The organism is Pontibacillus chungwhensis BH030062, assembly GCF_000770675.1.
GTDB lineage: Bacteria > Bacillota > Bacilli > Bacillales > BH030062 > Pontibacillus > Pontibacillus chungwhensis.
The window spans coordinates 1-57,671 of sequence record NZ_AVBG01000001.1 but is presented as its reverse complement, the minus strand read 5'-3'; the positions used below and the strand labels follow the sequence as shown (position 1 = coordinate 57,671).

The following is a 57,671-nucleotide window of genomic DNA, read 5'->3' as shown; positions in this document are numbered from 1 at the left end:
AAATAATATTCCAAATACGTATAGTAACCAAGAAACTTGCTTCCCTTTTCCACTTACTACTTTCAGTAATGGGTAAGTAATAAAGCCCATTGCAATTCCTGTTGCAATACTAGAAGTAAGGGGCATAGTTAAAATGATAATAAAGCTTGGAAATGCTTCATCGAAACTCTTCCAATCAACACGAGACAACCCTTCCATCATAAAGCACCCTACAATAATTAGTACTGGTGCCGTTATTGCAGATACTCCAGAGATGGCTTGAATAAATGGAGAGAAGAACATAGAAAGGAAAAATAATCCTGCTATAACAAGAGAAGTTAGACCCGTACGTCCGCCTGCTGCAACGCCTGATGTTGATTCTACATATGCAGTAGATGGACTTGAGCCAAATGTAGAACCTACCGTTGTCGCAATTGCATCTGCCATTAAAGCTGATTTAGCTTTAGGTAACTTTCCGTCTTTCATGAAGCCAGCTTGTTCAGCCACTCCCACAAGCGTACCTGTAGTATCAAAGATCGTGACCAACAAGAAAGCAAATACAACAGCATAAAGACCTTCTGTAAACACTCCCGCAATATCCATTTCAAAGAAAACTGGAGCAGGCGGCATAGAAACAACACCATTAAACGTTAGCTGACCTGTGAAGAAAGCAATGATCGCTGTCATAACAATTCCATAGAATAGAGCGCCCTTTACATTACGAGCCATTAAAATCAGCGTAATAAACAATCCTGCTATTGATAAAAGCGTATTTGGGGCTTGAAGATCACCAAGTGTTAAAAGCCCTGCTTCTCCTCCGTCTACAATAATTCCGCTAAATTGTAAACCTAAAAAGGCTATAAATAAGCCAATTCCTGATGTAATACCAAACTTTAATGAGTTCGGGATCGCTTCAATCAATTTCTCACGTAAACTTGTGAAACTGAGTAAAAGGAAGATCACACCAGCAATGAAAACCGCTCCAAACACAATGCTATAAGATAAACCATATTTCGTTACTACTGTAACAAAGTAAGCATTTAATCCCATTCCAGGTGCTATAGCAATTGGATAGTTAGCTAGTAATGCCATAAGGAGAGTACCTACAAGGGCTGAGATAATAGTTGCCATAAAAACTTGTCCAGATGGTACTCCAGCATTTCCGAGTATAACCGGGTTTACAAATATAATATAAACCATTGTTAGGAATGTTGTGATTCCAGCGTTGATTTCTGTTTTGATTGTCGTTTGGTTCTCTTGTAATTTAAAAAAACGATTCAACTACTTCACCTGCTTTTCACGAATGATAATAACAAACATTGATAATAATATTCGTTTTTAGGATATATTTCAATACTAAATAACAATTTGTTTAAGAAATTTATTAGTAAAGATAAGTTTAATGGTAAGCACCTATGAACTTTAACATCCCTAATAGGACCAAAAAGTAAACAAAAAAAAGCACCCTTCATTTGAAGAATGCTTGTAAAAGGACTACATTTATTTCTCAGAAAATCCCCACAGAAACGTCGGAACTGCACCTAGTCCTATTATAAAGATCCAATCTCTTAATGGCACATCCATGGTGTGGAATACAGGATGTAGAGGGTCATAGTAAATTACGACTAACATTAATATGAGCGAAGACAGTACAGCACCAATTAAATAAATGTTTGAAAAAGGATTTCTAGCAAATATGGATCGTTCACTCCGACAATCAAATACGTGGATGAGCTGCGCAACGACTAACGTACTAAACGCTATGGTCTGAGCATATAACAACCTTTCTGGGTCCCCTTGATATGCCATTATAAAAGCTATGAGAGTCACAATTCCAATCATAAACCCTCTTGATATAATTTTAAATCCTAACCCTCTGGCGAAGATTCCCTCTTTCGGACTTCTAGGGGCTCGCTTCATTACATCCCCCTCTGAACGGTCAAGCCCAAGGGCCATAGCTGGTAAACCATCCGTTACAAGGTTGACCCATAAAATTTGAACTGGTACTAAAGGTAAAGGTAGAGCAAGTAGCATTGCTAGAAGCATGACCAATATTTCGCCAACATTGGAGGCTAACAAATACCGAATGAATTTCCGTATATTCTCATAGATACTTCGTCCTTCTTGTATAGCTGACCGGATTGTAGCAAAATTATCATCAAGAAGAACTAAGGAGGACGCCTCTTTTGCAACATCTGTTCCACTCTGTCCCATTGATATACCTATGTCACTGGCCTTAATGGCAGGTGCATCATTGACCCCGTCCCCTGTCATAGCAACTTCGTGCCCTTGCTTTTGAAAAGCTTGTACGATTCGCAATTTATGTTGAGGGGTAACTCGGGCAAAAACGTACGTTTCTTCTATTATAGACTCCAATTGATCGTCATTCATTATTGAAAGTTTTGATCCTTCTATAACCCGGCCGTTATCTGGCATTAATTCTAAGTCCCTCGCAATAGCCCGAGCAGTCATCGCGTGATCGCCCGTAATCATAACGGTCTTTATCCCTGCTTGATGACACTCTTTAATGGCTCGTTTTACTTCTTTTCGAGGGGGATCAATAATACCTGTAAAGCCTATAAAAGTTAAATCCTTTTCTAATTCGAAGTCATTGTAAGATTGACCTTTTTTAAGTGGTTTACAACAAACGGCAATAGTACGCAACGCCTGATTCGCCATATCCCCAATCTTTGATTCAACCAACTGCTTATCCGTTTGCTTCAAGGGTCGCTGTCCCATTGATGAATAAATCGATGTACTTCTTGGTAACAAAACATCTGGTGCACCTTTCACAATAACCAAGCGTTCTCCATTTTTATGCTCAACAACGACAGACATGCGCTTACGATCTGAGTCAAAAGGGATTTCATATGTTATTTCCCATTCTGCTAAGTTTTCTTCTGTAATCCCTGCTTTCTTGCCTGCAACTCGTAAAGCGCCCTCAGTTGGGTCCCCCTCTACAACATACCGATCTTCCTTACGCAAAACTCTGGCATGATTACATAACGAACCATAAAGTAGCATGCGACTTACTCCGGGGATGTCTTTTATGTTTACTTCATCCTTTCTTCCATCAAAGAAAGCTCCATACGGATCATACCCTTCACCAGTCACGTAAAAATGTTCATCTATTGTACTTACTTGCTTTACAGTCATTTGGTTTTCTGTCATTGTTCCCGTCTTATCTGAACAGATGACAGAAGCACAGCCTAGTGTCTCAACAGCTGATAACTTTCTTACTATAGCCTTTTTCTTGATCATACGCTGAACACCAAGCGACAAAGCTACTGTTACAATTGCAGGTAATCCTTCTGGTATCGCCGCCACTGCCAAAGAAACACCAGCTAAAAACATTTCATACAAAAGGTGACCTCGGTAAACACCTGCTATTACTACAAATGATGTTAATAGAAGAGCAGTCACAATTAAAATCTTTCCTAATTCAGCTAATTTTCTTTCAAGAGGAGTAGGCATACGATTAGTTTGGACGAGTAAAGAAGCGATTTGACCCATGGCCGTTTTCATACCTGTTCCCACAACCACTCCAACTCCACTTCCCCTTGTAGCTAGGGTACCTGAGAAAACCATGTTACCTTGATCTCCTAATTCAACGTTTCCTTCTTTCAATTCTTTCGTATGCTTTAATACAGGAAGTGATTCTCCAGTTAAAGAAGACTCTTCTACTTCAAGGCCTGATGCAGTGATTAAACGAAGATCAGCGCTAATTCGATCTCCGCTCGTAACTTTAACAATATCTCCAAATACAAGCTCACGTGAATGCACTTTTTCCCAGTTACCATCCCTCAATACTTCTGCATATGGTGCTGACAACTCTTTAAGTTTAGCCAGTGATTTCTCAGCCTTTTGCTCCTGAAAAAAACCAAGCAAAGCGTTAACAAATACAATTGCCATTATGGCGATCGCGTCCACGTACTCCCCCAGTAATCCAGAAATAAGCGTTGCAGCCAATAGAACAATAACCATAAAATCTTGAAATTGGCGGAAGAATAATAACAGGATGCTGACCGACTTTCCTTCTTCTAGTTCATTAAGGCCTAGTTTCTTTAGACGTTCCTCTGCTTGGTTAGAAGAAAGGCCCAAGTTCATATCTACATCTAGCTTTCGTGCTAGATTCTCTACACTATATTGATACCAATTCACGTAACATTCCTCCTGAACCTGAGAGTCTATGGTATATCTATTCAGACTCGTCCAAAAAAATGCTATAATCGGTATATTGTGAGGTGATTACCATGTCTTTTGATGGCGTTGTCACCCGGGCAGTCACACACGAATTAATGCATTCGTTAACTCCCGGACGAATTATGAAGATCTATCAGCCAACGCAAACCGAACTTATTGTCACTGTTCGAAGCCAAGGGAAAAATCAACATGTCTTGCTTTCAGCACACCCTTCCTACGCTCGAATGCACGTGACAAAAGATACGTATCAAAATCCAAAAGAACCGCCAATGTTTTGTATGCTACTCCGCAAGCACTTAGTCGGTGGATTTATTGAGTCCATCGAGCAGCTTGAAATGGAGCGCGTCATTCAACTAAAAGTCCGTGGAAAAGACGAAATTGGTGATGAAACAACGAAAACCCTAGTGATGGAAATCATGGGTAAGCATAGTAATATCATTTTAGTTGATCAGGAAAGAGACATGATCCTAGATAGTATAAAACACGTGTCTCCTTCTCAAAGCAGTTACCGAACAGTACTGCCAGGTCATTCGTACAAAAGACCCCCTGATCAAGGAAAAACGAATCCAATCACATTAGACCCTGAAGTTTTTGTAAAGAAACTAGACTTTAATTCAGGTCGTATGGACAAACAAATTATGAGCATTCTCATGGGCTTTTCACCTATGATTGCTACAGAGATCAGCTATCGTGCTCGCCTAGGTTCTGCTACTACCTATCAAGAAACATTCAGCCATGTTCAGTCGCAGCTGATTCATCATGACTATACGCCTCAGTTATTAAGGGGAAAGAAAGAACACTTTTATGTTCTTCCGCTTGAATCAATGGATGCTGAAACCGAGACGTATAAAACAGTGAGCAATCTTCTTGATGCTTACTATAGTGGTAAAGCTGAACGAGACCGAGTCAAACAACAAGCAGGCGATCTAGCTCGCTTCATGAAAAACGAACGAGATAAGAACATCCGTAAGATTAAGAAACACGAAGAGACCCTTCAAAAAGCTGAACAAGCTGATGAATACCAGCGACAAGGCGAATTGCTGACCGCTCATATGCATCTTGTTAAACAAGGCGATAAATCCGTTACGGTTGTCGATTATTACGATCCGGAGCAAGGCGAACGCACAATCGAATTAAACCCTAATAAGACACCAAGCGAAAATGCTCAGAGCTACTTTGCGACGTATTCTAAGATGAAAAAGTCAAAAGAGGTTGTTCAAAAAGAAATTCAAAAAGCAGAAGAGGAAATTTCTTATTTCGACCAACTGATTCAACAAATCGAATCAGCTCGCGAAGAAGACGTCGAAGAAATTCGAGAAGAATTGCGAGAAGAAGGCTATATGAAGGCAAAACCACAACAGAAGAAGAAAAAGAAACCTCAAGCCCCTAAGCCTGAAACGTATTTTTCTTCCGATGGAACGACAATTCTAGTCGGGAAAAACAATAAGCAAAATGAATATGTAACAACGCGTATGGCAAACCGAAACGACTATTGGTTACACACAAAAGACATTCCAGGCTCACACGTAGTCATTCGAAGTGAAGACCCGAGTGAAGAAACCTTACAAGAAGCGGCTTTACTTGCAGCTTATTTCAGTAAATCAAAAGCTTCTTCATCGGTCCCAGTCGACTACACGTTGATTCGTCACGTGAAAAAACCAAACGGCGCAAAACCTGGTTTTGTAACCTATGACAACCAGAAAACGCTCTTTGTAACCCCTGAAGAAGCCGCCATTCGCGACCTTAAAAACAACGAACCAAAAGATTAAAAAAACTCGATCTTGCCCTAGCAAGATCGAGTTTTTATTTTGGCTCTATTAAAGTATAATGTTGTTATCTTTTATCAGGTTTGTTCTAAATAAACGCAGAATGGTTGTATACTCAAAATTGAGAGAATGTTTCCGTTAGCTTTAGTTCAGTGTAAGGTGGGCCTGGAAACCACTCGCTTTCCTGTGGGGAGCTGGTGAGCCTCCTCAGCCGGCACGCCGGCTGAGGGGTCTCACCTAGGCTCTTCTACCCACGGGAGTCTCGTAGTTTCCAGGCCCACCTTTGCCATATAAGAGTGAACGAAAACATACCACATAGGGTGACAACAGACCACTTAATGCTAACTGCGGGCCGTTCAACACTATAAAGCCAGGGCTTGTTCGGGGACTGCGAGACTCCCGCGGGAAAAGGAGCCTAGGGAAGACCCCGCAGAGAGCGAAGCGAATGAGGAGGCTTCCCAGCTCCCCGCAGGAAAGCGAGTTGTCCCCGAGCAAGCCCTAGCCCTCATAAACGCAGGCGGGCCCTACCCGCTGAAATATTCCAACCCGTTCCATATAAGGTGGCTTGTATGGAACAGCTAAGATTAACAATAAACGTTAACATAGCCTTTATACTAGACCCCTCTTAGCTAATATAGATTAGAATAACCAGAAGATCGCCACAAATAGCGCGATGGCACCTAGGTAAGTGAAACTAGCATACAGCCACTCCATTATTTGCTCTCTCCCAATTAACGAGGCGTTCAGCACACCAAATAAGGTGAGAGAAATGATCAGACTGAGAAAAGCTTTTAGATTTATAATAGGAGCAGCCATCGATACGAATATCCAAAAATAAAGATATAAATAGCATGTGAATAATCCAAGCACTGCGTTACTAATCATGACTGTGGCTTGTTTTTTAAAAGACATGAACTCACGACCTTCATACGTTAGTACATTCGCCATGATTGTACAACGGAAGGTTCGTACTAGCAATGCCCTTAGGCTTGGTAATTATATGAAAAGGCTCCTGGGTCTTGATTCCATTCTTTTAGACGGCTGTAGCTCTCAAGAGATATTTTATCTTGTTCTTTCATCAGCTCTAGTAATAGAGGAAATGTCGTAAGAGAGTGATACTCTAGAGACGCTTCCTTAAAAGCCTGTTCTGCTTTCTTAAGTTCATATGAAAACAGAGCCTGTACACCCACGACTACAACACCAGCTTCTTGTAGAGCTTGTGCTGAAGCGATCGAACTTTTTCCAGTAGATATTAGATCTTCAATGACGACCGCCTTTTGTCCCCTTTTTACTTCTCCTTCAATTCTATTCCCTTTTCCATGCCCTTTCGCTTTATCCCGTACATATATCATCGGAAGTTCAAGTATATCTGCTACCCAAGCAGCGTGGGGGATACCAGCTGTTGCGCATCCGGCTATAACTTCTACATCAGGATATTTCACTTGTATATGTTCTGCTAAGGATTGAGCAATTTCTTTCCTTAAAGATACATCACTCATTACAAGCCTATTATCACAGTAAACTGGAGATAGAATACCGGATGCCCACTTAAAAGGTTCATCTGGACTAAATTGTAGTGCCTCTATTTCAAATAGTCGCTTTGCAATTTGTTTATCGGTTAACATACGACCACTCCTTTTCGAATAATTGATACATTTTTTGTGGTTCGTCTGCTTTTGTAACTCCTCTACCGACAACGATAGAATCCACACCAAGTTCCCTCGCCCGATTTGGTGTCACTACACGTTTCTGATCATGGTCGTCTCCATCTTCTAAACGAATCCCTGGACAGAGGAGATGGAACGAATGAGGCAATTCTTGGCGTATTGCTCTTACTTCATGTGCAGAACAGACTACACCATTTGCTCCAGCCTCATAAGACATTTGAGCATAATTGACGACAGTCTCTTCCACTGTCAGTGGTATCCTAAGTTCTTCTTGCAACATTCGTTCAGTTGTAGAGGTTAATTGAGTGACTGCTAAGAGCAACGGGGGATTGTCTCCTTCCCTTGTTCCTTCAAGCAGTCCAGCTTTAGCTGCCCGAATCATTTCACTGCCTCCTGCTGCATGAACATTAACAACATCCACACGTAAAGAAGCAAGGTTTCTCATAGCTGATCTTACAGTGTTCGGGATATCATGGAGCTTTAAATCCAGAAAAACGTGATGCCCTTGTTCTTTTAAAGTCTTCACGATCTCAGCACCTTCTTTATAGTACAATTCCATGCCTACCTTAACAGGCACGCCTTCTAGATCGTAATCCTGAATAAAACGCAGTGCATCAGTTCCAGATGGAAAGTCAAGTGCCAGATAAAGAGGTTTCTTCATGTTTAAAGCTCCTTCCAATGCACGCTTGTACAGAACCATATCCACATCTATCCATAAGCTCAGGTAGTTGTTCAATGAGCTCAGGACAAATAAGAGGGTTTTGGAAATTAGCCGTCCCTACAGCTACTGCACTTGCTCCTGCTAATAAAAACTCAAGGACATCTTCTACACATGTTACCCCGCCCATACCGATTATAGGAATGGATACAGCCTGACTTACTTGATAGACCATGCGGATTGCTACAGGTTTAATAGAAGGGCCTGATAAGCCACCCGTCCCATTTGCGAGTATAGGACGCCCAGTTCCTAGGTCTAGCTTCATTCCAACAAGAGTGTTAATCATGGATAACCCATCAGCTCCAGCCCCTTCTACCGCCTTTGCCATCTCTACGATATCGCCTGTATTAGGAGACAATTTAACGTAAACTGGCACTTCACTAACACTCTTTACAGCTCTTGTTAAAGAAGCAGCAAGCGAAGGATCTGTTCCAAATTGAATCCCGCCTTCTTTCACATTAGGACAAGAGATATTCAGTTCAAGAGCATTCACCCTATGATGGGCCCCAAGCTCTCTGGCTACTTCTACATATTCCTCTTCAGTACTACCAGCTACATTGGCAAGTATCGGGGTTTCATATTGTTCGAGAAATTTGAGTTCTTCTTCCATAATGCGCTTAACACCCGGATTTTGAAGGCCAATCGCATTTAGCATTCCTCCTGATGTTTCAGCAACTCTTGGAGTCGGGTTCCCAAACCTCCCCTCACTAGTGGCGGCCTTGATGGTAATGGCACCAAGCTCATTTAGATCATAAAATTCACTAAATTCTCGACCAAATCCAAAACAGCCTGATGCAGGCAATATTGGGTTTTTCAACTCTAAGCCAGGTAACGATACTCGTAAGTCCATTACAACACCACCTCTCCAGCAGGAAATACTGGACCATCTTGACAGATTTTCCTATATCCTTTCGAATCTTCAGGGTCACTTGTTTCACACACGCAAGCAAAACATGCCCCTACTCCACAGCCCATTCGTTCTTCTAGCGAGATAAACCCAGGGATCGTAAATGTCTCTGAGACTCCTTTGAGCATTGGCTTAGGACCACAAGAGAAGTACTGTGTTACATCTTGATTAAGCACACCGATTAAATCCGTTACGCGTCCTTTATAGCCGTAACTCCCATCATCAGTAGTAATCAAAGTTTCCCCCAGCTCACGGAATGCATCTTCATAAAAGACCCCATCTTTACCTTGAAAACCTAGAACAGAAGTGACGGTGTTACTTTGTTGAACAAGCTTTCGGCCGAGATAATATAGGGGTGGTACACCTACACCCCCACCAATCAGAACAATATGCTCATTACGAACCCCCTCTATCGGAAAGCCTGTTCCACGTGGGCCAATAACATCAACCGTTTCTCCTATTTTCCTTTCCGAAAGCCATTTAGTACCTTTGCCAACGATTTTATAGATAACCGTGACTATATGATGATCTACATTCGCAATAGACAGTGGTCTTCTTAATACATGAGAAGTTCCATCTCCAACTTTAATGTGTAGAAACTGGCCTGGTTGCTTCATCGAATTGACGAAGCGACCAGTAAGTTTCATCTCGAATGTGTTAGAAGCAATCCATTTATTTTGGAGTACGTGCATGTCGTCCTTCTTTAACATGGTACACTCACCTTTTGTTTTGTCGTCTTTGGCATGGACTGCGCTGTAAAAGTCATTGATTCAATCACTCTTAGTATCGCTGATGCAGTATCCAAGGATGTCATACATGGAAGACCATGCTCTACCGCTTCACGGCGAATACGGAAGCCATCTTTTCGTGGTTGTTTGCCTGTTGTTAGCGTATTAATAACCATGTGAACTTGCCCTTTTTGGACTACATCTAGAACGGTTTGTTCTTCTGAACCAATTTTAGCGACTTTTGTAACAGGAAGACCTTCTTCCTCGAGCGTTGATCCAGTACCTTCAGTAGCATATAGTTCAAATCCAAGCTGATGGAAGCGAGTTGCAAGTTCTAAGAGCTCTTCTTTATCTTTATCCGCTACTGTCATCAAGACAGCTCCATTCCGAGGCACTTCAATTCCCGATGCTGTTAATCCTTTATATAGCGCTTTTTCGAGCGTGACGTCACGACCAAGCACTTCACCAGTTGATTTCATTTCAGGCCCAAGATATGTGTCTACACTTCGAAGCTTCTCGAACGAGAAGACTGGCACCTTCACAAAGACTTCATTTGGTTCAGGTAAAACCCCGTCAGAATAGCCAAGCTCTTGTAAGCGAGTTCCTATAATGAGGTCGGTTGCTAGCTTCGCCATTGTTACACCGGTAATTTTACTCAAGAACGGGACTGTACGACTTGCTCTTGGATTTACTTCGAGTACGTATACTTCGTCATTGTGAAGTACAAGCTGAATGTTGATTAAGCCCACAATGCCAAGTTCTCGTGCAATTCGTGTTGTATACTCTACACATTTTTCTTTTATGTCTTCGCTTATACGCTGCGTTGGATAGACTGCAATGGAGTCTCCGGAGTGAACACCTGCTCGCTCTATATGCTCCATTATACCTGGTATAACAACGGTTTCTCCGTCGCTGATGGCATCCACTTCAATTTCAATCCCAGTCATATACGTATCGATTAGAACAGGATGGTCTTTGTGTACTTTTACAGCTTCTTCAATATAGCGTTCCAATTCAGACTGCTCGTACACAATTTCCATTGCACGCCCTCCAAGAACGTATGATGGGCGTACAACTAGCGGGAATCCAAGCGTTTCAGATGCCCGCATCGCTTCCTCGGCTGTAGTAGCACAAATTCCCTTTGGCTGCGGGATGCCAAGTTTAGAAAGGGTATATTCAAATTTGTCACGATCCTCTGAGCGATCAATTGCTTCTAAAGAAGTACCTAAAATATTGACGCCTCTTCTAGCTAATCCGTCCGCTAGATTAATAGCTGTCTGGCCTCCAAACTGCACGATGACACCCTTAGGTTTTTCTAATTCAACCACATGCATAACGTCTTCTAGTGTTAGAGGTTCAAAGTAAAGCTTGTCAGAAATACTGAAATCTGTTGAAACCGTCTCAGGATTATTATTCATGATAATGGCTTCATATCCTGCTTCTTTTAGTGCTAGTACGGAATGGACAGTCGCATAGTCGAATTCAACTCCCTGCCCAATTCTGATTGGACCAGAGCCAAGTACAAGAATCTTCTCCCGCTCTGATTGAACGGATTCATTCTCCGTTTCATATGAGCTGTAAAAATAAGGTGTGGTGGATTCAAATTCAGCTGCACATGTATCTACCATCTTGTATACTGGGACAATACTTTCATTCGTGCGGTACGTGTATACTTCATCTTCTGTTGTATTCCATAAGCGTGCCAACGCAGTGTCTGAAAAGCCTTTTTCTTTAGCGATTTTAAGAAGATCCTTATCCCACGACTTCTCTTCCAATTGCTTCTCTAACTGTATAATCCCTTCAAACTTCTCCACAAAGAAGGGATCGATTTTGGTGTGGTGGACGATCTCATCCGTTGTCATTCCTCTGCGTAAAGCTTCTGCAATGATAAACAGCCGCTCATCATCCGCTTTCACAAGACGTTCAACCAATTCTTCTTGGGGTAAATGTGTAATTTCCTTTAAGTACAACTCTTCTGTGCCAATTTCTAACGAGCGAACCGCTTTAAGCATAGATTCTTCAAAGTTACGTCCAATAGCCATAACTTCTCCTGTTGCCTTCATTTGCGTACCGAGAATACGGTGGCCTTTAATAAATTTATCAAATGGCCATCGTGGTATTTTGGATACCACATAGTCTAAAGCTGGTTCAAACAAGGCATACGATGTTTCCGTTACAGGATTCTTAATCTCATCAAGCGTTAGTCCAACGGCAATCTTTGCAGCAATTTTGGCTATTGGATATCCTGTCGCTTTTGATGCAAGAGCTGATGATCGACTCACCCTTGGATTGACCTCAATGATGTAATAGTCAAAGCTGTTTGGATCTAATGCTAGTTGAACGTTACAGCCTCCTTCAATCTCTAAAGCTCTTATAATTTTTAATGAAACGTTCCTAAGCATTTGGTACTCCCGGTCACTGAGAGTCTGACTCGGCGCTACTACGATTGAATCCCCGGTATGAATTCCTACCGCGTCAACGTTTTCCATATTACAGACCACAATGGCGTGGTCGTTATGGTCCCGCATCACTTCATATTCTATCTCTTTAAAGCCTGCAATATTTTTTTCGATTAGACACTGATTGACAGGTGAAAGCTGAAGACCAGAATGAGCGATGGTTTCAAGGTCTTGCCTCGTGTAACACATTCCCCCTCCTGCTCCTCCCATTGTGTAGGCAGGGCGAACAATGACAGGATATCCAATCTCTTCAGCAAATTGTAGAGCATCATCTACCGTACTTACAATCCTGCTTTCTGGAACTGGCTCATTTAACTCATACATTAAAGAACGGAACTTTTCCCGATCTTCAGCTTTCTGAATGGCTTCAAGGGATGTGCCTAGTAACTCAACATTGAAATCTTTTAAGATTCCAGCCTCTTCTAGTTGCACCGCCATATTCAAACCCGTTTGACCTCCAAGTGTAGGTAGAAGGGCATCTGGCTTCTCTTTACGAATAATTTTTGCAAGGAATTCTACAGTTAAAGGCTCCATGTATACTTCATCCGCTATCGTTTCATCTGTCATAATCGTAGCTGGATTTGAGTTTGCTAGAATGACTTCATAGCCTTCTTCTCTTAGCGACTGGCATGCCTGCGTACCAGAATAATCGAACTCCGCTGCTTGACCTATAATGATTGGTCCTGATCCAATCACCAATATTTTATTTATATCTGTACGCTTTGGCATACAACTCGCTCCCTTCTCTTATCTCGTTTCACAATAGATAGGAATTCATCAAATAATCCGTTTGAATCTTCTGGTCCTGGCGCACTCTCTGGATGATACTGTACAGAAAAGGCTGAATATTTAGGATGGAAAAGCCCTTCAACACTCCCATCATTTAAAGCGTACTGACTAATTTGTAAATCTGTAGCCTCAACTGATGATTCTTCCACAGCATACCCGTGGTTTTGACTAGTCATATACACTCGACCGGTTGCTATATCTTTTACTGGATGGTTCGAACCTCTGTGACCAAACTTCATCTTAACCGTATCTGCCCCGCACGCTAGAGCAAAGAGTTGATGTCCAAGGCAAATGCCAAACAAAGGAAGTTCCCCTAGCAGCCCCTGAACCATCTCTACCGCTTCAGGTACATCTTTTGGATCTCCTGGTCCGTTAGAAAGCATGACCCCGTCTGGATTTAGTTTTAATATCTCTTCTGCAGTTGTGCTGTATGGAACAACCGTTACATGACAATTGCGTTTTGTGAACTCTCTTAAAATCCCATGTTTCATACCGTAATCAACCAGGACAATTCGTTCTCCCCGACCTGGCACCACATATGGTTTAATGGTTGAAACACGTTGAACCTGATCTGTGGGAAAACTCTCATTTTTAAGTGTTGCTATTACTTCTTCAGTAGATTGTTCGATTGAAGCAAAAGTTCCCTTCATCGTTCCAAACTGGCGGATCTTCTTCGTTAACATCCGTGTGTCAATACCACTGATTCCAGGAATATCTCTTGCCTTTAAATAGGCATCTAGTGTCTCCTCAGAGCGGAAGTTGCTAGGGTGAGAGCACGCTTCTTTCACGATAAGACCGTTTATGAAAGGGTTAATTGTTTCAAAATCTTCTCTATTTATGCCGTAATTTCCTATCAGAGGATACGTTAACGTTACAATTTGTCCGCAGTAAGATGGGTCAGAAAGAATTTCCTGGTACCCAGTCATCCCTGTATTGAAAACGACCTCACCGCTTGTAAGATTGTCACTTCCCAGAGCTTCTCCGATCAAAATTGTTCCATCTTCAAGAATGAGTTGTCGTTTCATATGTTTCTACCCCTTTCCAAATTACTTCTCCATCAACCATTGTGAGAACGGGTCTGCCCGATACTTGCCAACCACTAAAAGGAGTGTTATTCCCTTTTGAAGCAAAATCTTCCGTATTCACCTCTGCTGTTGCCTTAAGGTCTAAAAGCACTACGTCTGCAGGCGCTCCTTCTAGAAGTGTGCCGTACGGCAACCCAAACACTCTAGCTGGCTTGTAGCTGATCCAGTTTACCAACTGTTCTAATGTCCACCGCCCTGTTTTTACAAAATGGGTAAATAACAAGGAGAATGCCGTTTCAAGACCAACTATACCGAAAGGAGCACTTAAGAATCCCCCTTCTTTCTCTTCGTCTGTATGAGGAGCGTGATCCGTAGCGATAAAGTCAATCGTCCCATCTTCTAATCCTTCAATAAGTGCAAGTTGATCTTCTTTCGCTCGAAGAGGAGGGTTCATCTTAAACATGGCATCATCACCTGGAATGTCATCTTCGGTTAACAAAAGATGATGCGGGGTAACTTCTGCTGTTACAGGAATACCCGCTCGTTTGGCGTCCCGGATCACTCGTACTGACTCTTTTGTACTTACGTGACAAACGTGGTAATGACATCCAGTAGCTTCTGCAAGTAAGACATCACGAGCAATTTGAACGGATTCACAGATTGAAGGGATACCCGGTAGTCCCAGCTCTCTGCTCCTCTCCCCTTGGTGCATAACGCCCCCGTGAATTAGGGAGTTGTCTTCACAATGAGCAACCACGGACATATTAAAGGAGGCGGCTTTCTTCATTGCTTCAAGCATCATCCCAGCAGACTGAACACCTACTCCATCATCTGTAAATGCAAACGCTCCATTTTCCTTTAAAATCCTCATATCTGTTAATTCTTGTCCCAATTGCCTTGTTGTAATTGATGCATAAGGTAAGACACGAACACTTGCTTTCGTTCTGATTTTCTCTTGTAGTGCTTTTAAATGTTCCTCACTATCAGGGACAGGTCGCGTGTTTGGCATAGCGCAAACTGTCGTGAACCCTCCACGAGCAGCTGCTTTTGTACCGGTAGCGATCGTTTCTTTCGCTTCTCCACCGGGTTCACGCAGATGAATGTGAACGTCGACAAAGCCAGGAGCCACCACGCATCCTTTCCCGTCTATGATTCTGTCTACAGGTGGTTCTTCTGAAGTAAACCCTTTAATGATCTTTCCTTCAACGAGTAGATTGGTTAATTCATTATTGTGTAAGTTGTGTACATTTTTGATTAGTGTATTCATCTGTTTTACCCCCTTCTTGTAATGCCGCTCGTATCATGGCCATTCGCACATAAACCCCGTTTTCCATTTGAGTAAAGATGCGCGAACGCTCCCCTTCAACCAGTTCACTCTCAATCTCAACTCCCCTGTTCACTGGTGCAGGATGCAAGATAATACTATGTGATTTCATTTTCTGCTCCCGATCTAATGTTAGACCGTACTGTTGTAAGTATTGAGACTGACTCCCTTTTTGATTGTGTCGCTCATTTTGAATACGCAAGAGCATAAGAACATCTGCTTGTTGCACTGCCTCATCTATTTCAAGATAAGGGAAATCAAGTGTATTGTCTTTCCACTCTTTGGGCCCTGATAAGCTTACTTTCGCCCCTAAACGACTCAGTGCGTATGCATTTGAACGCGCTACTCGACTGTGTTTGACATCGCCTGCTATGACCACATGCACATCTTTAAAAGTTCCAAACTCTTCATAGATCGTATAGAGGTCTAACAAACACTGTGAAGGATGTTCGCCTTTACCATCACCGCCGTTTATGATCGGGATTGACACCCCGGTGACCAGCTCATGATAAAACCCTTCTCTTGGATGACGAATAACTACTGCAGAAGCACCTAGAGATTCAGCTGTTCGAACAGTATCGTAGAGAGATTCGCCTTTTTGAACACTTGAACTCTCTGGAGAAAAGTCCAGAACGTCTAACCCTAATCGCTTCTCTGCGACTTCAAAGCTCATCTTTGTTCTTGTGCTAGGTTCAAAGAATAAGTTAGCTACAAAGGTTGGTTTAGCTTGGAAAGATTGAACTTTACCATCTTTCATCCGTTTTGCTTGTATTAGCAAGCTATAAATCTCTTCATTCGTGAAATCATTCATTGTTAGAATATGTTTCATGCTACTCTCCCTTTCTGGTTTTAGAAAAGGTATAAAAAAACCAGCATCCTGAGTTAAGGATGCTGGTTAGACTGGGTCCGTGATTTTATAAAAAAGCGCACGAAACACAGATCGAACCTTTTCACCCTTTGAAACCTCTCTGGACTTCTTTAAAAAGTGTTGTTGTCGATTCAAGCAGCTGATTCATCTGACTTTTCAGCTTGTTCTTCTTCAGTTTTGAACATGTTTCCATTTCCATATGCAGATTCTTTGCCTGGGAGTGCCAAGTTTAATAGTACCCCGACTAGTGTTGCTAATGCCATGGAAGATACGGCAAAACCGTCAAATTGAAGTTTTGCACCCCCCACTCCAATCACCAAGATAACTGAGGAAATGATTAAGTTTCGTTTGTCCCCAAGATCAATGTTGTTATCAATCAGCATCCGCAGTCCACTTGAAGCGATAATTCCAAACAGAAGGATGGATACCCCGCCCATAACCGCTGATGGGACTGCACCGATCACTTCTGTAACAATACCAATAAATCCGAAGAAAATGGCGGTTACGGCCGCTCCACCGATGACAAAGACACTAAATACTTTTGTAATAGCCAAGACCCCAATGTTTTCTCCATATGTGGTATTAGGTGGTCCTCCTAAGAAGGAGGCAATCATAGTAGCTAAACCGTCTCCTGCAATAGAGCGATGAAGGCCTGGTTTGTCAAGGAAGTTTTGACCAACGACTTTTGAGAGAACCATTTGATCTCCTATATGCTCAGCAATGGTTACAAATGCAATGGGTACCATAATTAGGGCTATTTCTGCAATCGGCACTGACCCTGGTGAGAAATCTCTAAATGGTAATGTAAAGTCTGGCATTTGGAACACGCTACCTAAAAAGCTCAGGACTCCTGTTGCTGATGTAATCCCATTCCATTCAGCTTGTATTCCACTAGTGTCAACTACACCTTGCGTTAATGCGAACAAGTAGCCGCCTATTATTCCAAAGAGAACTGGGATGATACTCATAAATCCTTTAAAGAACAAGGAGGCAATAATGGTTAACGTTAGTGTAACAGCCGCTATTGTCATATAAGTTAATGAGTAATTCCCATCACTATCGTTCATCGCCATATCCACTGCAGTAGACGCTAACCCTAGTCCGATTACGATGATGACAGGACCTACTACTACCGGTGGAAGAACTTTCATAATCCATTTCGTTCCAAATACCTTAATGAGCATGGAAACTCCACCGTATACCAGGCCAGCCATAAAGCTCCCGAGCATAATACCCGGAACCCCTGCTGCTTGATCTGCAGCTATAATGGGAGGTATAAAGGCAAAACTTGAACCAAGATAAGCAGGTATTCTTCCCTTTGTAATGGCCAGATAGGCTAGTGTACCTACGCCGCTCGATACTAAAGCAACGGCTGGAGATAATCCAGTAAGGAATGGTACTAAGATTGTAGCCCCAAACATGGCAAACAAATGTTGTAAACTTAAAGCAATCCACTTAGGCAAGTTCGGTACTTCTCGTACGCCTAAATTCACTTGGTTCTTCTTCATTAATGATCCTCCTCTTATATGAGCATGCTTTGCTTTGATTTCATTCCATAAAAAAACCTCTTTGCGAAAGCTCGCAAAGAGGTAGACGTGTCCAATCGATACACGTTGCCTAGTCATTGCGACCTTTCGAGCCTCACAGGACTTCATTTAAAGGTCTTCTATTTTTACTTCGTATAAATACTAACTTCATCCACTTCATCTGATTCCAACAACTGAACACCAATGACTTCTTCTTGAGAAGTTGGAACATTTTTACCTACATAATCCGCTCGAATTGGTAATTCACGATGGCCTCTGTCTACTAGAACAGCAAGTTGAACTTGGGCTGGTCGACCATAATCCATAATGGCATCCATAGCTGCCCGAACCGTTCTTCCTGTGTAGAGAACATCATCGACAAGAATGACTTTCTTACCGGCAAGGTCTGTTTCAACGTGTGTTCCTTTAATAGTAGGATCTTCGTTGTCCTCAGATTTCGTTAGATCATCTCTGTAAAGCGTGATGTCTACTTCACCAATCGGTACTTCGACCCCTTCTATTTGCGAGATCTTTTCAGCTAACCTCTTCGCTAGCGGGACACCTCTTGTTTTTATTCCAACAAGTACAAGACCCTTGCCCCCTTTATTCTTCTCAAGGATTTCGTGGGCAACTCTTGTGAGTCCGCGCCGTATGGCAGCTTCATCTAGTACGAGTGCTTTCTTCTCCATGCTGTCTTATTCCCTCCTATTTTCACGAGGTACGAAAAAATCCCCTTCTACCGTGGTAGAAGGGGATTTAGATAGACGTTTACCCGACTAGGGACATAACTGTCTCTTTTATCCGTACCCTTCTCAGCCTCACGGGACTGTTTTAAAGGTCTTTATTCTAGTTCCCTATTATTCCATAGAACATTAAATTCGTCAACCTTTATAAAGACAAATGCTCTAAAACTTGTTTCAGCTCTTCTGGGAGATCGGAATCAAAGTGAAGCCATTCTCCTGTAGAAGGATGCTCAAATCCAAGCTCTTTCGCGTGAAGGGCTTGACCGTTTAAATCAAGCGTTCGGCGAGGTCCATACTTAGGGTCCCCTATAATTGGGTGCTCGATATAATTCATGTGTACACGAATCTGGTGAGTACGCCCTGTTTCTAAAACGCATTCGACAAGTGTATGTTCCTCAAAGCGGTCTAACACTTTAAAGTGAGTGACAGCATTTTTGCCACCTTCTACAACACCTTGTTTCTGGCGATCTTTCGGGTCACGCCCAATTGGAGCATCAATGGTTCCATATTCGTGGTGAATCACACCTTCAACTAAGGCTACATACTTACGTTCCACTGTTTTATTCGAAAGCTGTTCCGCTAAAGATGTATGAGCTTTATCGTTCTTTGCAACCATTAAAAGTCCGCTTGTATCTTTATCTATACGATGAACAATACCTGGGCGCATGACTCCATTAATACCTGATAGATCTTGACAATGATGTAGGAGAGCATTTACAAGTGTACCGCCCCTATGACCAGCTGAAGGATGTACGACCATCCCTTTAGGTTTGTTCACTACAATTACATCTTCGTCTTCATATACGACGTTAACAGGAATGTCTTCTGGCAATACTTCCATTGGTTCTGGTTCTGGAATCTCCCAGGATAAGACATCTCCTTCTTGACATTTATAGTTACTCTTCTGGTGAGCACCATTAACCGTTACGAATTGATCCTTTACCCATGCTTGTACTTGGGCACGAGATGCATCTTCGTTCAAAGCTGTTAATACTTTATCTAATCTCTCATTATGTTCTTCTTGTGTTATATGATGGGTGTTTAAACTCATTTTGCGCTTCCTTTCTTTCGTTCATCTAAAATTGTAGCTATAAAGACAAGCCCTACTCCGACAACAAGCGCAGAATCAGCTACGTTAAAGATCGGAAAATCATAGCTACCAATATAAACATCAAGGAAATCTACGACTTCTTTTCTAAAAATTCGGTCGATAAAATTCCCAACAGCACCGCCTAGGATTAATCCAAGAGAAATTCCAAGCAAGGGGTTATCTTTTGTATACTTTTGAATGTAATAGATCACAAAAACGATCACGAATGTTGTAATAATATAGAAAAACCAAAACTGTCCTTCTAGCATCCCCCATGCTGCTCCTTTGTTACGGTGAGACGTAATATAAAAAACATCTTCAATCACAGGGATACTTTCTAGCAACTTCATTTGTGTATCAATTATCCATTTCGTCAGTTGATCAATAAGTATGATTACAATCGCCAAAACGTAATACCACAAAACATGTTCCTCCGTTCTACACAAACTATTCCTTTAGCATTTTACCACACTTCTAAGAAACGTGCGCGAAAATCCTAATTCAAGTAAGGCACACCCCTCATATTCAGTCCTGAAATGATTCATTAATAAAGTTATAAGGGGAATGAAAAACCTGCCTCCGCCAAATGGCGGAAGCAGGCTGTTTACAAGTTCTTATGCTTTGTAGTGCTCTTCTACAACAGAAGCACAGCGTGGGCAAAGTTCTGGATGAGCTTCGCTTTCACCGATTTCTTCTGAAACAACCCAGCAGCGCTGGCATTTCTCACCTGGGTGAGCTTTTACAAGAACAGATACGTGATCATATTCTTTGGCTTCTGCTGCTGTATCAGCAACTGTAGCTCCTGATACAATCAACAGCTGTTCTAAATGGTCAACACTTTCTAGAAGCTGTTTTGTTTGTTCATCTTTTGGAACAATCGACACGTGGGCTTCTAGAGATTTACCAATTACTTTGTCAGCGCGTGCTTCTTCTAGCGCTTTTAAGACATCGTCACGAACCTCCATGAAGTGATCCCACTTCGCTTTAAGAGCTTCATGATTTTTAACTTCTTGAACTTCCGGAAGATCCGTTAATTGAACACTCGCCTCTTCCACGCCAGGGATGTGTTGATAAACCTCATCTGCTGTGTGAGAAAGAATTGGCGATAGAAGCTTCGTAAGAGACGTAATCATTTCGTAGTAAACCGTTTGAATACTACGACGACGGGCATCGTCTTTTGCTTCAATGTAAAGGATGTCTTTTGCAAAGTCCAAGTAGAACGAGCTCAAATCAATCGTACAGAAGTTATGAACCGCATGATAGATGGTAGAGAATTCATATTCATCATAAGCCTTACGCACTGTGCTTGTTAGCTCTTGTAAGCGCAGGAGCATATAACGATCGACTTCTTGAAGATTCTCTTGCTCTACGTAGTTTGTTTTTGGATCAAAGTCATGTAAGTTACCTAGCAAGAAACGGAACGTATTTCGAATCTTACGATAAACTTCTGATACTTGTTTCAAGATATCGTCTGATATACGTACGTCTGATTGATAGTCTGCACTTGCAACCCACAGACGAAGGATATCTGCACCAAGCTGCTTCATAACTTTATCTGGAACAATTACATTCCCTACAGATTTACTCATCTTACGACCTTGACCATCAAGAGCAAAGCCATGGCTCAGAATACCTTTAAATGGTGCTTTTCCTGTTACAGCAACAGCTGTAGAAAGAGAAGAGTTGAACCAACCACGATATTGGTCAGAACCTTCTAGGTAAAGATCTGCCGGACGAGCTAGTTCCTCACGTTCATGAAGAACAGCTTGGTGAGAAGAGCCACTGTCGAACCAAACATCCATGATGTCTTGTTCTTTCGTAAACGTTCCATTAGGGCTGTGCTCTGATGTGAAGCCTTCAGGAAGCAAGTCTTTTGCTTCACGCTCAAACCAAACGTTTGATCCGTGCTCACGGAATAAGTCTGAAACGTGTTGGATAGTTTCTTCTGTAATAATCGGAGTATTGTCTTCACCGTAGAACACAGGAATAGGAACACCCCAAGCACGCTGTCTTGAGATACACCAATCTTCACGGTCACGAACCATGTTGTAAAGACGCGTTTCCCCCCATGCCGGTGTCCACTTCGTTTGTTTGATTTCTTCAAGAATATCTTCACGGAAATCTTTAATCGAAGCAAACCACTGGCTTGTCGCACGGAAAATCGTTGGTTTTTTCGTACGCCAGTCATGTGGATAAGAGTGCGTGATAAATGTTAGATCTAATAAAGCCCCTACTTCTTTTAACTTTTCTGTGATGTCTTTATTTGCTGCATCATAGAACAAACCTTCATATCCAGGTGCCTCATCTGTGAAATATCCTTTTTCATCAACTGGACAAAGAACTTCAAGTCCATATTGTTTACCTACCCAGAAGTCATCTTCCCCGTGCCCTGGTGCTGTGTGGACACAACCAGTACCAGCGTCTGTCGTAACGTGGTCACCAAGCACGACAAGAGATGTGCGATCATAAAGGGGGTGCTGTGCTTCTACTCGTTCAAGTTCGCTCCCTTTATATGTCTTAACGATTTCTGGATCTGACCATTCAAGAGCTTCTGCAACTTCATCAATTAATTTCTCAGCAATGATATAGTTACCGTTATCTACTTTCACTTTTACATAGTTCAATTCAGGATGAACCGCAATACCTTGGTTAGCCGGAATCGTCCAAGGTGTAGTAGTCCAGATTACAAACGTTTCATCTCCTTCTAAAACGCCGTTTGTTTCTTTAACATCAAATCCGACGTAAATAGAAGCTGATCGTTTGTCTTGATACTCAATTTCCGCTTCAGCTAATGCGGACTCGGATGAAGGACTCCAGTAAACTGGTTTTTTACCCTTATAGATATAACCCTTATTTGCCATAGTTCCAAAGACTTCGATCTGGGCAGCTTCGTAATCTTTATTCAACGTGATATATGGGTGATCCCAGTCACCGCGTACACCAAGTTGCTTGAATTGATAACGCTGGTTATCAACTTGTTTTAACGCATATTCAGCACATTTTTCACGAAATTCAGCGACCGTCATCTTCTTACGGTTAACTTTCTTTTTCGCTAGTGCTTGCTCAATCGGAAGGCCATGTGTATCCCATCCTGGTACGTAAGGCGCATGAAATCCTGCCATAGATTTATATCGTACAATAAAATCTTTTAATACTTTATTTAAAGCGTGACCCATGTGAAGGTCCCCATTGGCATACGGAGGGCCATCATGAAGTACGAATAGCGGGCGTCCTTGTGTACGCTCTTGTACTTTTTCATAAATATTCATGTCTTCCCATTGTTGTTGCATTTTAGGCTCACGATTTGGAAGGTTCCCTCGCATAGGAAACTCCGTCTTAGGCATGAGCAAGGTGTCTTTATAGTTCATTAAACCGTTCCTCCTTCATAAGTTCAGCATAGTCAATTTGCTATGGACTGATACCTTTAAAAAAACAAAAAAGACCCTCTCATCCCAGAAGGGACGAGAAGGTCTCGCGGTACCACCCTTATAGATTAAAAGACATACGACGTCTTTAAAAATCCACTCTAGCATTCGTAACGTGAATGAAACGCCTCTATTTACAAATAAAATCAATAGAGGTACTCGAGGGTGATCTTCCAAAATAATATCTTACTCAGGCTTCCACCATCCCTGATTCGCTTGTGTAGATTAATTATTTCGTACTGTCCCTGTCATCATATGTGTATATAGATAGAGTTCTGTTAATGAATTATATGTAAAAATAGCTCAAGCGTCAAGAATTATTTTCGGCTAGCTCTTTTTCATATTCTGTTTCTTCATCGATCTCCTCATTGAACAGTTCATCCCAGTCATCTGTTTCTAACATGTCAAGCTGTGCTTCTACCATCATCTTTAGACGAGTACGGAACACTTTAGCTTGTTTTTTTAGTTCTTCAACTTCTAATGATATTCGACGAGATTTCGATAACGCTTCGTTTATAATACGATCCGCATTTTTCTCAGCTTCTTTTAAGATAAGCTTCGATTCTTTGTTTGCATGCCCCTTCACTTCTTCTGCTGTCTCCTGAGCCACAAGAATCGATTTATTCAACGTTTCTTCTATATTACTAAAGTGACCAAGCTTTTCTTCAAGCTGGCTTACTTTTTCCTCTAGGTTTTTCTTTTCACGAATGACTGATTCATAGTCTTTGATGACCTGATCAAGAAATTCATTGACCTCATCTTCATCATATCCTCTAAACCCACGCGTAAACTCTTTGTTATGGATGTCTAATGGTGTAAGTGCCACTAGGGCCACCTCCTTTAATAAATAAATATACACATTTCTTCAGTAAGCTATAAATTCGACAAAACCTCACTAAATCCTTCTCATTTCCACAAGTATTCATGTAAATTTATCGAAAAAAGAGAGAATTAACTTTTTGCCCTCTATTTATTATTTTAACACAGCCGTCACAATTCGCCATTTATCTTTTTTGGTTTTACCTTCAATTTCTTTTACAACGCTACGACCTTTGCCTCTCAGTGATATAAGGTCTCCCGTTTCTAAAGTGAATGAAGGATCTTCTACTTTGCGAAAGTTTACCTTTACAGCTCCCTTGTCAATAAATAAACCAGCTTTTTGCCTCGAAATGTTGTAGATCTCTTTCACCATAACATCTAAACGGAGAGATGATACAGTTCCAGATTGCTCTTGCCACTCTTCTTGTGTTTGAAGAACTTCTCCTAAGGGGCGTTCTTCAAACGAAACGCCAGCTTTTTTAATACCTGTCAGATTCATCTTAACGTAATCTGCAATTTCACTTGCTATAAGAATTTGAATATGTGTATCCGTTACGATTAAGTCACCCAACTTATTACGTTTAATACCTAGAGACATGAATGCACCAAGCACGTCCCTATGCTCAAGTGTAACGAACTTACTTGGATAACTGGCTTCTAATAAGGTCACACCAAACTCTTCATCCAACGGACTTTCATAAAATGGGGCTAATATAATGCGTTTACGTTCTGAGGCTTCATAACCCCCAAAATCCCTTAATACAAAATCTTCATTATTACCAATAATAGAACGAAATATGTGCTGCTCTCTTGGGTCAAGAAAGTCACTTACTTTCCTTTCATAGCGAGAAGCCACTTCGTCCTGCCATGATAACACTTGATCGATAAAGGGTTGTTCCTCTTTACGGAAATGCTGATAGATGTCCATCACATTCACCTACTTGATCTATAAAATAAGGATGTCTAGTGAAAACTTCCTCTCTAATCATTAAGAGAAAAGCCCTCTTTAGACATCCCATAATCGGTTCATTTCTTATGGATTATACTAAAATATCATACAATACGGGTAAACCGTATAACTGAGCAATATTTAAAGCAAAAATCGCCACGATTGGCGAAATATCAATCATTCCAAGTGGAGGAATAATCTTTCGGAAGGGCTCCAAATACGGCTCGCAAATCGCACTTAGAAATCGACCAATTGAAGAATCTCGTGCACCTGGGAACCAGGACATTAAGATGTAACCGATAAGCGCATAAAAATATGCTGAAAGCGCAAAGCTTAAAAATTCAAAAATGATCCCTATCAAATTGTCTACCACCTTTTCTCGTATTCATCATCACTAGCAAACATTTCTGAAATATTGCCAGAGACATCTACATTATCAGGCGTGCACAAAAAGGTTTGTGAGCCTAGCTTTTGCATATCCCCACCTATAGCATAAACGGTTCCACTTAAAAAATCTACAATCCGTTTTGCTTGATGATGATCTACTCGCTGCAAATTAATGACAACCGCTTTACGATTGACTAGATTGTCAGCAATCTCTTGTGCCTCATTATACGTTCTTGGCTCAAGTAGAACAACTTTAGAAGCAGGTTGTACACTTTTTAAACTGACTACGTTTTGTTTTTTCTCTTCTTTCGTCTGTGGTTCACGTTGCTTGGGATGATTTCTTTGGTCCACTTCTTCCTCTTCAGCATCCACATATTCGTATTCATATTCATATTCATCTTCTAAAGCGAAAATTTTCTTAACACTTTTCATGAATCCCATGATTTTTCACCTCTTTTATTGATCCTCACGACCGACTAACTTTGAGCCAATGCGTACATGGGTTGCTCCTTCTTCAATGGCAATCTGATAATCGTTGCTCATCCCCATTGATAATCCATGACAAGGAGCATGGACCCAACCTTTTCTCTCTACCTCTTCTTTTATCTCGCGTAGGTGATGAAAAGTAGAACGTAAACGTTCTTCATCTTCAGTATGTGGTGCCATCGTCATTAGCCCTTCTACTATAATATTGTCATAGTTTGACAAACGCTCAATAAACGAAAGAACCTCATCAGGTGATATACCGTGTTTAGATTCTTCACCACTAACATTCACCTGAACGAAACAAGAAATTTTTTGGTTAGCACGCTTATGAATTTCTTTAGCTAAAGAAAGTCTGTCCAAGGAATGTATAGTCGTTATAATATCAATAACATCTTTAACTTTTCTAGATTGTAAAGACCCGATAAAATGCCATTTTGCTTCTGACCCCATGGCGTCAAACTTTTCTTGTAAACCTTCAGAACGGTTCTCTCCTAAGTGTGTGATCCCGGCATCAACTGCTTCTTTAGTGCGTTCAATAGAAACGTATTTTGTCACTGCTATGACTGTAACATCTGAAGAGTTCCTCCCGCTTCTTTCACAGGCTTGTTTGATCTCTTCTGTCACAGTCTCGACATTTTTCTTGATGTCCACGAAAAAATGTCTCCTTTCTTACTTTTTAAACCCGATAAAACCTAACATTCTACCGGTCTTGCCCTCATCCCTTCTATGGGAGAAGAACAAATGACTGTTTTGATATGTACAATATTCTGATACTTCAATATGGTCTTCTTTAATACCTGCTTGCATGAGCAATTCCTTGTGCATCTGCTGAAGTGACAATAAATACTTTCCACTTCCTTGTTCAATTACTGTCGGTTCAGAGCGAAAATGTTTAGGAATCTGATCTATCACAGCATCATCTACTTCGTACGCATCGCCACCTATTGAGGGTCCTACTGCAACTCGAATGTGTCTTCTGTCCGCACCATACTTTTCTAAAGCTTCAATCATCTTAGGTCCCATGCTAGCGACGGTTCCTCGCCAACCAGCATGAGCAATACCAATCCAGTTATGTACTGGGTCAAAGAAAAATAATGGTACGCAATCTGCATAAAAAGCAGTAAGGAGTACGTTCGGTTCGTTTGTAATTAGGCCATCACAATCCGGAATGGCGGTTTCTCTTGAAGTTGCACCTTTCCCTAAATCTTTCTTTGTAACACGTTTAATTTCTGTCTTATGAACTTGTTCCCCACCTACCCAGGATTCGAGTGGAAAATCTAATAATTGAGCCAGCGTTTCTCTATTTTTTCTAATCGTATCTTGTTGATCAGGAACGTGCCAGGCCAGGTTGAACGAATCGAACGGAGCCTCTCCTGTACCGCCTATACGTGTAGTAAGCCCTACAGTCAGTTCAGGATGAGGATACGTCCACTTCGTTAACTCCATATAAGAAGGATGTGTATGATGAAAGCTCTCCATGCTTCTTACCTCCAAAAAAATAATGGTTTCGTATATTTTATCACATTCTGTAGGAAAATTCTTGAGTGAATCCGCTTATTCTGGCTTTTCAGGAGGATATAATTCAGGACGTGTCACATTTTTCACTAAAATAACATCCTCTCCTATCGTTAAGATCGAAGACCAAGGAATAACTAGTTCCTCATCTTTACCGAATAACCCCATCATCTTTCCCTTTGTCCCAACTACAATGGCAATGAGCTTCCCTTTATCTACATCAATTTCTAAGTCAGTCATGTGACCAATTTTTTGACCATTCTCTACTGAAATTATTTCTTTTACTTGTAACTCAGATATCGTCACCATTCATGACACCACCTTTATAGCTATTTTATGCTCAAGATGGCTTAATCTTCACCAGAATATATATTCAATATTGAGGTGGAACTATTTAAGTACACCCTAAACTGTGATTGTTGCTTCAAACACCAGCATGCTTTTTCGAGTGATTAACTTTAAAAGAAATAACAGAAAAGGTCTAAGTACATGTCATATGTACTTAGACCCATTCATTAGTCATACATTTGTTTGTTCATTTCTTTGATTGCAGCTTTTTCAAGACGAGAAACTTGAGCTTGGGAAATCCCTATTTCATCAGCAACTTCCATTTGCGTTTTCCCTTGGAAAAATCGCTTATTCAAAATCATTTTCTCTCGGTCGTTTAATCTTCTCATACCCTCTTGTAAGGCAATCTCATCAATCCAAATCGAATCCTTGTTTTTCTCATCACTTAACTGATCCATAACAAATATCGGGTCCCCACCATCATTATAAATGGGTTCGAATAATGAAACTGGATCTTGAATTGCATCAAGAGCAAACACAACATCGGAATGGGGAACTCCCATTTCCTCAGCAATCTCCATTGGTGTTGGTTCTTTAGACGTCTTACTCATGAGCTTCTCTCGTACTTGTAAAGCTTTATAAGCGATATCTCTCAACGAACGAGAAACACGAATAGGATTATTATCCCTTAAGTAACGTCTAATTTCTCCAATAATCATTGGTACAGCATAGGTTGAGAATTTTACATTTTGACCCAAATCAAAATTATCAATGGATTTCATTAGTCCAATACAACCAACTTGGAAAAGGTCATCCACGTATTCTCCTCGATTGTTAAAGCGCTGAATAACACTCAGCACAAGACGTAAGTTCCCATTTACTAACACTTCTCTGGCACTTTCGTCTCCTGCTTGCATTTGCGTAAATAACTTACGCATTTCATCATTTTTAAGTACCGGTAATTTTGATGTATCGACTCCGCAAATTTCAACTTTATGTCGTGTCAAATCTATACCCTCCTCAGTGGAGCTGCTGTCAAAAAACAGTATCTCCTGGCGAGGGAAATTTATGCACGAGTGTCTTTTCATGTATGGAAGCCTAACAGCTTTCTTACATGAGAATTAGCTATAAATCGCTAAAAAAAGAAGAACTAAAAAAATTTACAGTTCTTCTTTTTTCACCGTATAAATCCATATCTTATGTATGGAAATAATGGTATATCTGTAGATCGATATCCATATAATCTTGAGTGGTAAACAAAGTTCCAAAAAAATAAGACGAAAATGAACTGAATCATTTTCGTCTAATACATTATTCTTCTACACCATTTTATTAAACTCTTTCTTTAAACGACGAATAATTTTCTTCTCTAATCTTGAGATGTAGGACTGTGAAATCCCTAACATATCAGCAACGTCTTTTTGTGTTCGTTCTTCTTCTCCGACTAGCCCAAATCGTAATCCCATTATCTGCTTTTCTCTATCATTCAGCTGCTCTAAAGCTTTTAGCAACAATTTCTTATCAACGCTTGCTTCTAAATCTTTTGTAATAATATCCTCATCCGTTCCCAACACATCTGATAATAGCAATTCGTTTCCGTCCCAATCAATGTTTAGTGGCTCATCAAATGAAACTTCACTGCGAATTTTGTTATTCCTTCTTAAGTACATAAGAATTTCATTTTCTATACACCTAGAAGCATACGTAGCTAATTTAATTTTCTTTTCAGGATTAAAGGTATTAACTGCTTTAATCAGTCCAATGGTTCCAATACTAATTAAGTCCTCGATATTAATCCCTGTATTTTCAAACTTGCGGGCTATATAAACCACTAACCTTAAATTTCGTTCAATTAAGATGGCTCTCGCAGCTTGATCCCCTTTCGTAAGCTTTTGCAAGAGTTCTGCTTCTTCTTCTTTACTAAGCGGTGGTGGAAGAGCCTCGTTTCCCCCAATGTAGTACACTTCATCTGTTTTCCAGCCTAATTTGTATAAAAGCTTATACCACCATAATTGAACTTTAAGCTTCCATTTTCTCATAGTTCTCCTCCCCTTTTGTAAAACATTTATGCAGAGTCAACAGCTATTGACTTTAGTAAATGTGGATGTAGCAAACATTGGTAGCTTTCGTCTGGTGAGAGTTGTCCAAATTGAATCCCTATAAGGACCCGGTCTACCGAAATTGGCTTATCTTCAATCGTTAGACGAATCCAGTCCGGTTTTAAGACGAGCATAAACTGACTTGTACCTCCCACCCCTTGATAAGGCACAATTCTAAACTTATCCGTCCAGCCCTCAGGAATAAGTTCAAAATCAAGGGTTTGTTGTACTTTATGGATATTCTCCCACTCCTCTTCTTTAAACCACTCCTTCATAACTGCCTCATCACATATGATGACAGGTTGCTTCGTAATTGGATCAACAAGCTGATTGCCACTATCTACAAAGGATAAAAGTTGTTGTACATGGTTATTTACTGAGATAGAAACAGGAAGGATTTCATCATACTTAATCTTTTGGACAATAAGCTGCTCCATTCTACGTTTAGAGAAAATCCAAACAATAGGGAAACCGATTAGAACAAACAACCAGCTGATTCCATCCCCAAACCCTGTTTGATACGTAACAATGACTCCACTCGAAACAAAGATCTGCTCATTTAAGAAGTAATAGAGTCCAAACAGCCCTCCACCAATTGAAAACGTCACAAAGTAGAATAAGAAGAGCCTTCTAGCAAACAATCGTACATTTCGGTAACCAAAAGCAGTGAATATAATAAGTAGTGAGAAAAGGCCTTTTCCAGCTGGCGTAGCCCATAAGGAAGATGGATAAAATAAGTTCAGTGGAACTAACAACGAAGCCACAACAGCACCAAGAGCCAAACGATACCTGGGGCTTCTTGACTTGGATAAACTATGCGTCAGAAGTAAGATCATCCAGTCTAGGAAAAAGTTCAGAAGCCAAACAGCATCCAAATAAATGGTCAACATTTCATCCCTTTCTCTTAGGAATTTCATCTGTTGAAATTTAGTATAGAAGAGATAGATAAAGAAGTCTGTCACATTATGAGAGGAAGTTGAAACTTATTTTTATAGATTTAAGCAGGTTTTGTCGGAAGGTTTTTGTGAATGAGAAGCATACATCTATTTAATACTTTTTACACTATATGAAGAAAGTAATACTAGACTATGATTATGTATTTATTCAAGAACAGGTTAGGATTGTTGAAGACACGAAGCTGAGACGTTTGGTCAGGGGAGGTCCGTTGCTAGAAGAGAAGGTGGGCAGGCTTGGGGACCACTCGCTTTCCTGCGGGGAGCTGGGAAGCCTCCTCAATCGCTACGCGCTTTCCGGGGTCTCCCCTAGGCTCCATTTCCCGCGGGAGTCTCGCAGTCCCCAAGCCTACCCTGACTTTAATCTGATGAACGGACCCGCTTATTATAGTTGCTCTTAAGCCGCCCACCTCACAAATATGGCGCGTTTCCGTCTCTACCCATTTAGCAAAGGTGGGCCTGGAAATTGCGAGACTCCCTCCGAAAATGTTGATGCACCAGGGGTTATAGTTGTTTGTGACTCTTGAAAAAAATTTTTTAGGTTCACACATATGAGATTTAGAACACTAATTTCAAAATGTTGGAAGGTGGGTTGACGCGTTGCGGTTTCTTATTGGAAAAGAATCTCCTAAACCTATCTAGCGATGCATCTTGGATCCCTGCTCTCTTATGAGGACGTACCCTCCCATGTCTCTTGGCGTCGCGCGCTTACATTCCTTCGTTGGGTCTCATCATAAGGCAGAGGCCGGCTTTATTCTCCTGCATGAACTCGAAGTTCTTCGTCTCGCCCTGCGCCAGCTTCTCCATGTCATCTTATGGTCTTAAGCCCGGAATGCACTCACGAGGCCTTTTCGAGGCAATGAAGGTCCTGTCTCATTTTGTCTTCATTAAAATAGGATTCATGTACCGAGAGTCCAAAAAAGATCTTAACTAGTTTTCCGCAAAGCACAACCATGGCTTCCTTCTTCTTTAAAGGATTATTGGTTCTTGTAATATAGTACGTATATAGTTCATGGAAGACGTCATTGTTTCGAAGCAGGGGCATAATTGCTTTATATAATAAGCTTCTTAATCGCCTTCTTCCACGCTTGGATAGTTTCTTTTGTCCCTTGTGCTTCCCCGATGAATTCTCTCGCAGTGATAATCCCGCTAGATTGATGATTTGGCGTGGACTGTTGTACTGCTTAAGAGAACCGGTCTCAGCGAGTAAATCGGTGACCGTGTTGACTCCAATGCCTGGTACGGAAAGAAGAAATTCAAATTCCGGCAACTGCTTGGCCAGTTTTTCTAGCTCTTGGTCTAATGCCGTTAATCGCCGTTCCACTAGTCTGTATTGGTCAATTAATGTGCCAATTTCAATACGAGCCATTTGAGATCCTTCTGTAAGGCCTATAGAACGCTGAGCTAGCTCTTGAAGCTCACGAATCTTAGGTTTTGAAGCGAGTTTTGCGCCTTCTTCTTTATACAACTTGGCTAGATCTTCAACGCTTCGGCCCAAGAGGTCTTCAGGCAACGGCGTTTGTTTTAGAACCGCACAAGATAACTGTCCTAACCCCTTGATCCCACTTGTGAATTCAGGGAAGTATTGATCCATCCAGCCAGTGATTTGATTCTTAATACGGGTTTGTTCCTCTCTCAATTTCCAGCGAAAGGCTGACCCGTTCCGAAGCTCTGCTTCAATACCTCCGGGGACTTTGGGATAACTGAAATAGCCTCCCACTATAAGTTTTGCGATGATGCGTGCGTCTTTCTGATCGTTCTTGGTTTGCGAGTTATCATCAAACTCTTTTGAACGATTCACATGCATCGGGTTAACCGCCACGAATGGAATATCAGCTCCTATTAAATAAGCAGCTAAATTCATCCAATAATGGCCAGTGGGCTCAAAGCCGATCAGCACATGATCTTTCCCGTGTTTATCTAGTAGCTCTTGGATTTGAAACGTAAACTTTTCAAACCCTTTACGGTTCTGGTCGATAGGGAAAGCTTTACTTAGTTCTCTTCCTCGATCATCAACCGCAATGGCATAGTGCTTGTGTTTTGCGATATCAATCCCAATTACAATCGTCTGTTCCGTGATTTGATTTAAGCGCTCATTTCGTTTATCATTCACTTGTGAGTCCTCCTTTTATGGTGGTTGTATTTGGTTGTACAAATGCATCATAAAGGAGGGCTTTTTTTGTTTCAAGACCCCTATCTTTTTCCGACAGGAATGCTCCTGCGGGAGAAAGAGGTAGACGAGACCCCGCAGGGTGGTTTTCCCGAGGAGGCTCGACAGCTCGCCCGCGGAAAGCGAGTGATTTCCCAGGCCCGCCTTACGCTCCATTAAAGCTGACGGAAACCTCTCCCCATCTAGCGCAAAACATATCTATCTCAGCTTCAAGTCTTCCATACAATGGAGGCTTATATGGAAGACATCAAATTCTATTAGAAAACCTGATCAATATAAAAAGCCTACAGCTTAAATGCTGTAGGCTTCCTTCGTTATTGTCTTCTGTTTCGGTTACGGTTTCTCAAGAATGTCGGGATATCAAGCGTATCCTCTTCTTGTTGAGGCTTGTAACTCGGAGAAGATTGTTGTTGCTGAGGCTGACTTGAAGCAGGGGCTTCTCGACGTGGCTCAGGACGTTTCTTCTCTTGTTGAGGCTGCTGATTATTCAAACCAGGACGTGCCTGTGGTTTATTACCTTGTAATTGACTCTCATCAAATCCAGTCGCGATGACTGTTACTACAATTTCATCTTTTAGATTCTCATTAATGACAGAACCAAAGATTACGTTTACTTCTTGATCCGCTGCAGACGTTACAATATCGGCTGCTTCTTGTACTTCATAAAGACTCAGATTTGCTCCGCCTGTAATATTCATAAGAACACCATGTGCGCCATCGATTGATGTTTCAAGTAACGGTGAGGAAATAGCTTTCTTGGCGGCCTCTGCGGCTCGACTTTCTCCTGTAGCAATACCAATTCCCATAAGGGCAGACCCTTTATCAGCCATAATCGTTTTCACATCGGCAAAGTCTACGTTTATGAGACCAGGTACAGCAATTAAGTCTGAGATACCTTGCACACCTTGACGTAGAACGTTATCCGCTTCACGGAATGCTTCTAGCATAGGTGTGTTTTTATCCACGATCTCAAGAAGACGATCATTTGGAATAACGATCAGCGTGTCGACGTTACTCTTTAATGAGTCAATACCTCCAGTAGCTTGTGTAGAACGTTTACGTCCTTCGAAAGTGAATGGACGTGTTACAACACCAACTGTTAAGGCACCCAATTCTTTTGCTACCTGAGCAATGACAGGAGCAGCACCAGTACCAGTACCGCCGCCCATTCCTGCAGTAACGAAGACCATATCCGCACCTTGTAGGGCTTCCTCTAACTGTTCTTTACTTTCTTCAGCTGCTTTGCGACCAACTTCAGGATTCGCTCCAGCACCTAAACCTCGTGTTAACTTATTACCTATTTGCATTTTGACTTCGGCTTTAGATAAGTTTAATGCTTGTGCATCGGTGTTCACCGCAATAAACTCAACACCTTGTACTCCATGCTCAATCATTCGGTTTACAGCGTTACTACCGCCTCCACCTACACCAATAACTTTAATGGTGGCTAATTGGTCCGTGCTCGTATCAAACTCTAACATTTTCCGTTCCTCCCACTTTGCAAGATTCCAAGATTCTGTATCTAGTACGATTTAAACTTCGATAGGATGGATGTTTAATCGAAGAAATATTTAATTAAATTTGCAACTTTTGATTCTTTTTGTTTCTTTGGTTCAGGTTGTTGTTCAGACTGACTTGGTTGTTTCTTTTGTTTCTTTACTTTCGGTTGCTCGGTTTCTTCTACAGTAACCGAAGGGAAAAGTTCTTTGCCTTGTATTTTCGCATTATGATAGGCAAATTGCAATATACCTACACCTGAAGTAAATTGCGGTTCGCGTACCCCGATATAATCAGGTATTGCAATTCGAACGTTTGTTTGGAAGCAATCCTGAGCTAAATCTGCACAACCTGGCATCCCTACTAATCCACCAGTTAAGACATATCCACCTGGCAATTCACGATAACCCATGCGTCTTAGTTCACGCTCAGCGTATGCATAAATCTCTTCTAATCGTGCTTCAATCATATCAGATATCTGTAACTGATTAAATGATTGTTTCCGGTCACTACCAATAATAGAAACCTCAAATGTTTCCTCTTCTTGAGCATCATCAAAGAAGGCATGGCCGTAATTGAGTTTTACATCTTCAGCTTCTTCTGTTGATGTTCTCATACCGATTGACAAGTCTTTAGTGACGTTATCGCCACCTAATGAAATAACACTTGTATCTTGCAAGAACCCTTGTTCAAAAACAGAAATAGTTGTGCAACCGCCACCAATATCAAGAAGAGCAACACCAAGATTTTTCTCATCTTTAGATAAAGCAACAGCTCCAGAAGCTAACGGTTGTAAACATATATCGAGAACTTCTAAGTTAGCGCGTTCTACGCACTTCAAGATGTTATGTAGAACCGTCTTTGAACAAGTTATAATGGTTCCTTCCATTTCAAGACGAACACCAATCATACCGCGAGGGTCTGTAATTTCATCTAATCCATCCACAATAAATTGCTTAGGAATAACGTCTACAATTTCACGTTCTGGTGGTACAGAAATGACCTGGGCTGCATCAATTACACGTGCAATATCTTCATTCCCAATTTCACGGTTTTCGCTTTGCACAGCTACAACACCATGACATGGCTGAAGTTGTATGTGGCTACCATTAATACCCACAACCACACGGTTAATCTGCATCCCTACCATTCTTTCTGCCTGTTCTACAGCATTTCGTATGGATTGGACCGTTTGATCTATGTCTACAATGGCACCTTTTTTCATCCCATTAGAGGCTGCTGTGCCAACACCTATAATATTTAACGAATCATTCATTACTTCGCCTATGATTACTTTGATTTTTGATGTACCTATATCAAGGCTGACAAGTATATCATTGTTGTTCAAATCCAAGGCACCTCCTAAACTAAGGCATCTGATTAGTTCACATGTTACCGAATGTTCCTTTTAATCGCAATTCATTTCTGGCTACTTCTATTAATTTAATCTTTTTGTAAAAGAAAGCCCAAAATGCTTGATACCCATCCGATTCACTATGAACCATCAGAAACTATTTACCTTATTCAACAAAAATAAGATAATTTCCTTTTATTTTCTTTCGTTTTTTTCAATTTCCTTCTTATTACTTCTACGGTCTACTATGTAGCGTCGGATAATGGCTATATTTTGAAATAACCTAACTCCAAATGCAAATATTGCTGCTAAATACAAATCGACACCCAATTGGACCCCAAGAAAAGCTAAGAAGGCTGCTAATATAACATTAAAGAAGAAACCAGAAACAAAAACAGCTTGGTCAAACTTCTTTTCCAAATGTGCTCTGATCCCTCCAAGTAATGTATCAAATGCTGCTAATACAGCTATAGACAGATAGTTTGCATACTCTTCAGGAACTCTAATGTCAGATATAAAACCTAAACTAATGCCTACAATTAAAAACAATATTGGTAACCACATTATGTTTCACCTGTTTCTGTAGCATCTTCCGTTTCAAGATATTGAAGGTCTGGGGTTTGTTCATACTCTGGTAGAGTCAATGTATTCCTTACTTCCATGGATACGGATAGATTCTCAATGACAAACATTTCAAGTGAATCACTTACTTCCATATAATTAAGCAGTTTATCTGGATCCTCAGCCAAAACTTTAATTTTTAAAGGGAGCGGAGGAACTGGATGGTTATTAACGTAAGTCGTCCCATTCACATCACGAATAGGTGAAAGGTTAGTAATTCTTTCCTGCCCAATGGAAATGTCTTTAGCACCATAAGTATTTAACTCATTAATAAGCTGATGTAGCAGAGATGGTGATACAGTAGGATAGGTTTCAGCATACTCCAAATCCTGAAAGATTGGCTCTACTGTAAGCATTACTCCAGCCCCTTTTACTTCTGTGAGACCAGCTTTCAACTTTAAGTTATTAAGTGATTTATTGAGTGTTTCTACCTTCTCAAAGTTTGATTGACCTTCATATTGAGCAATCATCTTATTTAGCTCTCGCTCTTTAGCTAACAATTCTTGCTGAGTCTTTTGTTGCTCCTGCAACTCGGTCCTAACTTCCCATAAATCACGAGTATCCCTAACTTTAGGTTCTTGGGTTGTCTGAAATTGTATGGCGATCATAAAGCCGACTAAAGCAAATACGAAGGAGAAAATGATTTTATTACGAATGTTCATTTCAATCACCTTTCTCCTGTAAGGCGAGCATCCATATTGATGATGTCTTTCTTCTGAGTGGTAACTTCTACATTATCACTTAGTAGCTGGTCAACTACTCCACCTTTTAGCGTTAAGCTAGGCATTAGAACATCAGGGTTTCCGATTGCCGTAATGACAAACGGCGCAGGATGTTGAACGCCATCAACAGAAACGACGGGACCTACACAAGCTATATATGAATCTCGATACAGCCTTTGCCCATTAATTGCAATAGCATTTGCTCCTGCTGATAGCAATTCGTTTACAACTTTATGAATGTGACTATCGTGTACAATATATTGATTGACATTTTCTTCTGATGGTATGTAATCTGCATCTTTTAGCTGAATTTCAACACCTATACCTTTAACCGGAAGTTCCCCTGTTAATTTTTGAAGCGTTTTTTTGTCTTGCACATAGTCACTTACTGTCTGTTCTTGATTGGCTAATTGATTTTCCATCTTTTGAATCTCAGACTTTTTCTCTTCGATGTCTTCTCGAATAGATTGATTTTCTTTTTCAATGTTAATCAATTGTTGCCTGTAATAAAAATCTTTCTCAAGTTGTTTGTCAGTAAGCTGGTAGACTTGTGGATCCTGGTTAGTTTGTTGGTAACTAAACGCAACCAGGAATCCTGAAACGAATAACACAAGGGAAAAAATGACGTGTCTACCGGTTAGCCTCATCGCTCTCTTCCCCTTCTTTCTCTTGTTGTGGATATTCTTCGAAATAAGCACCAACATCGATATGAATAATCCCTCTTTGTCCTGGTTCTAGTTGTGCGATAATAGAAGGATATGATCGCATGTTCTGAGAAAAATTCCGAATCGAAGCCTCCACTTCAAATCCATCGTTCATGTATAAATGAATTTTGTAAGGATTCTTATCACTTGGTGTCCACTGTACCTCCGAAATTAACTGAGTAACACTTGAAGGTAACTGTTGTAGTTCTCTTGTCATTTCTTCTAAATAAGATTGACGCTCGAATCCAAGCAATAAAGGAGCATCACCATGAGGGTTCTTTAATTTCTGGTCCGTCAATTCCTTACCCGTTTCTAAAATCGGGTAATAAGAACCTTCTCTTTCTACGTACCCTACCCTCTGGTATTCCTCAATCTTCATTTCAACAGTGGAAGGGAAATGCTTGTCTACTTGAACCGCACTTATTTCTTCATGTTGTTCAATCTTTTTGGCTAAAGCTTTTCGATCTACTTTCCAATAATTATCTTCTCCTGGAGTTAATCCACTTAACGAGAGAATCGTGTCCCGATCAACATGATCGTTCCCTTTTATCTCAACAGACTTTATTTCACTCAATGAAGATTGTAAGTAAATGATGATCGCAATAAGCAAAAAGAAAAAAGACAAGTACATAATCAAGCGTCGATTCGACTTCTTTCTTCTGGATTCTTTGAGTTTCGGTATCCGATCTTCAATAGAAACGATTTTCTTTTCAGCCATGGAAAATTCCCCTGCCCGGTGTTTTCAATTACATAAGGAAACGGCATACTAGATGCCGCTATTATGCATAGGAAAATTATATCACAAATCACTTGATTTTTCGTGATTTTTCTGTATCTATGTGCCAACAATTTCTACTTCTGTATGCAAATCCACACGATACTTTTCAGCAACCGTTTTTTGAATGTGAAAAATTAATGCTATAACGTCTTCATATGAAGCAATTTCGAGTATTAACGATAAAATCTCCGTGTAACTCAGAAATTTCAGCCCCACCTATTTGATATCCCTTTAAACCAGCTTCTTGGACTAGTTTTCCTGCGTAATTTGGACAGGGTTTCTAAATATACTACCCGCACAAGGGTCACTTCAGGGTTGGGTTTCTCTACGATAATCTTTGTACTGCTTCATTTCAGACATTAATACTTCCTTGTTTCCCGGTTCTAATTGAAATTCAGCCTCTACACATATACCCGGATTTTCAGTTTGTAAAACCGATGTGCGATAAGAGAATTTCATTTCATCTTTTTATAGCCACGTTAGGCTTACCATCCATTCTACATCATTATCCAGCAGATGTGACAGTTCTATAAAAAATATATGAACGATATACGATTCGGCTCGTTTCCCTATAAATTGGGGGTCGCAGGTGTAGTTAGGGTGTAGCGGATAAGACATTTTAATTGTATATCGAAACCTAATTGCTAAATATAACTTTATTAATAGAGTTACATAAAGAGACAATTAATTTTGTATAAAAAAAAGCCATCCCTCTTGGATGGCTTCTATGTTACAACTTAGCGTAACGACTAATGTTTAGTAAAATCCCCACAGAACAGAGTGTCAAGGTTAATGAGGAACCTCCATAACTTAAGAAGGGTAAGGTAATGCCTGTAACTGGCATTAATCCTGTTACTACACTAATATTAATCATTACTTGAATTGTGATCATTCCAACGATTCCTAATGCCAGTAAGCTGCCGAAAGTATCCGGTGCGCTTAAAGCAACCCTTATGCCCCGCCACAAAAGCAGGAAAAACAATAATAATACTAAAGTTCCCCCAATAAAACCAAGCTCTTCGGCGAGTATAGCAAAGATAAAATCCGTTTGAGGTTCCGGGAGGTAATAGAACTTCTGTAAACTCTGTCCAAGCCCAAGTCCCATTAGTCCACCAGGGCCAATGGCATACAAGGATTGGATAATTTGAAATCCAGCTCCAAGAGGGTCTTCCCAGGGATTCAAGAAAGCAGTAATACGCTGCATGCGGTATGGTGCAGAAATAATAAGCCCAGCAAACCCTGCTAATCCCAGTACACCTAGTCCCACAAAATGAGCAATTCGGGCTCCAGAAACAAAAATCATCAGCATACAAGTTCCAACTAATACTACTCCAGTTCCAAGGTCCGGCTGTAACATAATGAACCCGAAAGCTACCATGACAAGGGATAAAGACGGCAGGAATCCCTTCGTGAAAGAAGTAATCTTCTTTTGGTGATCAGCCAGATACCTAGCCAAGAAGATGATTAAACCAAGTTTCATAAATTCAGATGGTTGGATACTAAATGCCCCTACTCCAATCCAACTTCTTGCTCCTCCCCTGACCATCCCAACTCCAGGGATTAACACAGCTAAAAGTAATATAAAGCAAACAATTAAAAGAGTTTTAGAGCTATTCCTCCATGTAAGATACGGAATATTCATAAAGCCAAACATTGCTACGATCCCTGCACCTGCGAACAATAATTGACGCTTTGCAAAGAAAAAAGAATCATCAAATTTATAAGTTGCCCATATAGCGGATGCACTATAAACCATAATAACGCCTATTAAAAGTAGTGAAAAAATGGCTATAATGAGCAACAAATCTGGTGCTTTATGCAACTGCTTCGTTCGACTCTGCAACATAAAATGGCCCCCTTGGTTCAAGCAGAACGTTGGGGGCCTTATGAATTATAGTAAGACAAGCCCCCTACTCTAATGTATGCACGGCTTTTACAAACATGTTCCCTCTTTCTTCAAAAGTTTTATATTGATCCCAGCTTGCACATGCCGGAGAAAGAAGAATAACATCTTGTTCAGCAGAGATACGATAAGCTTCTTCAGCTGCTTGCTTAACATTATCGACCATAAGTATAGTCTCTATTCCATTTTTAGTCCCAAATTCACGAAGCTTTTCACCCGTTTCCCCAAATACTACCATCGCCTTGACGTGTTTCATTAAAGGGGCTAACTCTTCAAAGGATTGCCCTCGATCTAATCCCCCAGCGAGCCAAATAGTTGGCTCAGAAAAGGCATTAAGCGCTTTTTGAGCAGCTAATATATTCGTTGCTTTTGAATCATTAAAGAACCGACGACCTTTGACATCTTTCACATATTGCAGTCGGTGCTCCACTCCTGTGAAGGTTGTTAATACTTTACGAATTCCTTCTATTGTAGCTCCTGCTAATAAGGACGCAGCAATCGCAGCCATCGTATTCTCCAAGTTGTGTTCGCCCTCTAACAGAATCTCATTCTGTTTCATAATGAATGTATCCTTATAGTAAACAGAGGTGCCATCTGTCCATACCCCTTCAGATTGTTCAGAAAGAAGGGAAAATGGAATGGTTTGAGCTTGTGTTTTTTGCACAAGTGTACGCACTTCTTGGTGATCTGCATTATAAACCGCATAATCTTGAGGGGTCTGATTAGCAACAATCTTTGCTTTTGATTGCCCATAATGTTCCATCGTTTTATGGTAATCCAGATGCGCTTCGTACAGATTTAAAAAGACAGAAACATTTGGCTTGAACGTTTCAGTTCCAAGTAATTGAAATGAAGACAATTCCATAACCATTGTTTCTTCAGGAACTGTATTTTGAGCAACTTCGCAAGATACTTTCCCGATATTCCCTGCTAGAGCGACAGGTTTTTTACTACGTTTTAGCATCTCATATACTAGTGTCGTGGTTGTTGTTTTTCCATTAGATCCTGTAATAGCTACAATGGGTCCCTCATGAAGCATATAAGCCAATTCAATTTCAGTTACCACCGGAATACCTCGTTCTGTCGCAGCTTTAACTATAGCGTTCGTATAAGGTATGCCAGGATTCTTCACGACATAATCTACGCCTTCTAGAACGCTTAGCGGGTGTCCTCCTGTAATAACCTCAATCCCTTCATGATGAAGGGATTGAGCTTGAGGATTTTCAGAGAACGGTTTCTGGTCATTAACCCTAACCGATACCCCACTACTGTTTAGAAGTTTAGCGGCTGCTTCCCCAGATTTGGCGAGCCCGAGTACGAGGACTTGATTATAAGGAAATGATGTTAACTTATTCAATTGATCCACACCTCAATATAGACGCCTAGAGCGGCAAATAGTAACCCAACAAGCCAAAACGTTGTTACAACGCGCCATTCTGACCAGCCCATAAGTTCATAATGGTGGTGAAGCGGACTCATTTTAAACACACGTTTCCCGGTTGTTTTGAAAGAAATAACTTGAATAATAACGGATAATGTTTCGAGAACAAATACGCCCCCAATAATGACAAGTAAAATCTCTAACTTTGTTAATATTGCAATGGCTCCAATAGCCCCACCTAGTGCAAGGGACCCGGTATCACCCATAAAGACTTTAGCAGGATGGGCATTGAATACAAGAAATCCTAGTAACGAACCAACAATAGCAAGTGTGAATACAGCAATCTCAAACTGAGGAACACCGTGCCAAGCTAAGATTCCAAATGCTCCAAATGCAATCGCAGCAGTACCAGCTAACAAACCATCAAGTCCATCTGTTAAATTAACAGCATTCGATGAACCCACAAGCATAAATACGATTAGAAGGGCATACCCCCACCCAAGATCAACTTGAAAGTCCGTCCCTGGAATTCCAATATAAGTAGGGAAATCATGACGTCTTAAAATAATATAAAAAACAGCTGCAATAAATAATTGACCTACCATTTTTTGTTTGGATGTTAACCCAAGATTACGTTTCATGGCTACCTTAATAAAGTCATCTAGAAATCCTAGAAGACCATAACCAATTAAAACAAATAACAATAAAAACACTTCAAAGTTCATTGGATCTGGGTTGAACTTCGATGTCATCACCAGTGTTGTAATGGAAACAGCAACAAGAATCATTAAGCCACCCATTGTAGGTGTACCTGATTTCTTCTGGTGAGATTTAGGACCTTCATCTCGAATAGATTGACCAAATTTCAAACGACGTAAGAATGGTATAAATATAGGTGAGATGAGGACGGTAATTAAAAAGGCTATTGCCATAGTGATTAATAGTACTTGTTCGTTCATTGTGCTCCTCCTTTAGATCTGTAAACCGTCCGCTTAAATCTTTTAATCTGTAAATTCTTCTACAAAACTTTCAAAAGCCATTAAGCGAGAAGCTTTTAATAATACAATTGTATCTTGCTGCAACATGGGTTGAACGACTGCAGAAACATCCTCTTTGGTTGAATAAGAATAGACATCCAGATCTTCATGGTGTTTCTTTACTTCCTCTGCAATCACAGCTGATTCATCCCCTACTGTTATAAGAACATCAATGGATGAATCGATTGATGGAGCCACAGACCGATGCATTTCTTCACTTTGAGCCCCTAATTCAAATATATCGCCTAAAATAAGAATCTTGCGAGAATATTGATTTAAATCTTTAATTACCTCAATGGATGCACGCATTGAAGTCGGGGAAGCATTATAGGCATCATTAACAATATGTGCTCCATTCTTCCCTTCTATTAGTTCAAAACGCATCCCTGTTAAAGTCATTTCGTTCAAACCTTGTTGAATGTCAGAAGGGTCCATCCCTAATGCTTTTCCGATTACAATTGCAAAACTGGCATTTTTTACATTGTGCTTCCCTAACAAATGAATCGAGTAAGATTCCCCATCATTTATTGTGAATGTTGTAGTAGACCCACTCATTTGAATGTTTGATAAGAAACATTCATTCTTTTGATCAAACCCACACGAAACGACACCTTCTCTTGTGTGAAGAGGTGCCAACAATGGTTCATCTCCATCTAACAAGAGTGTGCCCCCATCACGAAGACCTGCAAGTATTTCCGATTTCGCTTGAGCAATTCCCTCTCTAGACCCTAAAAACTCAATGTGAGATTCTCCTATGTTTGTGATGACTGCAAAATCCGGCTCGGCGATAAAGGAAAGGTTCTCAATTTCCCCAAAGTGATTCATACCCATCTCTAATACAAGCACTTCAGTTGAAGCCGGCATAGCAAGGATCGTTAGTGGTAGCCCTATATGATTATTGAAATTCCCATCTGTCTTGTGAGTTTTGAATGATGGAGCTAAAACAGCATCAACAAAATCTTTCGTTGTTGTCTTTCCATTTGAGCCCGTTACCCCGATAACTTTTGGGTTAACTTCTTTTCTGTATACATGGGCTAATTGCTGTAAGCCTATAATTGTATCATCCACAAAAAACAAAGGAAAATCGTTTGGGACATAGGACGGAACATCTATTTTCTCATCCCACAACGCAGCAACGGCCCCTCCTTCAATGGCATCTTTTAAAAACTCATGGCCATCAAAGCGGTCTCCTCGTATTGGAACAAACAAACCTTTATCTGTTTTTTTACGCGTATCGGTAAATACATTTTTTATTTCGATTGATTCAGAGGCAACCCCTCTAGCAGAGGGGAAGTGACGATGAATCCATTCTGTTGTCATCTTCATTAGTAATAATAACTCCTTTATTGTTTGGCCTTAATACACTCAGCCGCTACTTCACGGTCATCAAAATGATGAGTAACCCCATTTACTTCCTGATATGGTTCGTGACCTTTACCAGCTATTAAAATGACATCTCCGGCACTTGCCTTATCCACAGCGAATTGAATGGCTTCTCTCCGGTTAACGATCGTTGTATAAGAATCCTCTTTCACGCCTCTTTCCATATCTCGAAGAATGGATTCTGGGTCCTCACTTCTAGGGTTATCAGAAGTGAAGATCGCTTCTGTTGCATACTTTACAGCTACTTGCGCCATAAGTGGTCTCTTCGTCTTGTCTCTGTCTCCCCCACAACCTACAACAACGTAGATGTTTTCTTTAGCAAAGGATTGAATGGTTTCTAACACATTCTCTAAAGAATCAGGAGTATGGGCATAATCTACAATAACCCCGTAATCTTGACCAGCTAGAACAGGCTCAAAGCGTCCGCTCACACCTTTAGTTGCTGATAAAGCTTGTTGAATGGTGTTCAGTTCTACTCCAGAAACCCATGCTGCACTTGCAGCCGCTAACATATTATATACGCTGAACTTCCCGATTAAAGGACTATGAATTTCTTTCTCTCCAGCGGGAGTGCATAGGGTAAAGGTCGTGCCACTCGCAGATAGGTTTACGTTTTTCGCTGTTACATCTGCTTCTTGGTTAATGCTATATGTAAGAACTTCTTGAGAAGTACTTTTACAAAACGCTTTATAATATGGATCGTCTTTATTCACTACTCCAAATTTCGGTTTATTAGAATCATAACCATTTCCAAGTTGAGCAAAAAGAAGTGACTTGGCACGCAAGTAATCATCCATATCTTTGTGATAGTCCAGATGATCCTGACTTAAATTGGTGAATACAGCGATATCGAAATCCGCGCCATGAACTCTCCCTAAATCAAGCGCATGAGAAGATACTTCCATAACAGCAGTATCCACACCTTCATGCGCCATCTCTGCAAAATGCTTCTGTAAAAACAGGGAATCGGGCGTAGTGTTTTTTACTTCGTATTCCTTGTCTCCAATTTTCATTTGGATTGTACCGATCAAGCCGGTCTTCTTATTGTGATGTTTAAATATAGATTCTACTAAATAAGATGTAGACGTCTTACCATTGGTACCAGTGATCCCAATTAACCTGAATTGTTGTGTAGGATTTTGATAATAGCTATTTGCTAATTTAGCCATTGCCTTTGATGTATCACTTACAAGGATAACCGGAACGGAGACATCTAAAGGGCGCTCTGCTACAATTGCACTAGCACCGTTCTCCTCAGCTTGTTTAGCAAAATTATGCCCATCTACTGTAAAACCATTTATACATATAAATAAATGACCAGGGTCAACAAGTCTTGAATCCATTTCTATTCCAGTGACTGTTACATTGTTGATGTCCTTTGTAGTTTGATAGACATTTAATGTCTGTAATAATTGACTTAACTTCATGTAAGGACTCCTTACTATTAGATTTTCAACGTATATTATAGCAGACAAGACCCCGGTTCGCGATTGTTCTTTAGTGAGAATGATCAGATTGACCTTCTGAAGGAGCCTCCTCTGCTAGAAATAGTCGAATTTTAGAACCCTCTTCTACCTTGGTCCCTGCTTTTGGAGCTTGATCTACGATATACTTACCTTTTCCACTCGTTTCAATAGAGAGGTTCACCATATATTGAGTTAATTCCTTCTTTTCAAGTCCAATTAAATCCGGAATCTCAACAAGAGGTTGATCTGGCCATTGGACTTCTTTCTCTAAACCATCCGTTCTAGGTTCGACCCCCATGGCACGAAGGCTGTCACCCATAATGTTTCCAACAATTGGAGCAGCTACTACACCACCGAATTGCACCGTATTTTTCGGGTTATCGATAGCTAAATAAACCACTAGTTCCGGGTCATCAGCAGGTGCAAATCCTATAAATGAAACAATGTGATTGTCTGTCATATATTTTCCATCTGGCCCTACTTTTTGTGCCGTGCCTGTTTTACCTCCTACCCTATATCCTTCTACGTAAGCCCCTTTTCCTGTCCCCAGTGCGACAACACTCTCAAGAGCCTCTCTTACTTTAGCTGATGTATCTTCAGATATAACACGCTTTCTCAAAGTTGGTTCTGCTTGATCAACAGCCTCACCGGTAATTGGATTAATCCACTCTTTAGCAATGTATGGTTCATATAAATATCCTCCATTTACTGCGGCAGCTACAGCTGTTACTTGTTGGATCGGTGTTACAGAAACCCCTTGGCCAAACGCAGTCGTCGCTAGCTCTACAGGTCCTACTCGCTCTTCTTTGAACAAGATCCCATTCCCTTCACCTTGAAGATCTATGCCTGTTTTCGTGCCAAATCCGAAATCTTTAATATAGCTAAATAAACGTTCTTTACCTAGTTCCTGACCTAACGTTACAAACCCTGGGTTACACGAGTTCTGGACAACTTCTAAATAGGTCTGACTTCCGTGTCCTCCCCTTTTCCAACATCGAAGCCTCGCTCCATCTACTTCAATTGAGCCACTGTCATGAAAATGGTCCTCTTCTAGATCTACAAGGCCTTCCTCCAAAGAAGACGCAAGAGTGATGATTTTAAAGGTAGACCCTGGTTCATAAGAACTCCATATTGGAAGGTTACGGTTGTACACTTCTTGGGGTACATTTTGATAATCTTCCGGATCAAACGTAGGTCTACTTGACATCGCTAATATCTCTCCAGTATCCGGATTCATAGCAATCGCAATTGCACCATCAGGATTATATTTGGCTTCTGCATTATCAAGCTCTCGTTCAATAATCGTTTGTACTCGATCATCGATGGTAAGCTTTAAGTTATACCCGTCTTTTGGTGGTTCGTAAACATCTGCTATATTAGGAAGACGTCCTCCCTTGGCATCAGAGTAGAAAGAAAGCTGACCTTCTTCCCCTTTTAGCTGCTCGTCATAATACAATTCAAGCCCCATTAACCCTTGGTTATCGATACCGCTAAAACCTAACACGTGGGAAAGATACTCCCCTTTTGGATAATGACGCTTAAAATCTTCTGCAATGTAAACTCCATCCAAATTCAAGGCACGTATAGCATCAGCTTGCTTCTCAGAAATTTTACGTCCTTCTGGATGTAATCGTTCAATCATACTCACTTTTGTTACGTGTTGATATGCTTTATCTATAGGCATATCGAGCACTTTTGCTAGCTTTTCTGCTGTCTTTTGAGGCTCTTTAATTTGTCTTGGAACAACCATAACAGATGGAGCCGAAACGTTTTCTGCTAAAACGACACCGTTCCGGTCTAAAATATCTCCTCGTTCAGGTTCAAAAGGGATATCTCGGCTCCACAAATTTTTTGCCTTGTCCATTAATTGGTCTCCCATGACAAATTGCACATACCCTAAGCGGGTTATAATAACAGCTAGTACAAGTCCTGCCAAAAGAAAGACAGTGACCAATCGTTTTCGTAACGTCACATTGGATACTCGTTTCATGGTACATCTCCTTTACGTCCATGGTATGCTTGTATCCATTTTATGAGTTAAGAAAATCGATTAGAACACTGTCTTTGTTACCCTTTATTGTTCCTCATCTGAAGAGTTTTCTTCCTCTTTAGCCTCTTGTGAGGATCCTTGTTCTTCTTTTTGCTGCATTGATCGTTCTGTTTGTTCCTCGAGCGACTTGTCAGAAGGCTCTTCATTTGGACCTGTTAGTTCCACTACGAGATAACCCCCATTTTGTATGGATGCCCCCGGAGCAACACTTTGCTTCCGAACAAAGCCACTTCCAATAGAATCCACACTAATATCCATCACATCTCCAAAGGTGAGCACATCTCGAAGCGCCCAACCTGACATATCAGGCATTTTAGTTGAATCTGAAGTAACTAAGAAAATCTTCTCATTGGAAATGACCTTCGTCCCTCCACGCGGGAACATCTCTTTCACTTCACTTCCATCCCCTAGTATTATTGGGGTCAATCCATCCTTTGTCAGGGCTTGTTTAGCTTTGTCAATAGAGTCTCCTGTGTAGTCATTAAGAGACTTCGATTCTACAGAAAGCTCTTCTTTATTTTCAGTGGGTTTGATGTTCATATAGTGTAGACTATTTTCCATCACTGTTTTGAAAATATAAGAACTTGGTTCAGCTTCATATTCAGTTGCTTCAAGGTCTGGTTGTTTCACTGATACATACATCATAAGCTCTGGATCTTCCTTAGGGGCCATGCCCAGGAAAGATAGGTAGTAATTCCCATGGCCAGCTAAGTACCCTCCACCGTTAGGGTTTGGAATCTGGGCTGTACCAGTCTTACCTGCCACGGAATAGTTAGCCAGGTTATAGAAATTCACACCCGTTCCATGTTCTCCTGTTACAACATTCCCCATCAGCTCTCGCATCTCTTTTGCAGTATCTTCACTGATCGGTTCTCCCGCTACTTTAGGCTCCTTCTTCTCTAAAACATCCCCTGATGAAGGGTCTGTTACTTGTGAGACCACGTAAGGTTGCATCATTTTCCCATTATTAGCTACAGACGTGGCAGCTTTCATTTGTTGAATGGGCGTAAATGTTGATCCTTGTCCAAATGAAGTTGTAATTATTTCACTGTCCCACTTGTATACAATTTGCCCTGCTTGCTCACCAGGAAGGTCAATCCCTGTCTTTTGGTCAAGACCGAACGCTTGCAAATAGTCCATATACGTTTCAGGGCCTAGTTGTTCCCATACTAATTTGGCGGCTGCTACGTTTGAGGAGCGTTCAAAGCCTTCATCATAATCAATGACATCCCAACCCTTACCACCGTTATGGTCACCGATTTTGTCACCACGATCATTATAAACATACTCCCCTGACATATACGTATCAGACCCGTTATACACACCTGCTTCCATAGCAGCTGCATATGTAAAGATCTTCATGGTTGAACCAGGTTCATATGGGGAAGCAATAACATCGTTGTACCAGTTGCCAATATCTTGTCTTTCGTTTGGATTAAAGCTTGGCCTGTTTCCCATCGCCAGTACTTCTCCGGTCTTTGGGTCCATGACAATGGCTGTTATTTTTTCCGGACTATATTCCTTCACAACATGATTCATTGCATCTTCAAGGAATGTCTGGATTTTCTGATCAATTGTCAGCGTGACATTAGCACCGTCTTCTGGCTTCTCAAAAACTTCTTCTGGGTTTAGTAGTTTCATATTGTATTTGTCTCGTTTGTAAGAAATGGATCCGTTTGTCTCCGATAAATAATCATCCATCTGTTCTTCAATTCCCATCATGCCATTGATCTCTTCATCATCACCCTGATTTTGCGCGAAACCAAGCACATGTGATGCGAACATGCCATTAGGGTAGTACCGTTTCGCCTGTTGCTTAAAGCGTATACCTGGCAGGTCTAATTCCTCTATCTTCTCTCGGGTTTCCTGGGATAAATAACGACCGTTAGCTCCAAATTCGACTTGGAAAGGTTTTTCTTTCGTTAGCCTCTCATACACATAAGACTCTTCTAAACCTAAAATAGGAGCCAGTTGTTCAGCCGTTTTTTCCGGATTCTCAACGTGTAATGGCTCCTTTGAATCTTTTGAATATTCTTCATCAATGATGGCATACACACTATAAGTCGGACGGTCATATGCGAGCGTCATTCCGTTACGATCGATAATCTTACCTCGATCGGCCTCAATCGTATAGGAACTCGTACGTTTTTGATCCGCCCAATCTTGTAGTGATACCCCTTCAATTTCACCTGTCGCCTGAATATAAGCGAAACGGCCGAATATAATCATGAAGACCAGCATAAATCCAAGCATGTAGAGCTTCGCCATTCGGTGAGTTGTTCGATTTTTCTTCATAAATCTCATGTCCCCTTATTCGTTACCGGAAACTGATTTAGCTTGTTTAACTTTTGATTGTCGTATTTCAAGACCATTTTCTTTCGCGATTTCCATGATGCGCTCAGGATTTGATAACTCCTTGATTTTATACTGGAGATTCTCATTTTCAAGCTGCTGCTTATTTATGTCTGTGTCCAAATGTTGTACATCACGATTGATTTGATCAATCGATGATGAATAAGAAACCACGACTACACTAAAAAGGATCGCTAGACTGCTTACTACTGTGTATAAGAATTTCTCACCAGGTGTAATCCATCTCTTTTTATGTACCTGGACTTTAACCTGCTTTTGACTCTGGCTTTGCTCTGTTGTTTCATGTTGGTGCAATTGTTTCGCTTTTTCTGCACTCATTCATTATTCCACCCTTCCCATGGACGTATTTTCTTAGCAACTCTTAATTTCGCAGATCGAGCTCTTCGGTTTTCTTCTAATTCTTCTTCACTTGGAATAATTGGCTTTCGGTTCACTAATTCAAACGGAGGCTTTTGATCTTCAGGAATAATTGGAATGCTTTTAGGTAACGGTGGATTACTACTCCACTCTTTAAACGTTTGTTTACATATACGATCTTCTAAAGAGTGGAAGGTGATAACAGCTATTCTGCCTTCTAGCGCTACCATTTCAGCCGCTTGCTTTAAAGCGTCTTCAAAAGCTCCTAACTCATCATTCACAGCAATTCGTACCGACTGGAAAATCCGCTTTGCCGGGTGACCACCCTTCCTTCTGGCTGGGGCTGGAATTGCATCTTTAATAATGTCTACTAGCTCTGTAGTCGTTTCAATTGGCGCTTCCTCACGTTTCTTCTCAATGCCTCTGGCTATTTGTTTAGAGAATTTCTCTTCTCCGTACTTGAAGAAAATTCGGACAAGGTCATTATAATCCCATTCGTTAATGACTTCATAAGCGCTAAGTGGCTGTTCCCTGTTCATCCGCATATCTAAACGTGCATCCTGATGATAACTAAATCCTCTCTCATCTTCGTCAAGCTGTGGAGATGATACCCCTAAATCAAAAACAATGCCATCTACTTCTTCGATTCCGAGATCCAAAAGAGATTGTTTCAATTCCCTGAAATTTGCATGTACAAATGTAATTCGGTCTTGGTAGGGAGCTAAACGTTCTTTTGCAGCGTTCAAGGCTACCTCATCTTGATCAAAAGCAATAAGCCGACCTTTTTCACTTAGTTGAGATGCTATACGCTCACTATGTCCCCCACCACCGAGTGTACAATCGACATAAATACCATTCGGTTCTACATTTAATCCAGTGACGGTTTCTTCCTTCAATACTGTAATATGGTCAAACATACTTTCATTCCTTTTTTGTTAGATTCTCTTGTTGTTATATTATTTGCTAAATATCAAAATCCATCATGTTCTCGGCGATTTCTGCAAAAGAATCTTCAGATTCCTCAAAATACGTCTCCCAATCATCTTTAGCCCAAAATTCAACACGATTAGAAACGCCAATAACAATACATTCTTTCTCTAGTGCTGCATACGTCCTCAGAGGGGCAGGGATATTAATTCTTCCTTGCTTGTCTACTTCACACTCCACTGCACCTGAAAAGAAAAAACGAGTAAACGCTCTAGCATCTTTCTTTGTTAGTGGGAGCTTCTTCAACTTCTCTTCGATGACGTTCCACTCGGAAAGGGGGTATGCGAATACGCATTTATCAAGGCCTCGTGTAATAACAAACTTCTCTCCTAAATCTTCACGAAACTTAGAAGGCACGATAATTCGGCCTTTTGCATCTATATTGTGCTGATATTCTCCCATAAACATATAGATAGCCCCACTTTCTCACACAAGCGTACCACATCCCACCACTTTCCTCCACTTTAACTTAAATATTCTTTGGGAACAAAAAAAATCCTGCCTTTTTGGGCAGGATTTTTTATAATTTAATTATTTTGTGAAAAGTCTTAGTGAATTCTATTAAGGTGAACACTTTACGTCCTTACAGAAAGATGACGTGATGAGCTTTCTTCCAATCATATTGCACACTCAAGAGCTGCTTTGGAAGGTCAGGTCCATAATCATTCACGAAAGGAAGTATATTCCACACTCTCTCTTGCAATCCGCCTTCTGGGTGTAAACGTAAATCAATTTGATCAAACACCTCTAACTCTCTACTGTGCTTTTCTTCTAGTCCTTGAGCCATTCGCTCTTGAAGAAACTCCACGTCTCTAAACAAATGGAATAAATTCTTCTCTGCTATTTGACCAATATCATCCCGAATTTCATGCGCTTTTTCTTTCAAAGGACGATGTGCCCTTTCAATCGCACGTTTCACTTCATCTGCCAATTCTTCAATAGGAGGATAGCTCTGCATCGCAATCCATTTGCTTTTATCTTCCGTGACCCCTTCATTTACAGCTTGTTCTACATCAATCAAATGACGACGAAGCCATTTTTCATTTTTGCGATCCAGTAGCGTCAAGGATAAACGAGGCATAACAGGAGGCATTTGTATACCAAGTGACTCAAATACTGACTTAAGCGCTGACCAATACCCAACTTCACCGGGACCTGCGATAAATGAAAGAGTAGGGAGTACAAGGTCCTGCATAAGAGGGCGGGTTACGACGTTGTTGCTAAGAAGATGAGGCTCAGTTTCAGCAATATGCATAAGTTCTTCTTCACTCAAACAACATTCATCTTTCTTACCTCTCCAATACCCTTCTTCGTCTTTCATTAATAGCGTTCGTTCCCCGTTCCATTTATAGAATAGATGACCATCATCAACTTCCGCCTCCAGGTTAACGGCGTAGCCTTGCTGTGCCGTCTGATGTAGCGATCGTACAACGCCTTCGCTGATTTCAGGCTGCTTTTTTATCATTTCTTGGAAATAGATACTCTCAAGACGTCGGAGGTCTTCATCCTGAGCGTCAAGTAGAACAAGTCCTTCCTCACTGAAGAAGTAATGTGTAATTCGTGCAAAAAGATCAACAAACGTTGCCGATCCTTTTATTTCGCTCTTGAATAGTTCATAGATACGATTCGTGTATTCACTCTCATGTAAACCCACAAATAGACGATCAAGCCATGATTGTATAGCTTCTTCATCCATATCCATTTCTGATATGGCTTCTTTTTTCATTTGTTTTTGAAGAATTTTATGTTTTTTCATTCGCGGCGATTGCGGCATGTAGATGTGGTTGATCTCATCAAAATCATGATCCTCACCCGCAATCCAGAAAACAGGTAGTACAGGACGGCCAAGTGCGTCTTCTTGTTCTTTAGCCATTATTATAATCGATATCATTTTATGGATCGTGTACAACGGACCAGTAAGTAAACCCGCTTGTTGGCCACCAACCACAACGACACTTTCAGGGTTCCTTAAGCGCTCAATATTTGTAAATGTTGCATCGCCTGCTCCCCATTTCTTATTGACCACTTGAAGATGATCAGCCAACTCTTCCCTTTGGAATGTGCGACTATCAAGTTCTTGCGCGCGTTTTTCATATTCTTCTTGTTTATATGGGTTATAATGAAATTTATTTAAAAGCTCCTGCTCTTGAGCACGATAATGTTGGATAAATTTATTCTGTGATGGTAATGCAATGGGTTGGATCCGCATGGATAACCTTCTCCTTTTTCAATATGATCTATGTATTCCCCTCGTATTGTATCGAAAAGATGAAGGGATTTCACTCAAAAGGCATCACAAAGTCATAAGTCGATAGGCTAGTCCGTAAATCGTTAGACTTATGTGCAAACTTACAAAGAGCAAAAAGCTAAACCGCCAAAATCCTTTAAATGCCTTCTTAAATACAATCTCTTCTTTCACTTTCCAATGGAGAAAAACAAAAAGACTTAGTAATAGTATAAGCAGAATAAAAACATAGCTAATAAAGGACCGCTCAAATATAACAAATAACGCTGCTGGTACAGCTAAAACATAAATCAAAGTCATACTGTTTACCGTTACATGCAATGATTTCTTCTTATTCTTCACCGTTTTTCTCATAATCAAATAAACAATAATTGTAAGTGGTATCGGTAGTGTAATAAAAACAGCTGCTAAGTATGCCAACATTTGATTCATTCGTATTCCCTCCTATCCATTTGCTGCATGGCTTGTACTCCTTCATAAACAAATGTGGTATAAGGGAGTTCGTCATTTGCCCTTTTTAACAAATAACCTGAAATCCCTTCAATTTCTGTCCTTCTACCATTCTTAATATCTTCGAGCATAGAAGAGTGATTATCTTTTGTTTGCATCGCAACCTTCTTAACCCTGTCTAAGTGATACTCCACACTAGCCTTGCCAAGTGCATCGCACGCCTCTTCACATAATTTTTTTGCAATGCGGAACAGGTTAGGATTATTCACAACCTCTCCATTAACAACCTTAAAAATAGACGTTAACGGATTAATAACAGCATTTATGATTAACTTATCTGACATTACTTCAAACCAATCATTCTCTAATTTATATGGAAAGTGACTAGATTCTAACATTTGTTTATATATAATTAGGTCTTCTTGCTTCATAGTTACAGCAGCTATTCGAGTAACACCTACTCCAGTATGAGCTACAGTCCGATCACTCAACTTCCTTGCTCCATGTTCTATAATTCCAATAGCCGTAGGATTAATAATCTCATGTATGTCTTCTATATGTCCCATTCCATTTTGCAGGAACAACAGAGGGGCAACGATTTCATTTACCTTCACTAACTCCACAATCTTTTTTACATGAGTTTGTTTAGTAGCAATTATAATTAAATCGAAAGCACCGCTTATATCCATAATATTTTTCACATGAATATCATACATCATCGATTCACCCTCAACCTGAATGCCTTTATTACAGATGAGTTCTATTTGTTGCTCCCTCCTTACAAAGAGGGTTACTTCATGCCCTGCTTCTTGTGTTCTGATTGCATAAAGCAATCCAATTGACCCTGCCCCAACTACTGCCACTTTCATTACTTCACCTACTTACGTTCATCTACTCTTAATCTTTATACAATAAGAGGTTAAATTCCTCCTATATGCCCATTTTAGCAAAAATTTTTATGATGCAGTTCTTAGAAAATAGCTGATTTCTCTTGTAGCCCAACCACGGAATCACTCCACACCAAAAACATTAACCCCTAAAAGAACAACAATCATTTTATTCAGAAAATTTTTATATTATAATAGAGAAGAGCAATTAAGGTTTTAAGGGGGATTTTATAATGATGGATACCATACAAGTTCAAAAACTAGTGGTTAATTTTAAAACGTTAGAGGAATTCAAACGATTTAAAGAATATGGAAATCAAGAACTCTCCATGCTAGAAGACCTGCAAAGTAACATAATTGAAAATGACAGCGTTTCACCATTTTATGGCGTCTATTATGGAAACGCTTTAGTAGCTCGAATGAGTCTTTATCAAGTTTCATCTCGATATGATGATTACTTTGAGCCTCCTCAAGATTACGTAGAACTTTGGAAGCTTGAAGTCTTGCCTGATTACCGAAATAAAGGGTATGGTAAGAAGCTTGTAGACTTCGCAAAAAGTTTCCAACTACCGATTAAAACAAACCCTCGTATTAACTCTCACGGTTTCTGGGAAAAGATGGGGTTTCAAAAAGCAAAATATGATATGGAGCGAGATTTAGGAGAAAACCCTCTAATTTGGACCCCTAATGGAGTCTCAGAAAAGACACCTTCATCATGATAAATAAAGGAAAAAGGCTGATCACTAAGGTGATCAGCCTTTTTCCTTCGGTATTTGCACCCACTGCCAAAGCTTCCCCATCTCTTCCCATGCTTGATGATATCGTTTTACCTGATCTTTTAATTTTTGATTTTCTTCGTAGAGCTTTGAAACATCTTGCTGTGAAGATTCAGGCTTATTTCCAGAAACATTTTGCCTCATCGTTTCTAAAAAAGAGATCGCATCATCTATGGAGAAAGTGGAGGTGATAGAATCCTCTGCAGAAGCTACCTCTTCCTTTTCTGCCCCGCCTCTTTTTCTTTCCTCTTTCGCCAATTGAATCCCCTTAGCATATCGTTTACGAACAGTAGCATTCCATCGAAAGCCACATGCAGCCGAAGTCCGTGAGAGTTTCACTGCCACCTCCTCAAAAGCCTCCAACTGCGTTTTCCCAAGCCGTATATAACGGAGAACCGTTTCAGCTAGTAAAACATCCTCATCCTGTGTCCAAGCATCTTGCCTCGTAGCATTCATTCTATCCCTCCTATCACGTGTAATAAAAATGTATGCAACTAATAGGAGAGATAGACTAGGGAATTAAGAAAAGCACAGGGGGCTTGCCCAGAGGCGTACGGATAAGCCATCTTTTCGGAAGAGGCGATAGCCTCTGCAGAAAAGATGGCTTATCTCGCTAGCCTCTAGCCCCCGGAGCTAGACATCAAAGAAAAGCACAGGGGGCTGAATAGGCTTAGAGGAAGTTCGGCTAAAATCAGCACGTCAATAGCCAACACCGAACGACTCCATATCGCTTGGGGCCCGATAACACAAACCCGCACGACTAGTAATGCTTATCCAAAAGAAAAATAGCTGTTGCCCTTATATGCAACAGCTATTACTTTAGTTTAAATTGATGGACTCTCTGAACCTATCTAAGACTCAGGACTTTTTGTAACCCTTAAGCGCTTCTTTATGTTGGTCATTCCCCCACAGATTCGAGCAGCGTCTAACCTCATCATCCATATCAGCTGATAGGGATATAGGGATTTGTTGCTTCACATATTGTTGCTTAAAGTGTTTCACTTGATCGATATTCTTGCTTAAGAAAGGTTGAAGAATATCGTCAATATCTTCTGCTATTGTCTCTTCACGAATTGTACCTTGTAGCCATCCTGTCTGAATAGCTTCTTCTGTATCATAAATACGGGACTGTACAAGCATTTCGTAAGCCTTTAAAGGGTGTATTCTTTGGTAAAGTAACGCACCACCACCCCAACCAGGTGATATCCCTAATTCCCCTTGTACAAATCCTATTGTAGAAGCCTCAGCAGCATACCTAAAATCACAAGCAGTAGCTAATTCACAACCTCCCCCTCGTGCATGCCCATTCAATAAAGCAATAGTAGGTACCGGAAAACGGGATAGTTCATAAAGCGCTTCTTTCATAGGATAAAGGGCACTAAAAGCTTCTTGAGAAGACAAGCCTGCATGAAAATCATTAAGGTCTCCCCCCGCGCAAAATGCTTGAGTACCTGCTCCGGTAATGACTAGTGCTTTTAAATCAAGGTCTCGTGCTTCCCATAAAAGTCTGTGAAACTCCTCAATCATATCTAAAGAAAGGGCATTACGTCGCTCAGGTCGGTGAAGAGTTATCATACCGTAACCTTGGTCATATATATCCCACTTCACATATTCACTCATGTTGTTCCCTCTTTTCTTTTCTATTCTTTCTACTTTTATTTTACCAGACTATTTAAGTAAGCGTAGACTTTACTAGCACATAATCTTTATAAAACTTAAGTCAACACTAATCAACCTCAATAAACCCCCATATAAGACACAAAAAAAGGGTTCTAAGTCAATTGTTGGGGTAGGAGGCAAGCTCCTGCCCCTTTATC

50 protein-coding genes, 1 pseudogene and 1 other annotated feature (1 of these 52 running past the window's edge) are annotated in these 57,671 nt (G+C 40.7%); of the genes and pseudogenes, 2 read left to right on the top strand and 49 right to left on the bottom strand.

Annotated features, from left to right (window positions below; all coding sequences use genetic code 11):
* A protein-coding gene (locus N780_RS00260) for an NCS2 family permease (RefSeq protein WP_036778557.1) crosses the window boundary here: on the bottom strand, nt 1-1,260 show its 5' portion. It extends 33 nt beyond the left edge of the window; the window shows 1,260 of its 1,293 coding nt (coding positions 1-1,260); it begins with the start codon at nt 1,258-1,260; its stop codon lies beyond the left edge, outside the window.
* A gap of 219 nt (nt 1,261-1,479) precedes the next feature.
* Nucleotides 1,480-4,140, bottom strand: a complete 2,661-nt coding sequence (locus N780_RS00255; RefSeq protein ID WP_036778554.1) for a calcium-translocating P-type ATPase, SERCA-type — start codon at nt 4,138-4,140, stop codon at nt 1,480-1,482.
* Between the two features lie 92 nt (nt 4,141-4,232).
* Between N780_RS00255 and N780_RS00250 the strand changes: the two genes are divergently transcribed.
* Nucleotides 4,233-5,951 (top strand): Rqc2 family fibronectin-binding protein, encoded by a 1,719-nt coding sequence (locus tag N780_RS00250; RefSeq protein ID WP_036778551.1) that lies wholly within the window; start codon nt 4,233-4,235, stop codon nt 5,949-5,951.
* 636 nt (nt 5,952-6,587) lie between these two features.
* On the opposite strand, the gene N780_RS00245 is transcribed toward N780_RS00250, so the two are convergent.
* The 45 genes and pseudogenes from N780_RS00245 to N780_RS00020 form a co-directional block, all read right to left on the bottom strand.
* Nucleotides 6,588-6,860, bottom strand: coding sequence for a hypothetical protein (locus tag N780_RS00245; RefSeq protein WP_036778549.1), 273 nt, complete (start codon nt 6,858-6,860; stop codon nt 6,588-6,590).
* Nucleotides 6,861-6,931: 71 nt separating this feature from the next.
* A complete protein-coding gene (gene pyrE, locus N780_RS00240) occupies nt 6,932-7,573 on the bottom strand; it encodes an orotate phosphoribosyltransferase (protein ID WP_036778546.1) in 642 nt (213 codons plus the stop codon).
* On the bottom strand, nt 7,560-8,276 hold the full coding sequence (gene pyrF, locus N780_RS00235; protein ID WP_036778544.1) for an orotidine-5'-phosphate decarboxylase: 717 nt from the start codon (nt 8,274-8,276) through the stop codon (nt 7,560-7,562). The genes pyrE and pyrF overlap by 14 nt, the downstream gene beginning before the upstream one ends.
* The gene (locus N780_RS00230) at nt 8,248-9,183 is read right to left on the bottom strand and encodes a dihydroorotate dehydrogenase (RefSeq protein WP_036778541.1); all 936 of its coding nucleotides are present in this window, start codon (nt 9,181-9,183) and stop codon (nt 8,248-8,250) included. Before N780_RS00230 ends, pyrF begins: the two co-directional genes overlap by 29 nt.
* Nucleotides 9,183-9,950, bottom strand: a complete 768-nt coding sequence (locus N780_RS00225) for a dihydroorotate dehydrogenase electron transfer subunit (protein WP_036778539.1) — start codon at nt 9,948-9,950, stop codon at nt 9,183-9,185. The genes N780_RS00230 and N780_RS00225 overlap by 1 nt, the downstream gene beginning before the upstream one ends.
* On the bottom strand, nt 9,944-13,156 hold the full coding sequence (gene carB / locus N780_RS00220; RefSeq protein WP_036778537.1) for a carbamoyl-phosphate synthase large subunit: 3,213 nt from the start codon (nt 13,154-13,156) through the stop codon (nt 9,944-9,946). The genes N780_RS00225 and carB overlap by 7 nt, the downstream gene beginning before the upstream one ends.
* Nucleotides 13,135-14,241, bottom strand: coding sequence for a carbamoyl phosphate synthase small subunit (locus tag N780_RS00215; protein ID WP_036778535.1), 1,107 nt, complete (start codon nt 14,239-14,241; stop codon nt 13,135-13,137). Before N780_RS00215 ends, carB begins: the two co-directional genes overlap by 22 nt.
* The gene (gene pyrC, locus N780_RS00210; RefSeq protein WP_036778533.1) at nt 14,219-15,508 is read right to left on the bottom strand and encodes a dihydroorotase; all 1,290 of its coding nucleotides are present in this window, start codon (nt 15,506-15,508) and stop codon (nt 14,219-14,221) included. Before pyrC ends, N780_RS00215 begins: the two co-directional genes overlap by 23 nt.
* Entirely contained in the window at nt 15,468-16,394 is a 927-nt protein-coding gene (locus N780_RS00205; protein WP_036778532.1) for an aspartate carbamoyltransferase catalytic subunit, read from the bottom strand. The genes pyrC and N780_RS00205 overlap by 41 nt, the downstream gene beginning before the upstream one ends.
* Nucleotides 16,395-16,564: 170 nt before the next feature.
* The gene (locus N780_RS00200; RefSeq protein ID WP_036778530.1) at nt 16,565-17,941 is read right to left on the bottom strand and encodes a solute carrier family 23 protein; all 1,377 of its coding nucleotides are present in this window, start codon (nt 17,939-17,941) and stop codon (nt 16,565-16,567) included.
* Between the two features lie 164 nt (nt 17,942-18,105).
* Nucleotides 18,106-18,648: a bifunctional pyr operon transcriptional regulator/uracil phosphoribosyltransferase PyrR gene (gene pyrR, locus N780_RS00195; RefSeq protein ID WP_036778528.1), complete on the bottom strand. Its 543-nt coding sequence runs from the start codon at nt 18,646-18,648 to the stop codon at nt 18,106-18,108.
* Between the two features lie 199 nt (nt 18,649-18,847).
* Nucleotides 18,848-19,753 (bottom strand): RluA family pseudouridine synthase, encoded by a 906-nt coding sequence (locus N780_RS00190; protein WP_036778527.1) that lies wholly within the window; start codon nt 19,751-19,753, stop codon nt 18,848-18,850.
* Nucleotides 19,750-20,214, bottom strand: coding sequence for a signal peptidase II (gene lspA, locus N780_RS00185; protein ID WP_036778520.1), 465 nt, complete (start codon nt 20,212-20,214; stop codon nt 19,750-19,752). The genes N780_RS00190 and lspA overlap by 4 nt, the downstream gene beginning before the upstream one ends.
* A 192-nt stretch (nt 20,215-20,406) precedes the next feature.
* Nucleotides 20,407-23,160, bottom strand: a complete 2,754-nt coding sequence (ileS, locus tag N780_RS00180) for an isoleucine--tRNA ligase (RefSeq protein ID WP_036778518.1) — start codon at nt 23,158-23,160, stop codon at nt 20,407-20,409.
* Between the two features lie 86 nt (nt 23,161-23,246).
* Nucleotides 23,247-23,478: a binding site (T-box leader), on the bottom strand.
* A 49-nt stretch (nt 23,479-23,527) separates the two neighbouring features.
* Nucleotides 23,528-24,043 (bottom strand): DivIVA domain-containing protein, encoded by a 516-nt coding sequence (locus N780_RS00175; protein ID WP_036778514.1) that lies wholly within the window; start codon nt 24,041-24,043, stop codon nt 23,528-23,530.
* Between the two features lie 147 nt (nt 24,044-24,190).
* Complete coding sequence (locus tag N780_RS00170; RefSeq protein WP_036778512.1) at nt 24,191-24,964, bottom strand: YlmH family RNA-binding protein; 774 nt, start codon at nt 24,962-24,964, stop codon at nt 24,191-24,193.
* Nucleotides 24,965-25,076: 112 nt separating this feature from the next.
* Nucleotides 25,077-25,343, bottom strand: coding sequence for a YggT family protein (locus tag N780_RS00165; protein WP_036779778.1), 267 nt, complete (start codon nt 25,341-25,343; stop codon nt 25,077-25,079).
* 8 nt (nt 25,344-25,351) lie between these two features.
* A complete protein-coding gene (locus tag N780_RS00160) occupies nt 25,352-25,813 on the bottom strand; it encodes a cell division protein SepF (protein ID WP_036778511.1) in 462 nt (153 codons plus the stop codon).
* Nucleotides 25,814-25,828: 15 nt separating this feature from the next.
* A complete protein-coding gene (locus N780_RS00155; RefSeq protein WP_036778510.1) occupies nt 25,829-26,509 on the bottom strand; it encodes a YggS family pyridoxal phosphate-dependent enzyme in 681 nt (226 codons plus the stop codon).
* Nucleotides 26,510-26,527: 18 nt separating this feature from the next.
* Entirely contained in the window at nt 26,528-27,337 is an 810-nt protein-coding gene (gene pgeF, locus N780_RS00150; protein WP_036778506.1) for a peptidoglycan editing factor PgeF, read from the bottom strand.
* A 75-nt stretch (nt 27,338-27,412) separates the two neighbouring features.
* The gene (locus N780_RS00145; protein ID WP_036778502.1) at nt 27,413-27,682 is read right to left on the bottom strand and encodes a YlmC/YmxH family sporulation protein; all 270 of its coding nucleotides are present in this window, start codon (nt 27,680-27,682) and stop codon (nt 27,413-27,415) included.
* Nucleotides 27,683-27,888: 206 nt separating this feature from the next.
* Entirely contained in the window at nt 27,889-28,668 is a 780-nt protein-coding gene (sigG, locus tag N780_RS00140) for an RNA polymerase sporulation sigma factor SigG (RefSeq protein WP_036778499.1), read from the bottom strand.
* Nucleotides 28,669-28,980: 312 nt separating this feature from the next.
* Nucleotides 28,981-29,700 carry an RNA polymerase sporulation sigma factor SigE gene (sigE, locus tag N780_RS00135; RefSeq protein ID WP_036778497.1) on the bottom strand — a complete coding sequence of 240 codons (720 nt, stop codon included), beginning with the start codon at nt 29,698-29,700 and terminating at the stop codon, nt 28,981-28,983.
* Between the two features lie 26 nt (nt 29,701-29,726).
* Complete coding sequence (spoIIGA, locus tag N780_RS00130; RefSeq protein WP_052114824.1) at nt 29,727-30,650, bottom strand: sigma-E processing peptidase SpoIIGA; 924 nt, start codon at nt 30,648-30,650, stop codon at nt 29,727-29,729.
* Between the two features lie 901 nt (nt 30,651-31,551).
* Entirely contained in the window at nt 31,552-32,826 is a 1,275-nt protein-coding gene (locus N780_RS00120; protein ID WP_036778483.1) for an IS110 family RNA-guided transposase, read from the bottom strand.
* Between the two features lie 371 nt (nt 32,827-33,197).
* Nucleotides 33,198-34,364, bottom strand: coding sequence for a cell division protein FtsZ (gene ftsZ / locus N780_RS00115; RefSeq protein ID WP_036778481.1), 1,167 nt, complete (start codon nt 34,362-34,364; stop codon nt 33,198-33,200).
* Between the two features lie 74 nt (nt 34,365-34,438).
* Nucleotides 34,439-35,728 (bottom strand): cell division protein FtsA, encoded by a 1,290-nt coding sequence (ftsA, locus tag N780_RS00110; protein WP_036778477.1) that lies wholly within the window; start codon nt 35,726-35,728, stop codon nt 34,439-34,441.
* 201 nt (nt 35,729-35,929) lie between these two features.
* Nucleotides 35,930-36,298 (bottom strand): small basic family protein, encoded by a 369-nt coding sequence (locus tag N780_RS00105; RefSeq protein WP_036778473.1) that lies wholly within the window; start codon nt 36,296-36,298, stop codon nt 35,930-35,932.
* Complete coding sequence (locus N780_RS00100; protein WP_036779774.1) at nt 36,298-37,017, bottom strand: DUF881 domain-containing protein; 720 nt, start codon at nt 37,015-37,017, stop codon at nt 36,298-36,300. The genes N780_RS00105 and N780_RS00100 overlap by 1 nt, the downstream gene beginning before the upstream one ends.
* 5 nt (nt 37,018-37,022) lie before the next feature.
* The gene (locus N780_RS00095) at nt 37,023-37,724 is read right to left on the bottom strand and encodes a DUF881 domain-containing protein (protein WP_036778470.1); all 702 of its coding nucleotides are present in this window, start codon (nt 37,722-37,724) and stop codon (nt 37,023-37,025) included.
* Complete coding sequence (locus tag N780_RS00090; RefSeq protein ID WP_036778467.1) at nt 37,708-38,499, bottom strand: cell division protein FtsQ/DivIB; 792 nt, start codon at nt 38,497-38,499, stop codon at nt 37,708-37,710. The genes N780_RS00095 and N780_RS00090 overlap by 17 nt, the downstream gene beginning before the upstream one ends.
* 117 nt (nt 38,500-38,616) lie before the next feature.
* Nucleotides 38,617-39,024 (bottom strand): annotated as a pseudogene (gene murB, locus N780_RS19365) (UDP-N-acetylmuramate dehydrogenase); the annotation flags it as partial.
* 265 nt (nt 39,025-39,289) lie between these two features.
* The gene (gene spoVE / locus N780_RS00080; RefSeq protein ID WP_036778457.1) at nt 39,290-40,405 is read right to left on the bottom strand and encodes a stage V sporulation protein E; all 1,116 of its coding nucleotides are present in this window, start codon (nt 40,403-40,405) and stop codon (nt 39,290-39,292) included.
* Nucleotides 40,406-40,469: 64 nt separating this feature from the next.
* Nucleotides 40,470-41,828 (bottom strand): UDP-N-acetylmuramoyl-L-alanine--D-glutamate ligase, encoded by a 1,359-nt coding sequence (murD, locus tag N780_RS00075; RefSeq protein ID WP_332307794.1) that lies wholly within the window; start codon nt 41,826-41,828, stop codon nt 40,470-40,472.
* A complete protein-coding gene (mraY, locus tag N780_RS00070; RefSeq protein ID WP_036778450.1) occupies nt 41,816-42,802 on the bottom strand; it encodes a phospho-N-acetylmuramoyl-pentapeptide-transferase in 987 nt (328 codons plus the stop codon). Before mraY ends, murD begins: the two co-directional genes overlap by 13 nt.
* A gap of 42 nt (nt 42,803-42,844) precedes the next feature.
* On the bottom strand, nt 42,845-44,206 hold the full coding sequence (locus N780_RS00065; RefSeq protein WP_036778443.1) for a UDP-N-acetylmuramoyl-tripeptide--D-alanyl-D-alanine ligase: 1,362 nt from the start codon (nt 44,204-44,206) through the stop codon (nt 42,845-42,847).
* 17 nt (nt 44,207-44,223) lie between these two features.
* Complete coding sequence (locus N780_RS00060; RefSeq protein WP_036778440.1) at nt 44,224-45,690, bottom strand: UDP-N-acetylmuramoyl-L-alanyl-D-glutamate--2,6-diaminopimelate ligase; 1,467 nt, start codon at nt 45,688-45,690, stop codon at nt 44,224-44,226.
* Between the two features lie 70 nt (nt 45,691-45,760).
* Nucleotides 45,761-47,719, bottom strand: coding sequence for a stage V sporulation protein D (locus N780_RS00055; RefSeq protein ID WP_036778437.1), 1,959 nt, complete (start codon nt 47,717-47,719; stop codon nt 45,761-45,763).
* 84 nt (nt 47,720-47,803) lie between these two features.
* Complete coding sequence (locus N780_RS00050) at nt 47,804-50,074, bottom strand: penicillin-binding protein (RefSeq protein ID WP_036778434.1); 2,271 nt, start codon at nt 50,072-50,074, stop codon at nt 47,804-47,806.
* Between the two features lie 15 nt (nt 50,075-50,089).
* Nucleotides 50,090-50,470, bottom strand: a complete 381-nt coding sequence (gene ftsL / locus N780_RS00045) for a cell division protein FtsL (protein ID WP_036778431.1) — start codon at nt 50,468-50,470, stop codon at nt 50,090-50,092.
* A complete protein-coding gene (rsmH, locus tag N780_RS00040) occupies nt 50,467-51,426 on the bottom strand; it encodes a 16S rRNA (cytosine(1402)-N(4))-methyltransferase RsmH (RefSeq protein WP_036778429.1) in 960 nt (319 codons plus the stop codon). Before rsmH ends, ftsL begins: the two co-directional genes overlap by 4 nt.
* 46 nt (nt 51,427-51,472) lie before the next feature.
* Nucleotides 51,473-51,904, bottom strand: coding sequence for a division/cell wall cluster transcriptional repressor MraZ (gene mraZ, locus N780_RS00035; protein ID WP_036778423.1), 432 nt, complete (start codon nt 51,902-51,904; stop codon nt 51,473-51,475).
* A 175-nt stretch (nt 51,905-52,079) separates the two neighbouring features.
* A complete protein-coding gene (bshC, locus tag N780_RS00030) occupies nt 52,080-53,705 on the bottom strand; it encodes a bacillithiol biosynthesis cysteine-adding enzyme BshC (protein WP_036778420.1) in 1,626 nt (541 codons plus the stop codon).
* Between the two features lie 84 nt (nt 53,706-53,789).
* Nucleotides 53,790-54,173, bottom strand: a complete 384-nt coding sequence (locus tag N780_RS00025) for a DUF3397 domain-containing protein (protein WP_036778417.1) — start codon at nt 54,171-54,173, stop codon at nt 53,790-53,792.
* Nucleotides 54,170-55,060: a ketopantoate reductase family protein gene (locus N780_RS00020; protein WP_036778414.1), complete on the bottom strand. Its 891-nt coding sequence runs from the start codon at nt 55,058-55,060 to the stop codon at nt 54,170-54,172. Before N780_RS00020 ends, N780_RS00025 begins: the two co-directional genes overlap by 4 nt.
* Nucleotides 55,061-55,314: 254 nt before the next feature.
* On the opposite strand from N780_RS00020, the gene N780_RS00015 reads away from it, so the two are divergent.
* Entirely contained in the window at nt 55,315-55,797 is a 483-nt protein-coding gene (locus N780_RS00015) for an N-acetyltransferase (protein WP_036779772.1), read from the top strand.
* A gap of 33 nt (nt 55,798-55,830) precedes the next feature.
* Here the strand turns inward: N780_RS00015 and N780_RS00010 are convergent, their stop codons facing one another.
* Nucleotides 55,831-56,310, bottom strand: coding sequence for an RsfA family transcriptional regulator (locus tag N780_RS00010; protein ID WP_036778407.1), 480 nt, complete (start codon nt 56,308-56,310; stop codon nt 55,831-55,833).
* 402 nt (nt 56,311-56,712) lie between these two features.
* Nucleotides 56,713-57,474 (bottom strand): enoyl-CoA hydratase/isomerase family protein, encoded by a 762-nt coding sequence (locus N780_RS00005; RefSeq protein ID WP_036778402.1) that lies wholly within the window; start codon nt 57,472-57,474, stop codon nt 56,713-56,715.
* Nucleotides 57,475-57,671: the final 197 nt, after the last annotated feature.

Excerpts from the sequence above, each read along its gene's own strand:
- sigE (WP_036778497.1), bottom strand. The coding sequence starts at position 29,700 with ATGAGAAAATGGAAGCTTAAAGTTCAATTATGGTGGTATAAGCTTTTA.
- N780_RS00230 (WP_036778541.1), bottom strand. The coding sequence starts at position 9,183 with ATGGACTTACGAGTATCGTTACCTGGCTTAGAGTTGAAAAACCCAATA.
- carB (WP_036778537.1), bottom strand. The coding sequence starts at position 13,156 with ATGCCAAAGCGTACAGATATAAATAAAATATTGGTGATTGGATCAGGA.
- N780_RS00145 (WP_036778502.1), bottom strand. The coding sequence starts at position 27,682 with ATGGTGACGATATCTGAGTTACAAGTAAAAGAAATAATTTCAGTAGAG.
- N780_RS00245 (WP_036778549.1), bottom strand. The coding sequence starts at position 6,860 with ATGTCTTTTAAAAAACAAGCCACAGTCATGATTAGTAACGCAGTGCTT.
- N780_RS00250 (WP_036778551.1), top strand. The coding sequence starts at position 4,233 with ATGTCTTTTGATGGCGTTGTCACCCGGGCAGTCACACACGAATTAATG.
- pyrE (WP_036778546.1), bottom strand. The coding sequence starts at position 7,573 with ATGTTAACCGATAAACAAATTGCAAAGCGACTATTTGAAATAGAGGCA.
- N780_RS00100 (WP_036779774.1), bottom strand. The coding sequence starts at position 37,017 with ATGAACATTCGTAATAAAATCATTTTCTCCTTCGTATTTGCTTTAGTC.
- N780_RS00025 (WP_036778417.1), bottom strand. The coding sequence starts at position 54,173 with ATGAATCAAATGTTGGCATACTTAGCAGCTGTTTTTATTACACTACCG.
- ileS (WP_036778518.1), bottom strand. The coding sequence starts at position 23,160 with ATGAACTATAAAGACACCTTGCTCATGCCTAAGACGGAGTTTCCTATG.
- ftsZ (WP_036778481.1), bottom strand. The coding sequence starts at position 34,364 with ATGTTAGAGTTTGATACGAGCACGGACCAATTAGCCACCATTAAAGTT.
- N780_RS00005 (WP_036778402.1), bottom strand. The coding sequence starts at position 57,474 with ATGAGTGAATATGTGAAGTGGGATATATATGACCAAGGTTACGGTATG.
- N780_RS00215 (WP_036778535.1), bottom strand. The coding sequence starts at position 14,241 with ATGAAACGACAACTCATTCTTGAAGATGGAACAATTTTGATCGGAGAA.
- mraZ (WP_036778423.1), bottom strand. The coding sequence starts at position 51,904 with ATGTTTATGGGAGAATATCAGCACAATATAGATGCAAAAGGCCGAATT.
- rsmH (WP_036778429.1), bottom strand. The coding sequence starts at position 51,426 with ATGTTTGACCATATTACAGTATTGAAGGAAGAAACCGTCACTGGATTA.
- bshC (WP_036778420.1), bottom strand. The coding sequence starts at position 53,705 with ATGCGGATCCAACCCATTGCATTACCATCACAGAATAAATTTATCCAA.
- N780_RS00090 (WP_036778467.1), bottom strand. The coding sequence starts at position 38,499 with ATGGCTGAAAAGAAAATCGTTTCTATTGAAGATCGGATACCGAAACTC.
- N780_RS00010 (WP_036778407.1), bottom strand. The coding sequence starts at position 56,310 with ATGAATGCTACGAGGCAAGATGCTTGGACACAGGATGAGGATGTTTTA.
- N780_RS00200 (WP_036778530.1), bottom strand. The coding sequence starts at position 17,941 with ATGAAGAAGAACCAAGTGAATTTAGGCGTACGAGAAGTACCGAACTTG.
- N780_RS00020 (WP_036778414.1), bottom strand. The coding sequence starts at position 55,060 with ATGAAAGTGGCAGTAGTTGGGGCAGGGTCAATTGGATTGCTTTATGCA.
- N780_RS00160 (WP_036778511.1), bottom strand. The coding sequence starts at position 25,813 with ATGGGATTCATGAAAAGTGTTAAGAAAATTTTCGCTTTAGAAGATGAA.
- N780_RS00055 (WP_036778437.1), bottom strand. The coding sequence starts at position 47,719 with ATGAAACGAGTATCCAATGTGACGTTACGAAAACGATTGGTCACTGTC.
- pgeF (WP_036778506.1), bottom strand. The coding sequence starts at position 27,337 with ATGGAGAGCTTTCATCATACACATCCTTCTTATATGGAGTTAACGAAG.
- N780_RS00190 (WP_036778527.1), bottom strand. The coding sequence starts at position 19,753 with ATGAGTTTAAACACCCATCATATAACACAAGAAGAACATAATGAGAGA.
- N780_RS00060 (WP_036778440.1), bottom strand. The coding sequence starts at position 45,690 with ATGAAGTTAAGTCAATTATTACAGACATTAAATGTCTATCAAACTACA.
- N780_RS00105 (WP_036778473.1), bottom strand. The coding sequence starts at position 36,298 with ATGTGGTTACCAATATTGTTTTTAATTGTAGGCATTAGTTTAGGTTTT.
- N780_RS00065 (WP_036778443.1), bottom strand. The coding sequence starts at position 44,206 with ATGAAGATGACAACAGAATGGATTCATCGTCACTTCCCCTCTGCTAGA.
- N780_RS00095 (WP_036778470.1), bottom strand. The coding sequence starts at position 37,724 with ATGAGGCTAACCGGTAGACACGTCATTTTTTCCCTTGTGTTATTCGTT.
- N780_RS00170 (WP_036778512.1), bottom strand. The coding sequence starts at position 24,964 with ATGGACATCTATCAGCATTTCCGTAAAGAGGAACAACCCTTTATCGAT.
- pyrR (WP_036778528.1), bottom strand. The coding sequence starts at position 18,648 with ATGGAGAAGAAAGCACTCGTACTAGATGAAGCTGCCATACGGCGCGGA.
- spoVE (WP_036778457.1), bottom strand. The coding sequence starts at position 40,405 with ATGTTGCAGAGTCGAACGAAGCAGTTGCATAAAGCACCAGATTTGTTG.
- N780_RS00225 (WP_036778539.1), bottom strand. The coding sequence starts at position 9,950 with ATGTTAAAGAAGGACGACATGCACGTACTCCAAAATAAATGGATTGCT.
- spoIIGA (WP_052114824.1), bottom strand. The coding sequence starts at position 30,650 with ATGTTGACCATTTATTTGGATGCTGTTTGGCTTCTGAACTTTTTCCTA.
- ftsL (WP_036778431.1), bottom strand. The coding sequence starts at position 50,470 with ATGAGTGCAGAAAAAGCGAAACAATTGCACCAACATGAAACAACAGAG.
- pyrF (WP_036778544.1), bottom strand. The coding sequence starts at position 8,276 with ATGAAGAAACCTCTTTATCTGGCACTTGACTTTCCATCTGGAACTGAT.
- mraY (WP_036778450.1), bottom strand. The coding sequence starts at position 42,802 with ATGAACGAACAAGTACTATTAATCACTATGGCAATAGCCTTTTTAATT.
- N780_RS00205 (WP_036778532.1), bottom strand. The coding sequence starts at position 16,394 with ATGAAACATATTCTAACAATGAATGATTTCACGAATGAAGAGATTTAT.
- pyrC (WP_036778533.1), bottom strand. The coding sequence starts at position 15,508 with ATGAATACACTAATCAAAAATGTACACAACTTACACAATAATGAATTA.
- N780_RS00015 (WP_036779772.1), top strand. The coding sequence starts at position 55,315 with ATGGATACCATACAAGTTCAAAAACTAGTGGTTAATTTTAAAACGTTA.
- N780_RS00050 (WP_036778434.1), bottom strand. The coding sequence starts at position 50,074 with ATGAAGAAAAATCGAACAACTCACCGAATGGCGAAGCTCTACATGCTT.